This is a genomic window from Sporomusa termitida (assembly GCF_007641255.1).
Classification (GTDB): Bacteria; Bacillota; Negativicutes; order Sporomusales; family Sporomusaceae; genus Sporomusa; species Sporomusa termitida.
The window spans coordinates 2,650,391-2,708,061 of the sequence record NZ_CP036259.1; the positions used below are offsets into that span (position 1 = coordinate 2,650,391).

The 57,671-nt window shown below is 48.1% G+C and carries 48 protein-coding genes (2 of these 48 running past the window's edge); 8 read left to right on the forward strand and 40 right to left on the reverse strand.

The features are described from left to right. From SPTER_RS12550 to SPTER_RS12560, 3 genes are all read right to left on the reverse strand, one after another. Positions 1–232, reverse strand: the 5' end (the start) of a protein-coding gene (locus tag SPTER_RS12550) for a nitrogenase component 1 (protein WP_144350700.1). It extends 1,067 nt beyond the left edge of the window; 232 of the gene's 1,299 nt are visible here — the first part of the coding sequence; its start codon is at positions 230–232; its stop codon lies off the left edge, out of view. Continuing rightward, a complete protein-coding gene (locus tag SPTER_RS12555; protein WP_170233248.1) occupies positions 222–1,526 on the reverse strand; it encodes a nitrogenase component 1 in 1,305 nt (434 codons plus the stop codon). Before SPTER_RS12555 ends, SPTER_RS12550 begins: the two co-directional genes overlap by 11 nt. A 475-nt stretch (positions 1,527–2,001) precedes the next feature. After that, on the reverse strand, positions 2,002–3,216 hold the full coding sequence (locus SPTER_RS12560; protein ID WP_144350702.1) for an L-lactate MFS transporter: 1,215 nt from the start codon (positions 3,214–3,216) through the stop codon (positions 2,002–2,004). A gap of 479 nt (positions 3,217–3,695) precedes the next feature. Between SPTER_RS12560 and SPTER_RS12565 the strand changes: the two genes are divergently transcribed. Further along, positions 3,696–4,802 (forward strand): uroporphyrinogen decarboxylase family protein, encoded by a 1,107-nt coding sequence (locus tag SPTER_RS12565; protein WP_144350703.1) that lies wholly within the window; start codon positions 3,696–3,698, stop codon positions 4,800–4,802. 254 nt (positions 4,803–5,056) lie between these two features. Here SPTER_RS12565 and SPTER_RS12570 read toward each other — a convergent pair whose 3' ends face one another. Continuing rightward, positions 5,057–5,974 carry a LysR family transcriptional regulator gene (locus tag SPTER_RS12570; protein ID WP_144350704.1) on the reverse strand — a complete coding sequence of 306 codons (918 nt, stop codon included), beginning with the start codon at positions 5,972–5,974 and terminating at the stop codon, positions 5,057–5,059. 185 nt (positions 5,975–6,159) lie between these two features. Between SPTER_RS12570 and SPTER_RS12575 the strand changes: the two genes are divergently transcribed. From SPTER_RS12575 to SPTER_RS12595, 5 genes are all read left to right on the forward strand, one after another. Beyond that, complete coding sequence (locus SPTER_RS12575) at positions 6,160–6,342, forward strand: hypothetical protein (protein WP_144350705.1); 183 nt, start codon at positions 6,160–6,162, stop codon at positions 6,340–6,342. A 63-nt stretch (positions 6,343–6,405) separates the two neighbouring features. Then, positions 6,406–7,542, forward strand: coding sequence for a uroporphyrinogen decarboxylase family protein (locus SPTER_RS12580; protein ID WP_144350706.1), 1,137 nt, complete (start codon positions 6,406–6,408; stop codon positions 7,540–7,542). 213 nt (positions 7,543–7,755) lie between these two features. After that, a complete protein-coding gene (locus tag SPTER_RS12585; protein ID WP_246105290.1) occupies positions 7,756–9,240 on the forward strand; it encodes an S-layer homology domain-containing protein in 1,485 nt (494 codons plus the stop codon). 41 nt (positions 9,241–9,281) lie between these two features. Beyond that, positions 9,282–10,598, forward strand: coding sequence for an MFS transporter (locus SPTER_RS12590; protein WP_144350707.1), 1,317 nt, complete (start codon positions 9,282–9,284; stop codon positions 10,596–10,598). A gap of 58 nt (positions 10,599–10,656) precedes the next feature. Continuing rightward, positions 10,657–11,946 (forward strand): MFS transporter, encoded by a 1,290-nt coding sequence (locus SPTER_RS12595; protein ID WP_170233249.1) that lies wholly within the window; start codon positions 10,657–10,659, stop codon positions 11,944–11,946. Between the two features lie 128 nt (positions 11,947–12,074). Here the strand turns inward: SPTER_RS12595 and SPTER_RS12600 are convergent, their stop codons facing one another. The 5 genes from SPTER_RS12600 to SPTER_RS12620 form a co-directional block, all read right to left on the reverse strand. Beyond that, a complete protein-coding gene (locus SPTER_RS12600; RefSeq protein WP_170233250.1) occupies positions 12,075–12,743 on the reverse strand; it encodes an MBL fold metallo-hydrolase in 669 nt (222 codons plus the stop codon). Positions 12,744–12,793: 50 nt separating this feature from the next. After that, on the reverse strand, positions 12,794–13,819 hold the full coding sequence (locus tag SPTER_RS12605; RefSeq protein ID WP_144350710.1) for a porin family protein: 1,026 nt from the start codon (positions 13,817–13,819) through the stop codon (positions 12,794–12,796). Between the two features lie 492 nt (positions 13,820–14,311). Beyond that, positions 14,312–16,240 carry an oxidoreductase gene (locus SPTER_RS12610; RefSeq protein WP_144350711.1) on the reverse strand — a complete coding sequence of 643 codons (1,929 nt, stop codon included), beginning with the start codon at positions 16,238–16,240 and terminating at the stop codon, positions 14,312–14,314. 62 nt (positions 16,241–16,302) lie between these two features. Next, positions 16,303–17,406 (reverse strand): uroporphyrinogen decarboxylase family protein, encoded by a 1,104-nt coding sequence (locus SPTER_RS12615; RefSeq protein ID WP_144350712.1) that lies wholly within the window; start codon positions 17,404–17,406, stop codon positions 16,303–16,305. Positions 17,407–17,845: 439 nt separating this feature from the next. Next, positions 17,846–19,405, reverse strand: a complete 1,560-nt coding sequence (locus tag SPTER_RS12620; RefSeq protein ID WP_144350713.1) for a PucR family transcriptional regulator — start codon at positions 19,403–19,405, stop codon at positions 17,846–17,848. 197 nt (positions 19,406–19,602) lie between these two features. Here SPTER_RS12620 and SPTER_RS12625 point away from each other — a divergent pair, with 197 nt between their 5' ends. Continuing rightward, entirely contained in the window at positions 19,603–21,129 is a 1,527-nt protein-coding gene (locus SPTER_RS12625; RefSeq protein WP_144350714.1) for an SLC13 family permease, read from the forward strand. 126 nt (positions 21,130–21,255) lie between these two features. On the opposite strand, the gene SPTER_RS12630 is transcribed toward SPTER_RS12625, so the two are convergent. From SPTER_RS12630 to SPTER_RS12720, 19 genes are all read right to left on the reverse strand, one after another. Further along, positions 21,256–22,380 (reverse strand): uroporphyrinogen decarboxylase family protein, encoded by a 1,125-nt coding sequence (locus SPTER_RS12630; protein WP_246105291.1) that lies wholly within the window; start codon positions 22,378–22,380, stop codon positions 21,256–21,258. A gap of 117 nt (positions 22,381–22,497) precedes the next feature. Beyond that, positions 22,498–23,832 carry an MFS transporter gene (locus SPTER_RS12635; protein WP_144350716.1) on the reverse strand — a complete coding sequence of 445 codons (1,335 nt, stop codon included), beginning with the start codon at positions 23,830–23,832 and terminating at the stop codon, positions 22,498–22,500. 154 nt (positions 23,833–23,986) lie between these two features. Further along, the gene (locus tag SPTER_RS12640; RefSeq protein ID WP_144350717.1) at positions 23,987–24,856 is read right to left on the reverse strand and encodes a 4Fe-4S dicluster domain-containing protein; all 870 of its coding nucleotides are present in this window, start codon (positions 24,854–24,856) and stop codon (positions 23,987–23,989) included. Beyond that, the gene (locus SPTER_RS12645) at positions 24,853–27,534 is read right to left on the reverse strand and encodes a molybdopterin-dependent oxidoreductase (RefSeq protein ID WP_170233251.1); all 2,682 of its coding nucleotides are present in this window, start codon (positions 27,532–27,534) and stop codon (positions 24,853–24,855) included. Before SPTER_RS12645 ends, SPTER_RS12640 begins: the two co-directional genes overlap by 4 nt. Before the next feature lie 32 nt (positions 27,535–27,566). Further along, positions 27,567–27,767, reverse strand: a complete 201-nt coding sequence (locus SPTER_RS12650) for a hypothetical protein (RefSeq protein WP_144350719.1) — start codon at positions 27,765–27,767, stop codon at positions 27,567–27,569. 49 nt (positions 27,768–27,816) lie between these two features. Further along, positions 27,817–28,068, reverse strand: a complete 252-nt coding sequence (locus tag SPTER_RS12655) for a hypothetical protein (RefSeq protein ID WP_144350720.1) — start codon at positions 28,066–28,068, stop codon at positions 27,817–27,819. Positions 28,069–28,155: 87 nt separating this feature from the next. Next, complete coding sequence (locus SPTER_RS12660; protein ID WP_144350721.1) at positions 28,156–28,551, reverse strand: hypothetical protein; 396 nt, start codon at positions 28,549–28,551, stop codon at positions 28,156–28,158. A gap of 124 nt (positions 28,552–28,675) precedes the next feature. Further along, positions 28,676–29,506, reverse strand: coding sequence for a methyl-accepting chemotaxis protein (locus tag SPTER_RS25665; protein WP_144350722.1), 831 nt, complete (start codon positions 29,504–29,506; stop codon positions 28,676–28,678). A 372-nt stretch (positions 29,507–29,878) separates the two neighbouring features. Beyond that, positions 29,879–31,057 carry an acetyl-CoA C-acetyltransferase gene (locus tag SPTER_RS12670; protein ID WP_144350723.1) on the reverse strand — a complete coding sequence of 393 codons (1,179 nt, stop codon included), beginning with the start codon at positions 31,055–31,057 and terminating at the stop codon, positions 29,879–29,881. A gap of 41 nt (positions 31,058–31,098) precedes the next feature. Continuing rightward, positions 31,099–31,746 (reverse strand): 3-oxoacid CoA-transferase subunit B, encoded by a 648-nt coding sequence (locus tag SPTER_RS12675; RefSeq protein WP_144350724.1) that lies wholly within the window; start codon positions 31,744–31,746, stop codon positions 31,099–31,101. A gap of 17 nt (positions 31,747–31,763) precedes the next feature. Further along, positions 31,764–32,411 (reverse strand): CoA transferase subunit A, encoded by a 648-nt coding sequence (locus SPTER_RS12680; RefSeq protein WP_144350725.1) that lies wholly within the window; start codon positions 32,409–32,411, stop codon positions 31,764–31,766. 199 nt (positions 32,412–32,610) lie between these two features. Further along, positions 32,611–33,690, reverse strand: coding sequence for a butyrate kinase (gene buk, locus SPTER_RS12685; protein ID WP_211367272.1), 1,080 nt, complete (start codon positions 33,688–33,690; stop codon positions 32,611–32,613). 60 nt (positions 33,691–33,750) lie between these two features. Further along, positions 33,751–34,659, reverse strand: a complete 909-nt coding sequence (locus SPTER_RS12690) for a phosphate acyltransferase (protein WP_144350726.1) — start codon at positions 34,657–34,659, stop codon at positions 33,751–33,753. A 63-nt stretch (positions 34,660–34,722) separates the two neighbouring features. Further along, positions 34,723–35,913 carry a thiolase family protein gene (locus SPTER_RS12695; RefSeq protein ID WP_144350727.1) on the reverse strand — a complete coding sequence of 397 codons (1,191 nt, stop codon included), beginning with the start codon at positions 35,911–35,913 and terminating at the stop codon, positions 34,723–34,725. Positions 35,914–36,021: 108 nt separating this feature from the next. Beyond that, the gene (locus tag SPTER_RS12700) at positions 36,022–36,801 is read right to left on the reverse strand and encodes an SDR family NAD(P)-dependent oxidoreductase (RefSeq protein ID WP_144350728.1); all 780 of its coding nucleotides are present in this window, start codon (positions 36,799–36,801) and stop codon (positions 36,022–36,024) included. Between the two features lie 28 nt (positions 36,802–36,829). Beyond that, positions 36,830–37,672 carry a beta-keto acid cleavage family enzyme gene (locus SPTER_RS12705; RefSeq protein ID WP_144350729.1) on the reverse strand — a complete coding sequence of 281 codons (843 nt, stop codon included), beginning with the start codon at positions 37,670–37,672 and terminating at the stop codon, positions 36,830–36,832. 45 nt (positions 37,673–37,717) lie between these two features. Continuing rightward, positions 37,718–38,680: a 3-hydroxyacyl-CoA dehydrogenase family protein gene (locus SPTER_RS12710; RefSeq protein WP_144350730.1), complete on the reverse strand. Its 963-nt coding sequence runs from the start codon at positions 38,678–38,680 to the stop codon at positions 37,718–37,720. 71 nt (positions 38,681–38,751) lie between these two features. Continuing rightward, the gene (locus SPTER_RS12715; RefSeq protein ID WP_144350731.1) at positions 38,752–39,657 is read right to left on the reverse strand and encodes a cyclase family protein; all 906 of its coding nucleotides are present in this window, start codon (positions 39,655–39,657) and stop codon (positions 38,752–38,754) included. Positions 39,658–39,727: 70 nt separating this feature from the next. Further along, the gene (locus SPTER_RS12720) at positions 39,728–40,063 is read right to left on the reverse strand and encodes a cupin domain-containing protein (protein ID WP_144350732.1); all 336 of its coding nucleotides are present in this window, start codon (positions 40,061–40,063) and stop codon (positions 39,728–39,730) included. Between the two features lie 457 nt (positions 40,064–40,520). Between SPTER_RS12720 and SPTER_RS12725 the strand changes: the two genes are divergently transcribed. Continuing rightward, complete coding sequence (locus tag SPTER_RS12725) at positions 40,521–42,251, forward strand: IS1634 family transposase (RefSeq protein WP_144350283.1); 1,731 nt, start codon at positions 40,521–40,523, stop codon at positions 42,249–42,251. Between the two features lie 290 nt (positions 42,252–42,541). Here the strand turns inward: SPTER_RS12725 and SPTER_RS12730 are convergent, their stop codons facing one another. The 12 genes from SPTER_RS12730 to SPTER_RS12785 form a co-directional block, all read right to left on the reverse strand. Further along, positions 42,542–44,587 (reverse strand): CocE/NonD family hydrolase, encoded by a 2,046-nt coding sequence (locus SPTER_RS12730; RefSeq protein ID WP_144350733.1) that lies wholly within the window; start codon positions 44,585–44,587, stop codon positions 42,542–42,544. Next, positions 44,577–45,482 (reverse strand): DMT family transporter, encoded by a 906-nt coding sequence (locus SPTER_RS12735; RefSeq protein ID WP_144350734.1) that lies wholly within the window; start codon positions 45,480–45,482, stop codon positions 44,577–44,579. Before SPTER_RS12735 ends, SPTER_RS12730 begins: the two co-directional genes overlap by 11 nt. 22 nt (positions 45,483–45,504) lie before the next feature. Beyond that, positions 45,505–47,055, reverse strand: a complete 1,551-nt coding sequence (locus SPTER_RS12740) for an ABC transporter substrate-binding protein (RefSeq protein WP_144350735.1) — start codon at positions 47,053–47,055, stop codon at positions 45,505–45,507. 20 nt (positions 47,056–47,075) lie between these two features. After that, positions 47,076–48,026, reverse strand: coding sequence for an ABC transporter ATP-binding protein (locus tag SPTER_RS12745; RefSeq protein ID WP_144350736.1), 951 nt, complete (start codon positions 48,024–48,026; stop codon positions 47,076–47,078). A 7-nt stretch (positions 48,027–48,033) separates the two neighbouring features. Beyond that, on the reverse strand, positions 48,034–49,005 hold the full coding sequence (locus SPTER_RS12750; protein WP_144350737.1) for an ABC transporter ATP-binding protein: 972 nt from the start codon (positions 49,003–49,005) through the stop codon (positions 48,034–48,036). A 12-nt stretch (positions 49,006–49,017) separates the two neighbouring features. After that, on the reverse strand, positions 49,018–49,893 hold the full coding sequence (locus tag SPTER_RS12755) for an ABC transporter permease (protein WP_144350738.1): 876 nt from the start codon (positions 49,891–49,893) through the stop codon (positions 49,018–49,020). Positions 49,894–49,906: 13 nt separating this feature from the next. Further along, on the reverse strand, positions 49,907–50,839 hold the full coding sequence (locus tag SPTER_RS12760; protein WP_144350739.1) for an ABC transporter permease: 933 nt from the start codon (positions 50,837–50,839) through the stop codon (positions 49,907–49,909). A 162-nt stretch (positions 50,840–51,001) separates the two neighbouring features. Then, entirely contained in the window at positions 51,002–51,661 is a 660-nt protein-coding gene (locus SPTER_RS12765; protein ID WP_144350740.1) for a TetR/AcrR family transcriptional regulator, read from the reverse strand. Between the two features lie 362 nt (positions 51,662–52,023). Beyond that, positions 52,024–53,895, reverse strand: coding sequence for an ABC transporter ATP-binding protein (locus SPTER_RS12770; RefSeq protein ID WP_144350741.1), 1,872 nt, complete (start codon positions 53,893–53,895; stop codon positions 52,024–52,026). Further along, positions 53,888–55,615 carry an ABC transporter ATP-binding protein gene (locus tag SPTER_RS12775; RefSeq protein ID WP_144350742.1) on the reverse strand — a complete coding sequence of 576 codons (1,728 nt, stop codon included), beginning with the start codon at positions 55,613–55,615 and terminating at the stop codon, positions 53,888–53,890. The genes SPTER_RS12770 and SPTER_RS12775 overlap by 8 nt, the downstream gene beginning before the upstream one ends. A gap of 73 nt (positions 55,616–55,688) precedes the next feature. Next, positions 55,689–56,198, reverse strand: a complete 510-nt coding sequence (locus SPTER_RS12780; RefSeq protein ID WP_170233252.1) for a MarR family winged helix-turn-helix transcriptional regulator — start codon at positions 56,196–56,198, stop codon at positions 55,689–55,691. 190 nt (positions 56,199–56,388) lie between these two features. Further along, positions 56,389–57,671 carry the 3' portion of a replication-associated recombination protein A gene (locus SPTER_RS12785; RefSeq protein ID WP_144350744.1) on the reverse strand. 37 nt of this gene lie beyond the right edge of the window, so 1,283 of the gene's 1,320 nt are visible here — the last part of the coding sequence; the start codon falls outside the window, past its right edge — the gene reads right to left on this strand; it ends in the stop codon at positions 56,389–56,391.

The window sequence follows — 57,671 nt, forward strand, 5'->3', positions numbered from 1 at the left end:
ACTCTTCCGTGCCATAAACAACGGCCGTATGATCAGTCTGTGTGCAAAAAAGCCGGTTACTTATGTTGGGGCAGGATTTTTCCAGATACCGGAGGGCATAAAAATAACACCACAGCGGTCCGTTAACCACCATCGCGGCATCGGGGATGCCGGCAAAAAAAGCTGCCGCGCCGGTTAACGCGCAGGTATTACCCTCGGTGCACACATTGTCCCATCGCTCTTTACCAGCCATAGATGACTCCTCCCTGCTGCCGGGACCGTTTGGCCAGCCGCGCCAGTTTACGCAGCAGGGTAATCAGGCCGCCTACTCCCAGCGGCGGCAGCATGGGCAGAAAAAGCTGCCGCTTGGTTTCGTCTTCCAGTTCGTGCGTTGTAACCAAGAGGCCTGCCGCTTGGATCATGGCGCCGCCCGCCTGTTCCTCGACAACGGGCGACACCGTATGTTTGTTCAGTGCTTGCCGCAAAGCCTCGCTCTGCTCGCCGGTAAGGCTGCTGAACAAGACGACTCCCGCCGGCTTCACGCCGGCCAAATCAAGCAATTCAAATATCCAGTCCAGCTCAAACGGGAGAAGCGGACGGCCGATACAGAGCACCACCTTCATAGTCTGTAGAGCAGCACGGGCCGGGGCGGCTTGTTGGTGCAGCCGCTCCGCCTGCGCCGCCTCGGCCAGCACTGCTTTCCCGGCCTGACCTACCGCCTCGCCCAGCTCCTTAAGCCAGGTTTTCGTTCCCTGCCAGCCCACCGGATAATCGCGGTCAAGAAAGGGAATCCCGAACTTTTCCTGCAAATCGGCGGCCAGCCGGCGCATGTAGGAATAGGCATGCGGGCTGCCTCCCAGGGGGAGGCAAAGGGACGAGGCCGGCACACGCCGCAGCTCTGCCAGCGAGGCATAGCCCGGAAACCGGCAGTGAACCTGCAAATCAAAAGGCTGCAGCAATGCCGCGATCTCTTTGGCATACGCGCCGGCAGGGCCGCCGCAGTCGCCTAAGAGAGAAATCTGCGCCGCGCAGGTGGGCTGCGGTTCCATAAACCGGTCAGCCAGGGCTTTGGCAGTATAGTAAAAGCCGCCATGATATTCCCCGTCCAAAAAACCGCTGCAGGGTATCGTCAGCACCGGTATGCCCCAGTCCCGCTCGGCTTCACGGGCGACGGCCGGGGTATCATCACCGATCACTCCGGCCACACAGGAATTGGCAAGCATAATATACTCAGGCTTGTACCGCTCCACGACAGAATCAACACACTGGCGCAATTGGTCTGTGCCGCCAAAGATGGAGTGTTCTTCCCGCAAATTGCTGGTGATCAATGGCGCCGTATATTGCGTCGGCCCTACGGCCTGCCGGGCCAGAGCATAGTAATAGCCGCCTACCTCCATCTGGCGTGCGATGTGGCCGCAGGCTTTGGGACTGTGATAGATCACCACAGCGCCTTCGTTATGCGCCACTGCCCGCCAGACGCCCGGCAGGCTGCAGCTATAGCTGTATTCTCGCTTCGATGTTACTATATAGCGCTTACTTATCGCCATATTGCCATACCAGCCTCCTTTAGTTCTGCCAGGTAATAGGAGCCTCACCTCGCAAATTTGAACACGACCCTCCCTGAACACCGGAAAGGGTCGTATTATAAGAATCCAGCCAATGAATATCCCGGTCGAAAATAGCCGGAAAGAAGCCGCGCCGATAATCCCCTTCCTATCGCACGTAGGTAAGTAATGGTGATTGTTTATCAGCTTCATCCTAACATATCCGAACACAGTGGTCAATGAACATAATCCCTATGCCGCCGCCGTTTAGTTGCCGTGCCGGGAGTTACCCGTTTCCGGGGCATATAACCCTGCCGGCACTTCTTCAATGACTTTGAGCGATACCGGCTGCGACCAATCTGCCGTCTCCGTATCCTTCGCCTGTAATGCATACCCTTCCTACCGCTTCTTCAACCCGAACGATCTGCATTGATTATCGCTCCTCTCAAATGATATTGATACATAGGTGCTGGATTTATTATATTGATTGCCTTTTGGCTGCGGACTGGGCAAGGAATGTTAATAATAGGCCTGCCAGATTAAGCATAGCGGCAATGATAAAGGCTTGGGCATAGCTATCTGTGGCTGCTCTGATAACAGCCGCTAACCGTGGTCCGATAAAAGCCCCCAATCCAACCATGAGAAACATGAGGCCAAAGTTTACGGCTAAATACTTCGAGCCAAATAAATCGGCAAGCAACGGCGCCATAATAGCCAAAAACCCACCGTAACATAAGCCCACAAGCATTACCATGCTGACAAAAGCCAGATAGCTTGTGACTTGTGTCAGCCCGAGCATAGCCGCAGCCAGAATAATAAGCTGTATGAATATAATCGCGAAACGGCCTAATTTATCCGATATCCAGCCCCAGCCAAGCCTTCCCGCTGTATTGGCTATCGCTAATAAACCGACAATACCGGCTGCCAATTGCGGCGATACATTAACGACATCCTGCGCAATAAGCGATACATGACCAAAGAGCATCATCCCGGAGGTTGCTACCGCCAAGAAGATACCGGCTAGTAAATAAAATAAGGGACTCATAAGCACCCCGGTCCAATTTTCAGCCAAGGCCCCGCCGTCCTGAGCGGCAGTTGCCATTGCGGCCATTCCCCGCGGACGATAATCCGGCGGAGCGGCCTCAATCAGTAAGGAAGCAAGCACAATCGCCACCATAAAGGCGATCCCCAGATACTTAAATGTCAGCGAAAGCCCAACTCTTTCGATCATCATTACGGCCAGTGGCGCCCAGGCCACTGCCCCCAGACTGGCGCCGCCTGTAAGCAAGCCGGAAGCCAAGCCCCGCCTATCCGGAAAAAATTTGACAATATTGCTGATTGTTCCGGCCGGATACACTAAAGACAGCCCCAGGCCGGCCAGGGTGGAAAAAACATAGAGCTCCGTAAGTGTTGCCGTATAGCCAAGGCCAATAAGCCCGCTGCCAAGGGCGGCACCGCCGGCCAGTATGATTATCCGGGGTTGTACATGTTCCTGCAGCTTGCCGGCAATAAAAGGCAGAAAAGAACCGAGAACCAGCATCAGGGTAAACGAAAGTGAGACATCGGCCACCGGCCACTGAAACTGATTGCTGATTGGGTTTATAAAGACACTCCAGGCATACATGATACCGGCACAGGCATTACAAATAAAACAGAGAACAAGAAATAACCATCTTTTGGAATCATAATACATAATAAGGTTGGCCTCCCTTAATTAAGTGATGCAATGGAACTGCTATTATATCACCTCGCTTCGGTAGTTCCCCGCAGTGGCTTACTGCACAGCAATAAACCTATGAAACATAAAAAAGCCTAGCCCATAGAAAGCAACAAATTATTGTTGCTTTCTAAAGAGCTAGGCTTGCCTACTATATACCAGAGGTTTTATTCCGGTATCATAATCAAGCTACTCATAGTATGCTTTAAAAAATTAGTATCCTCGACATTATTATATTATAATTGATTATCTTACATTCTTCAATATCTTTTCCGGAACTTTACGTGTATATTATATTAAGTGCTACATAACTATTCGAAAATCTATAATAGTATTTGGCACGATTATTTAGAATAATAGCCGGAATTATTTGAATTTGACAACGTTTTTAGGGGTGATTACTATTAAATCATATAATAAAAACTATTATAGCGCACGGGGAGGAAGTACTTGCGATGAACAATAGTCTATTTAACACACGTTTCAACCGGCTCACGTCTGCCATTACCCTGAAAACACCGGACCGGGTGCCGGTTATTCTGGCTGGAGATTCCTTTTTTGCCCGGCATATGGGGGTATCATTAGATAAATATATCGAAGATTTAGAGGCAAGCAGCCAAATCAACCTGAAATCAATCGCTCAGCTTGGTGAGATTGATGGTGTCCAGTATTTGGCTCCCTGTGTTTATGGCCTTGGGGCCTCAACCTTTTCCCGTGTAAAATTACCGGGAAGGGACTTACCCCCTGATGCGCAGTGGCAGATTGACGAAATCTCCCCAATGCAAGCTGAAGATTATGACATTATCTTAGATAAAGGCTTCAGTTTCTACCAGCAGCAAACACTGGCAAAATACTTACCGGTTGCGATGAGCGATTTGCAAAAGAGCCTGGCCGCCGACTGGGGAAAAATAGCAGCTAACTATGTTCATGCCGGGATTGTGCCATTTAGTCCGTTAATATTCGGCGGTGCTTTTGATGTCCTCTCCAGTGCGCGGGGAATGGCTAACTTAACCAAGGATTTATATCGGATGCCGGATAAGCTAGACGCAGTATTAGCGGTTATTACCACAGATATTATCGCCAAAATGAAGGCCAGGATTGAACAGCTTAACCCGTTTGCCGTTTTTACAGGAGCTACCCGATGCGCGCCGGAGTATATGTCCGTAAAAATGTGGGAGCGCTTTGCATTACCCTCCCTGAAGAAACAGGTGCAGGCGGTTATCGACTCGGGAGCCTATGCATTGCTACACTGGGATAATAACTGGACCCGGGCTATCGAGTATTTGAAAGAATTCCCCAAAGGCAAATGCATCTTAGCTTCTGACAGTAATACTGACTTGTATAGAGCCAAAACAGTATTGAATGGTCACATGTGTGTCATGGGGGACATTCCTGCCGCACTGCTTACACTGGGAACACCGGATGAAGTCTATCAGTATAGCAGCAAATTAGTAAACGACCTGGGGCCTGCTGGTTATATCCTGGCAGTTGGCTGCTGCACTCCGCTTAATGCCAAGCCGGAGAACATTAAGGCTATGATTGCCGCCGCTACAGGGAATTAACTGCTAAATAACGGCTGAGAGCCTGGGATAATTAAAATGCAAAAGATAGGCGCAGCGGGCTCAAACATTTTTTAATAAATTCTCTGATATTCACGAGCATGTTAAGTTTTTGGTGCGTTGTTGGCAAACAAAGGTATAAAAAAGACGACTACATTCATTTTTTTAATGTTAGGGGTCGTCTTTTTTTATTAATTATTTGCTAGGATAACCGGTTTTTACCCGGTTAATTTTATTATTCTTTAGGGTTTTGATATTTACCGGTAATGCATAGTCATGCTGTTCTCATCTATGGTCTCAAGTACCTTGAAGAACAGCTGAATTGCCGGATTGTTGTGTTTCTTTTTCCAGATAGCCACTATATTGGCGCAAGCGTCTTTGCCTTGCATATCAACCAGGGAGATACCGGAAGGGGTATAATGTGCCAGTTTGGGATTCTTAGACCAAAAGGAAATACCCACGCCTGCTTCAACTAACCAGAATATCCCTTCCAGCTGGGTTGTTGTACTAACTATATTGGGTGAAAAACCTTGCTTTTCACAAAATTTGATGAACCATTTATAGTCGTCCGAGTTTTCTTTCTCAGATAGGAGAATAAAGGATTCATTAGCGAAAGCCGAAATGTCGATCGAGGTTTCTCCAGCATAGGGATGGTTACTGGGCAGCAGAAAACATAAAGGAAATTTGTAAATAACACGCTGCATGAATTTGTCGGCTTTAAACTGATTGCCGAGTCTAACAGTGAAGGCAAGGTCTAATTCTTCTGAATCCAGAGCATCCTCCAGCATTTTGAGCGTAAGGATCTGAATATCCATATGTATTTGCGGGAAAAGAGCCCGAAATCTTTTTATAGCGTTAGGTAAAAAAGCACTTTCATCCCCAAAACAACCGATTTTTAGGTTGCCGCGTATTCCATTGCTCGCTTGGCGGGTTTTCTCAACAACTGCAGCAACGTTGTTAAGCAGATTGACGCCTTCTCTTAATAAGGTTTTTCCTGCCACGGTCAGCTCCAGTGAGCAGTGATGACGAATTAACAATTCAACCCCCAGCGCTTCCTCAAAATCAGCGATTTGTTTACTTATCGTCGACTGACCTATGAACATGCGTTTAGCAGCCTCGGTAAAACTCAAACACTGGGCAACCATTATAAAAGAACGTAAATACCGGATGTCCACAGCGACAACTCCCCCTTAATTTTTCTACACTATAATCATAATTCAATAAATACTAACAGTATAGATACTAATTACCGGTTGGTACGATTTTTAGGAATATCAGCCTGAATTTTTTGAATTTGACGAAAATTATCAGACTTGCTTATTATATAAATCAAAGGAGGAGTCTTCATGATAGTAAAAACTTGGCATTGTTCAACACCCACTTCAACCGGCTAACAGCCGCACTTACCCTGGAAGCACCGGGCCGGGTCCCGGTATTCGGGCAGGCGATTCCTTGTTCCCACAGACATTATCGCCGGATTGCCGCTGCTACCGTGGGTGTTGCGCGCAGCAGCGGGGTTGCTTTTCCCTGCCGGGAGAAATGAAGCTTGCAAAAAAAAAACGATTTGACAACTTTCAATCTTAAAGAATATTGGAGGTAAATCTAAATGGCTGATACTATGAAAGCAGAAGAAAGAATTGTTGCGGCGATAAATCTGCAGCCGGTGGACCGGATCGTTTGTGCGCCGATTATTGAACAATATGCCGGTCAGTTTGCGGGCCTTACTAACAAAGAGTACATGACAGATTGGGATAAGGCCATGGCGGCAGTCCAAAAAGTGTGGGAAACATACCCGGTATGGGATTGTAACTCCTGGATGCTGTGCGGGCGTTTTGCTTCGGTTGCCCATAAGTGCGGTCCCGGCCAGATGCGCCTGCCGGGCGAAGGACTGGATGATAACGCCCAGTATCAGATTATCGAATTTGAGGCTATGAACCGGGATGATTACGCCATCATCAAAGCAAAAAGCTTTGATGAGTACCGCCTGACTTTCCTGGAACGGTGCCATAAAACCACCAGAGAAGAGGTGCTGGCAGGGATAAAAGAGTCTGCCAGGCTGAGGGCCGATGAAATTGCCCGAACTTTGGCGCGCGGACAAAGTTCGTGTTACGGCTTTATTATCGGCACATTCCCCTTTGAAGCATTTTCTATTATGCGGTCCCTCGAAAAGTTTTACAAAGATATGTTTCAAATGGGGGGAGAACTGGAGGAAATACTGACCAAAGCGACCAAAGACCTGCTGGCCAGTGCCATTCCGGCTATTAAAGCCACCGGCGTCAACCGGGTATTTGTAGGCGGCGTCAGAGGCTGCGGGCAGTTCATTTCCCTGAAGCATTTCGAACGGTTTGTATGGCCTAATTTGAAATATTTCCTTAATACCCTGATTGAAAATGATATTGTTCCCATTCTCCATTATGACGGTGACTGGACGAAGAATCTGGAGTATTTCCTGGAACTGCCTAAAGGAAAATTCGTACTGGAACTCGATAGTGCCACCGATCTGTTCAAGGCTCACGACATCCTGAAGGATCACTGCGCCATTATGGGTGATGTATCAGCCGCGCTGTTTACCGTAGCGTCTCCCAGTGAACTTGATGAGTATGCCAGGAAGCTCATCACTACTTTCCGTAAAAGCGGCGCCAGCCTGATTTATTCATCCGGCTGCAATGTGCCAGTTAATGCCAAACATGAAAATGTTAAAGCTTTTTTTGAAGCAGTGGAGAAATATGGCCGTTACAGTTAGCATGCACACTTCGTCTGAAATAACTGGGCTATTTACCCTGCTTTCTTTATAGAAGGATTGCTACATCTCCAGGCTGCCAAGCCATCTTCTGCATAACTGGAATAAAATAAAGCAGAATTCAATCCGGTAAAAAATAGGATTGAATTCTGCCAAAAACATGCAGTAGAAGACTGATGTTCTGCTCGCTATATGTATACTGCAAGGAGTGATTTTGTGAAAAAAGTCGGAAGATTAGGAAAAATGCCGGTTATACCGCTAGCTTTATTACTGTCAGTACCGCTGTTCGCAACCCCGGCCAGCAGTAATCCCGTTTATGCTGCTGCCCCCCAGTCTTTTAGCGATGTCCCGGCTGACCACTGGGCTTATGCGGCAGTGACCCAGCTTGCCACAGCCGGCATTGTGGATGGCTATGACGATAACTCGTTCAGAGGCGATAAAACTATGAGCCGGTACGAATTTGCCATTATCGTTGCCAAAGCAATGGATAAGTTCGACGCAGCCGATGATGCCAACAAGCAGCTGATTGATAAATTGTCGGCTGAATTTGCCGGTGAACTTAACCGCCTGGGCGCCCGGGTGGCCAAAGTCGAGACTAAAACCAACACCTGGGTGAGCGGTGAAACCCGCTTCCGGTATCTGGGAAACAGCCCCAAGGCAGGCGGTACCAAGCTGCACGGCTCAGACAGCTTTGATTTCCGCCAGCGCGTTAAATTCCAGGGCACTATTAATGACCATATTTCATGGATTGCCCGCGCTCAGGCTACCGGCAAGGCCGGCAACTATAATAATGGTGCCGACGGCAGCAGCGCTTCCTTCGATATGTTTGCCGTTACTGCCCAAAACGCTATCGGCCTGGACAAAGTCCGCATTGGCCGTTTCCCCTATGACAGCTTCTCTCACGGCCTTTTCGGCAAGGCCATTGGCGTTGACGGTGTTCGTATTGATAAGAACCTCGGCAAGCTGCTATTTACCGGTTCGGTCAATAATGTCAGGGGCAATACCAGTCAGGGGACCGGTACCGGCGACAGCGGCGATGCCAACACCGTCACTACTGCCCAGTTCACCGGGAAAGCGGGCGCGGCAGTGGGCTGGAAGGCCGGTTATTACTGGTCTGACGCCCCCGGCACCGGCAATCTTAAGGGTACCGGCAATACCAATACCGGCATTTTCGGCACTAACGATACCGCTGCAACGATTTTTACACAAAGCCGCGGTGTGTCCGCCGGCTTTGACGTCAAACTGGGCAACACCCTGCTGATCGGTGACTATGTAGCCACTACGCTTGATAACGCCGTTGCCGGTCTCCCCTCCAACCCCAAAGGCTGGTCACTCGAGCTCACCAACGCCACGAAAGCGCCCCCTGTCTTCTACGGCGGGAAATACCTCGTGGATGCCAAGAAAGTCAGGGATTTCGGCTGGTCGGTTTCCTATCGCAGTATTGATGCCGGCGCTATTCCGAACGGCGCCGGCGGCTTTGACGCCCAGGCAATAAGCTATGCCAGCGATCCCTATTCCACTATAACTAAAGGCACTGACAATATCAAAGGCCTGTTTGTTGCGCTGCAAACCACAATAAGCAAGAATGTGGTCTGGACCATCGAGGGACAGGATCTGAAGATTAAGAACAGAGGTTTGACCAACCTGTCTGCCGCTGATCTTGGCAAAACCTATATGACCAAGCTTGAATTTTTCTACTAATATGATTGGCGGTTGCGAAAAAATTTCTGGGAGGGGTTCTTATGGATAAGGAAAAGTTGTTGCAGCAGTTGCAACGCTACCGGCTACCTATTTATATTGTCGTCGTTCTAGGATTTATGTTAACTCCATTTAATCGCCAGGCGCCCGCAGTCATGGGGCCGGAACTCATTAAGGATCTGGGGCTCACGGCGGTTGATTTCGGCTTCATGGGTCTATCCTTTATGTGGGCCTACGCACTGATGAATGCACCGCTGGGTAATTGGCTGGACCGGATTGGTGTTCGCCGGGGATTAACCGCCCTTTTACTCATGATTAGTATCGGCAGTTTCATCTTTTGCACGGCGCAGACTTTTCTGGTAGCGGTTAGCGGGCGGATTCTTGTTGCCATCGCTGTCGCCGGTTGTTTCATTGCCGGAGTGAAGATCATTACCAATTGGTATAGTACCAAGGAGTTCCCAGCCGTATACGGTCTGTATATGGGATTTGCCATGCTGGGCGGGGTCGGAGCGACCGCTCCCCTGCAGTTTATGATGACAAATTACGGCTGGCGCTATTCATTTGCAGGCATTGGGATTGTCAGTGTAATCTTAGCAGTTATTGCCTACCTGGTTATAAAAGACCGCCCTGCCGACGTCGGCCTGCCCGGGCCGGATGAATTAACCGGCCCGGCAGCTCCCGTCGGCAGTAAAGCAGCCCCCCGGGCTAATGGCTGGGAAGCCTTCAAGGAAATTTGCCGGATGCCTAAACTGTGGGTGGCCAATTTTTGCATACTGGGCGTGAACTCCAGCGGGCAAGTGATTATTGCTTTATGGGGCGGGGTCTATTTAGCCAATGTTTACGGCTTAAGCAAACCGGTCGTTGCTGAGATCCTCATGGTTTCCGCAATGGGCCTGGTTATCGGCGCCTTTGTATCAGGCTGGCTGGTTCAAAAAATAGGGGTTCTCAATGTCATGTTATCAGGCACCGCGGTATTTCTAATCTCCTGGCTGTATATGACTGTATATATTCATACCCTCACTATACTCGAGCTTAAAATTCTGTTTGCCCTGTTCGGCTTTGTGCAGCAATATACGGTAAATGGCTACTTTTCCTTGATAAGGCAGTTGGTACGGCCTGAGCAAATGGGTACAGCCACCGGCTTAAATAATGGCTTTGTTTGGATTGTCGGCGCCGGGGCCTTTCAACAGGTATGGGGGTTGATTATTAACCATATATCACAAGGGGTAACCCCCTATCCGGCCGCGGCTTTCCAAACGGCGATGTGGCTGCAGGTGCTTGTTCTGGTATTGGGACTCAGTTGCGGCCTGTACCTTGCGAAAATGTTACGCAAGCCCGTCCAGGACATTAGCTATAACTGAACTTAACTTATCAATACGTAAAGGAGATTATATTATAAATACAATAGATGTTAAGAAGTTGCTTGATAATAATTCTGTCAAGCTCCCTCATTGGCTGCTGCTGCTCTGTTGTATCGCAGCCCTTGCCTTTGACGGCTATGATCTGGTTATATATGCCACAACCATCCCCATGCTGCTTGTCGAGTGGAATATAAGCCCCGCGTACGCGGGGCTTATCGGGAGTTACGCCTTTGGTGCCGGCGTAGTTGGTGCCGTCTTGGGCGGTGTGCTGGGCGATAAATGGGGAAGAAAAGCTACAATCATTACGTCTGTAATTATATTCACGGCAGGTACTTTTGCGACAACATTGGCCACCGGCCCGGTTTCTTTCGGAATATTCCGCACAATAACCGGGCTGGGTCTGGGAATGACCTCACCAAATGTATTGGCCCTCGTTTCCGAATACTTTCCCCATAAATGGAAGCAGGCCGCAGTTTCCGCAAGCGCCACCGGCATGCAGCTTGGCGGCATCATGTCAGCACTGGCCGGTATCTACCTGCTAACCCCTTATGGCTGGAAGTCGGTTTATTACTTCGGCTCCATTGCCATTTTTCTGGTACCCTTCCTTTTTTGGTACATGCCGGAAACCCCCTGGCTGCTTGTTGCAAAAAACAATGCCCGGCAACTCAGACTAATACTGAGCAAGTTCAGACCGGATCTTGTGGTGTCCGACGACGCACATTTTGAGTATCCTCAGGCAAAAGAAAAATCGTCGCTCGCCAATGTTTTTGCGGAAAATAGATTTACCAGTACAATACTTTTTTGGCTGGTGTATTTCATGAATATGTATATGATTTTTGGCACCACTACCTGGATACCGACTTTGATGATGAATGCAGGGCATGCGTTGGGAATGAGCTTATGGTTTTTTCTGGCTCTGTTCCTGGGCGCGGCCATGGGCAGCCTGATTTGCGGCTATCTGGCCGAGTATTTCGGTGCCAAACGGGTTCTGGTAATCCTCTACTATGGCGCCTTTTTTTTCATCTTACTGCTAAGCGTACCTATGGGCGTTTATGCTACGACTGTAGTTACTGGGCTTGCAGGCATGTGCACGATGGGAGCCCAGAACGTAACCCATGGCTATGTTACACAATATTATCCGCCGACTGTGCGGACGACTATGATGGGCTGGGGGCTGGGCCTAGGCCGGTTTGGCGGGCTGCTCGGGCCTATCGCAGGCGGTACGCTGCTGTCAATGAAGGTTACCCTGTTCCAAAGTTTCCTCTGGTTTGCAGTGCCGGGCCTGATTGCCGGCAGTGCAATTGCATTTGTTCAGAATCGGTATGGTTATGCGAATCGACTTACCTAATGATTGTCTTGATCTGTCAATTTTTTTTGCTAATTTTTTCGTTCGAATACCTTTAGCACACCTAACGCCCGCCACCGCGCCGCTGCGTAAGGCCAAATCCAGCTTAAGGCTTTTGCCAAAGCTGAAGACTATTTAACCAGTTTCGAAACCGCCTCCCTGGTATAAGGGCCGCCATGGCCGCCGTAGAATGAGTGGATATTCTTTATCGCCAACAAATTGCGGACACTATCTATCAGCTTTGCTTCATCTGTCGCAATAAAAGCTAAATTAAGATCTCCAGTGAAAGGTGATTCACGTAAAATATCACCAGTGATTGTTTCTCCCGAATCTAGCACCACTGAGACTGAACAATCACTGTGTCCCGGCGTATGAATAATTTTTCCCGTTACACCAAATGGAGTAAGATCGAAATCAGAATCAATAATTATATCGGGGTTAATCGGCTTTAGTACATCAGCGTCATCGTTTGCAATCATCTCAACGAACCGTTTGCCCTCTTCACCCCGTGGTATAAACGGTAACATTTCCCCCTTTTGGAGAACAGGCACGGCATGTTTATGGCATAATACGGGCGCACCGGTCAGGTCTTTCAGTTCATTGACACGTGAGCAATGATCCCAATGAGCGTGCGTAATGACGATAAGGCTAATATCTGCAGGCTGTATGCCCAGTTCTGCAAACGCCTGTACATAGGCTTCCTTCTCACTTTGGCACCCGGTGTCAACTATAATTATTCCCTGATCCTGAATAAGCGTCAAATTGGAGATGCCAAATTTTAACGGCGTTACCTTGCTCATATTACTCCCCCTCGCTGATTCCTTTATATCGCATGCCTCCGCACAAGCCATTAGAAGCTCCAGACCACGCCGACGGTAAGCTCCTTATCCCGGCCGCTCTGTCCGTCTACCGCGGTATCCATATAGATGGCATGGAGTGAAGTGCTCTTATTCATTTGGTGATTGTACTTATAAAACCAGCCATGCCAGTTGCTGTTGCCAAGCCACATGTTGGTGCCTTTAAAGGGGAAATTGCTGTAGGAATACATACTGTTCACCTGATTGACAGCATTGTTTTCCACCTTTTGATACTGAGCCACAAAAACATCCTTGCCCTTAACATAAGCACCGCCGACAAGATAGGCGGAATTATCGCGGTCAGCATTAGACCTGGCATACTCTGCATTCACCCAAAGATTAGGAGCCACATTGACGGAAGTATTAAGCGCCCAGGAGCTCAGGCTTATGTCAGAATCCTCCGGCTTATCATGGGCAGCAGCCAACCCCAGGGAGACCTGCGGAGAAATTTTCCCGCTTATTTCCGCTCCATACCAGGTGGAAGCTTTGCCCCCGTAGTAGGTTTCCATAATGTGAGACGTATTGGTCTTGCCGGCAATAAGCTTTACATCAGCTGCCCCCGCTTTCGTGGTGGCAATTAAACCGTCGAATTTATTATCAAACTCAACCTCGCTGCCGGTGCCGATAATCATCCCCTGCCCCAGCTTAACACCTTGCCGGCCTACACTCAGGTTCCAATCTCCCTGCGTCAGCCTTAGCCCGTACTGGTCAATTTGTTCATAGGACTTATTGGCACTATTGTCATTACTAGTCTGACCAAGCCTGCTTCGCACCCCAAAGCGGGTAAACATAGTAGTGTTGTCATCTATTTTTGCCGTTAGATTGATCCGGCCGGTGAATTGAAAAAACGATTCGTCAAAATCAGCATTGCCGATATTATCATCAAGGCTATAGCCCCTTAGCCGGAAATCCCCTGTAACATCAATCGGAACAGTGTCTAACGGCATTGCCGATGCAGTAAACGTAAAAGAAAATATACCACCTGCAATAAGAATAGGTGTTACAAACTTCTTCATCATATCCTTCTCTCCCCGTAATTTCATTATTAAAATTTTAGATTGATTACTACCGGTACATTTATTAGGATTTCAAAGCGCAAAGCCACAGGCTTATCAGTCTAATGAGTTTATCAGTTTGCTAAACCAGCAATTACAAAAACTAATTACCGCGATGGTTTCCGGCCGGAAAACCAGGCAATCGGCACTTTCATTATGCCGAAATCAGAAAGTCAATTATAACCAGACTCTCCTTTCTTTATAATATTTTGAATACTTTGTTTATTCTAGCATATCCAGTTTTAAGATCATATGTATTGCAATCCTAAAAACCTATTCTCAATTTATGTTGAAAACACAATTGACAATGGCTTGTTCTAGAAGTAATTTAATAGAAAACTGGAAAGGCCCTAAAGTTCCCACTATGAACTTTAGGGCCTTTTCCCTATCGATTACTTACCCCTAACCGCCGCTGCCATTGTATTCAGGTTGCTTTTTATGTCCTGCTGCACTAAATTACGCGTTCATACCCGCCACAAAACCTTCACGGGAAGCCTCTATCGCCTTGCGGGCTTTTACCGCGTCGCCCACAACAACCACTTCACACAGGTCTTTTAGTTCCGCCTGCAAAGGATTATACGCTCTGGTGCCAATGGCAAGAACTACGGTGTCGCAGGGGTGGAGGGTCACGCAGCCGCCCTTTTCAATAAGCGCTCCCTGTTCAGTAATACCGGCCAGTCTGACTTGGGTTACAACCTCTACAAACTGTTTTCTGAGCAGATCTTTGAGATCATCCCGGATGCCGCCTTCCATTTCCAGACCGATTTCCGGCTGCATTTCGACCAGCGCCACCTTTTCCCGGCATTGAATAGAGAGATAAGCCGCCGTTTCCGACCCAATCATGCCACCGCCGGCCACCAGTACATTCAAGCCGGGGTCCACGCGGCCGCGCAGCACGTCTTCGGCTAACACCACGTTCGGGCCGTCGATCCCCGGCAAATTGGGAATAATCGGCTTCGCACCGGTGGCAACGATAACCTTGTCGGGCTTCCCGGCCTTAACAATGTCGGCCGTCAAAGCGGTGTTCATATGCAGAGTAACCTTCAATTTTTTCAGTTGCCGGTTGAGCCAGGCAAGATAGGAGAGAAAGTCGCCTTTATAAGGAGGATACCCCGCAGCAATAAACTGACCGCCCAGCGAATCAGCTGCCTCGAAGAGATGCACCTCGTGGCCTTTGCTGGCCGCGCCCCGGGCCGCTTCCATACCGGCGACACCGCCGCCGGCAATAAATACTTTTTTAGTGACTGGTGCCTGGGCATAATCAGTCTCAATCTCGTATCCCAGTTCAGGGTTTACCAGGCAGTAAATAGGAACCTGCTGATAGGTGGACGCGGTACAGCCTTGCAGACAGGCAATACACTGACGCACCTCCTGTACTTGTCCGTTTTTTACCTTATTGGGAAAATGCGGATCGGCCAGGGACCCCCGCCCCATAGCAACGAAATCTGCTTTACCGCTGGCGATAATGTCCTCCGCCATCGTCGGCTCCTGAATCTTGCCCACAGTAATCACCGGTATCTTTACCAGCGTTTTTGCTTCCTCGGCCAAGTGCACATTCCAGCCCCGGCTTTGAAAGAAGGACGACACCGAGCAAAGGGAGGAACGGATGCCATACAGGCCAAAGGTCAAATGGATAGCATCTGCGCCCCATTGTTCAAGGTCGCGGATAATCTGGCGCGATTCGAACATAGTACGGCCGCCCTCGGAGTATTCGGCACCGGAAAGGCGTACCTGCACGGGGAAATCAGGGCCGACTGCCTGCCGCACTTCTGCCATTACTTCCCGTAACAGGCGGGTACGGTTGTCGTAATTGCCGCCATATTCATCAATTCGCTTGTTGGTGCTGGCGGAGAGGAACGTATGGATCAAATAACCATGAGCCGCATGGATCTCCACACCGTCAAAGCCGGCCTTGACAACATTGCGGGCCGTAATGCCAAAGTCCTTTACAATTTGCTTAATTTCTTCCACCGTCAGCTCACGGGGCAGCTCTTTGTTCCAGGGGCAGATGAGCGGCGACGGCCCTACCGGCTGGACATTGCCGTTAACGCAATGGTTGCTCTGCCGTCCGGCATGGTAAATCTGGCAGAAAATTTTTGAATCATACCGGTGGATGGTATCGGTCAGCTTTTTATGGCTGGGGATCTGTTCCTCCTTATACAAGCCGCCGATATAAGGATAACCCATAGCGTGTTCGTTAACAGCGTAATTTTCGGTAATAATCAAACCCCAGCCGCCTTTGGCCTTTTCCTCATGATAGGCGATATAACGGTCGGTGGCCGTTCCTTCCCGGTTGTTGAGATTGGCTACCATCGCCGGCACAACCAACCGGTTGGGAATTTCACAGGTCCCAATTTTCAGGGGAGAAAATAGATGTGGAAACATATTATTCAATCGCTCCTTATTAAATTCAAGTCTAAGGGTATACCCTTAAACTTGAAACAAATTTATTGTCCGGTGGCAGCAGCTATCATAGCTTTAACATTCTCCACTTTGGCATTGGGGGGTACACCGCAGCCTGAGGAAAGAATAAAGCCTGGCCCCATGTCCCTGATTAAGCGCATACTGTAGTTATATACATCGTCAGGCGTCCCCAGGGTAAACAAGGCCGCCGGAACATCCCCCTTAATGCACATACGGTCACCAAGCACCTCTTTGATTTTATAAATGTCGGTGGCGGCATCGGTTTCAAATACACACTTCCCGTTCGGGAAAGAGCGGAAAAACTCCAGGTCCCGTTCCCAGTGCGAATCAATGTGAAAGTTTACAACAGCCCCTTCTTCAATGATAACGTCGGCTGTTTCCTTAAGATATTTCCAGACAAACCGCTGCCACAGCTTCGGCACAAAAAACTCACTGGCCCCGCGGGCCGGCGATAAAAATACAACCTCCGGCTTAGCTGCCCGTATCTGTTGCCGCAAGTGTTCATGATTTTCCTGTTGGATTACGTCCAGGACAGCCTCAACCTTGTCGGGAATCTTATACAAATCCCTGACAAATTTAGGCATGGAGCGCCCGCCATTAAGATACTCGTACACAACTGCGCCGGACAGCGGGGCATATACCAGGCAGCCATTGTCTTCAAAATTTTTAATCATTTGCGGCGTTTCCGCCAGTTCGGCAAACAGCTTGTCAAGCGGAATATTCAGCCTGTTTTGCAAATAATCCATCATAAACGGTGTCCAGCCTTTATTGAGGATCGTGTCATAATCCTCGACTGTCATCATTTCCTGTTCCTGCAATTGCCACATCACGTTGTCCGGCAATTCAACTCCCGGGAGTTTGACCTTAGCCATATACACAAGGGGCATAATGGCCCCAAAGGCAACCGGATTGGTAGTTCCGTCAGCCCCTAATGCCTTCATTGATTCGACCATCACCTGATTGGATCTTTTTAAACTTGAGCAAAAATCTGCCAGCTTAACCCCCAGATGCTGAGCACAGAAGGCATCGGCGATCGGTATTACCGGCGTCCTGTCGGGTTTTTCCAGGGCAATCGCTTTTCTCAGCCTGTCCTTGCGTTCCTGGAGCAATTCTGCATTTGATTTCACAATATCCCTCCGCTTCTAAAATAAAAATCTTGGGTCGATTACAAAACAACATTTTTAATCCCTGGCACTGATTCCCTACAACTTTGAATCAGTGCCAGGGCAGGCAGGGGCTGGTAAGCATGCGTCTGCCTATTGAGGAAATATTACAAATTCTTAGTTTATTGTAGCATGACTAACGTTCCGCTTATATGTATCTAAATCCTGAAAGTATTGCATAATTTTATGTTCAAAACACAATTGACATTTGCCCAGTCATGATTTGATTTAAATTTCAACTTTACAAAATTTAAATTACAGTCTGCCGCTTTGCGAATAAGCAACAGGAAAAATTCGTACCCGGTTTTCAATAAGCTGCGGGCAGCTTATTGAAAACCGGGTACGAATTTAATACTTGTATTTACAACGCTGTATATAAGACTGATACATTTGGTAGTTGTTATTATCTGAAATCAGCACAAGTGAGCAACAAATAAGAATAATACAGTTTAAACATCGCAAAATCGTTCTCCATATCGATAGCAAAGAGTTCCTTAAGTTTTTGTATGCGATAGGCAGCAGTATTTTTGTGTATATAGAGTGCCTGGGCTGTCTTAATAAGATTTTTGTTGGTATTAAGATACGTCCATAAGGTTTTAAAATAATCTGTCCCATGCTTCTTATCATAGGCCTGTATCTGCATAACCGTCGAACTGCAGTAGTATTTCAGGTCAGGCGCATTCTTGTTTGCGTTGCGCAGCGTCAATAAGATATCGTAAAATTTATAATCTTCATATTCAAAAATATTGCCTGCAGCCTGCAGCAGCGATGCAGTAAACAACGCACTTAAAGCTTGACTGTAGAACAGGCGCAGATTATAAAGGACGCTAAACGCATCGCTAAGACCTGCGCAGAGAGTATTATCCCGGCAGAGTTTTTCAAGCGCCAGCCGCGCTTCGGGTAAGATGCCGCTGTCACTTTTCGTTTCGACAAGCACGACTACGTGATTTTTATAATGGAAAGACCAGGATCTCGGAAAAAGTGCTTCGAGCGATCGTTTGAGAAAACTGTCGGTGGCATCAGCGTGGGCATATTTAGTAATATCAATTGCTATAAGCTGATAAACAGCGCCTTTTTTGAAGTGTGTATCCCTGATTCTGCTCAAGAATACACTTTTGCTGTCAATTGTGCCTTCCAGCAAGTCGGTTAACAGGTATTCAGAGCGTTCGCCCCCTTTATAAGTTCGCATTTTTTTTTCAAATAAAATAGCTTTTGCGCAGACATTGCTAATCTGCTTGTACAGCTCGTTATCAAGCTCCGCTAAATTTTGATTTGCTTCCAGGGTTACGAGATAACCCAAATGATGATCGTTCAAATAGATTTTGCTGATCAGACGCCGGAGCGGACTAATGTCAAGTTCATTATAGTAAGGAGTATTATCATTAGGAAGTGTCTTGAAAGAAGTATGGCGGTAAATTGCCGAAACGTATTCATAGGTAAAATAACCGCGCTCATTCGTTTCATTCCAGGGCGAATCCGTTGTCTTGCAGGAACGGGAATAGGCCAGTACATGGTAGCTTGCATCCATTATCTGTATAGGATTATGAACGAATTTGGCGATCATTTCGGCCAGGGCATTAAGATTATCCGCTTTTAGAAATATATCCAGCAGTTTAAACGAGCCGTTTAAAAAATCCCACTCTCGATAAAACAACTGTTTGACCTGATTGAACAATTGAAAAGCGTCTGTTTCCCGTGGATATCCCACAATGACCATATTGTTTAAAGCAATACCCGCAAAAGGTTGATCACAGTCCATCACCAACAGCATTGCTGCACTTTCAACATAATGTAATTCACCAAGCTGCGAGGCAAGGCCAATATATAATATGCCTTCGTTAAAACATTGCTGCTTCCTGGTAATAAAAGAAAGGTTTGTAAAGGAATGAATCCCATTTTCGTAAGCAATGAGACGAGGTAGAAAAGGCGTTGTCTGATCAAGGATTTGTGTCAAAGAAATCATAAATTCCTCCTGTCAATTATGTTTGGGATACAAAAATCACCTTATTTTTTGTGAACAGCACTCATATCTATTAAAATTTCATAATGGTATGATTTTTATGTATAATTCGCAATATTAAAAAAAGGAGGGAATAAATATAATATTTAGCACCTTGATTATTCGAAATAATCAACGAAATTTTTAGGAGGGCGATTAGAATGGAAAGAACTATTCCCGCAAAAAACATGTCGACAACTCCGACTACGGGGAATACCGGATTCTATGGAAAAATCATCTTAGGTCTCATAATCATGTTTGGTTTTGGCTTATTGCCGGCGCCGCACCCAATAACACCGGTCGGGATGAAATTGATAGGCATTTTTATTGGCCTGATATACTTTTGGGGCTGCGGCGAACTGAGCTGGCCCAGTATACTCGGCATTGTGGCCATTTCTTTCTATATACATGACATTTACCCGCCCCAGGGTCCTAACCCTCTTCCCGCGATTTTCAAGGCTATTGAAGGTTCAGCAGGCAACTGGGTCGTTGCTTATCTGGTAGCCAGTTTGCTGCTGACATATACGTTAAACGAGACAGGCATCATTAAACGCCTGACCCTCTGGTTCATGACCCGCACTGTCGTTAAGAGAGGGCCCTGGACTTACACGGTAGCACTGCTTTCCACGGTAATGTTTATTGGTCTGTTCCTGGATGGTTTGGTAACAATGATTTTTTTTCTGGCCATCGCCTACCACATGTTTGAGAAACTAGGCTATAAAAAAGGCGATGCTTATCCTCTTATGCTGGTAATTGGGATAACCTTCACAACCAACATGGCCTTCGGCATGACGCCTATTTCCCATACAATCGTCTTAATTGGCATGGATGTATACGCCCACCTTACGGGAGTACCGATCGGTATGCTGCAGTATATGCTGGTAGGCATTCCTGCCGGCCTCGTCGTATTTGCCTTAATGCTCCTGTTCTTCCGCTACTGCGTAAACCCGGATGTAAGTAATTTTCAAAATATCGACTATGACAAACTCCTGGGGGAAAGACCCGGCCCGATGGGACTCCGGGAGAAAATGACAGCCTGGATTTTTGGCCTGGTCGTTCTTTTTTGGATATTGCCCGGGTTTTTCGATCTATTTGCCCCCACATTACCGATTACAAAATTTCTCCATGAAATAACGATACTAGTGCCAACATTCATCGGCGTTATTGTCATGTGTGTAATAAGGGTTGGCGGCAAACCGCTCTTGGATTACGAAGCCGGCTTCAAAACCATTCCCTGGGGGGTTACGACACTAATCATGGCCGCCATGCTCATTGGTGCTGTTCTGACCGAAAAGACATCAGGTATTACAGATTATGTTGTTAGTCTCATTATGCCGCTTGTAAACTATGGTTTGTCTCCTTTTCTACTGATCGCTACCCTGCTGACCCTACTCATCGTGTGTGTCAATTTTGCCAACCATGTCCCCATGACCATTTTAATGCTGGTCGTGTGTATCCCCATGGCGGCAACAATAGGTATTGATCCGCTGGTGTTGGGTACAATTATTATTCTTGCCGCCCAATTTGGCTTCTGCGTTCCGTCATCGTTGGCCTCCATCGCTCTCATCTACGGCGATCCTTGGGCTAAGCCACGAAAAGTGTTGCTATATGGACTAGCCGTTATGGTGTTCTCTATTATCGGCATAATCCTGATCGGATATCCTCTGGCAGTAGCTATCATGAATTAATAAACACTGTAAAGTTATTGAAATCTCTACCGATGCAGCTACTATGTTCTCTCATGATCTTATTAGGTAAAAGAAGTTTGCAATAATGCAAACTTCTTAACCTTACTCACCACCACCTTCTTTTTATCAGTCGAACCGGCCATATTTCTCCACTGCTTCAAAAAAAGCTTTGACATTTTCATGTTTGGCATTAATTGGCACATTGCAGCCGGATGAATAAATCAGGCTGGCGCCGCTTTTACGGAAAGTAGTGATGAGCTTCCTGGCATACTCATCAAGTTCACTGGGAGACGCTACGGTAAACAGCGCGGCTGATACATCACCCATAATGGCGCAGTGATCCTTCAGGATGTCGTGAGCCTTGAACAGATCGGTGGCACTATCGAGTTCCAGTACGAATTTTCCTTTAGGCAGTTCCAGGAAATACTCCAGATTCTTCGTCCAGTCACCGTCATAATGGAGAATGGGAACAATATCATTTTCAATCAGGGTATTAAGGAAATATTTCAAATTAGGCCATACAAACCGTTCGAAATGCTTCAGGGAAATGAACTGCCCGCAGCCTCTGACGCCGCCTACAAATACCCGGTTGACGCCGGTGGCTTTAATAGCCGGAATGGCACTGGCCAGCAGGTCTTTGGTCGCTTTGGTCAGTATTTCCTCCAGTTCCCCCCCCATTTGAAACATATCTTTATAAAACTTTTCGAGGGACCGCATAATAGAAAATGCTTCAAAGGGGAATGTGCCGATAATAAAGCCGTAACACGAACTTTGTCCGCGCGCCAAAGTTCGGGCAATTTCATCGGCCCTCAGCCTGGCAGACTCTTTTATCCCTGCCAGCACCTCTTCTCTGGTGGTTTTATGGCACCGTTCCAGGAAAGTCAGGCGGTACTCATCAAAGCTTTTTGCTTTGATGATGGCGTAATCATCCCGGTTCATAGCCTCAAATTCGATAATCTGATACTGGGCGTTATCATCCAGTCCTTCGCCCGGCAGGCGCATCTGGCCGGGACCGCACTTATGGGCAACCGAAGCAAAACGCCCGCACAGCATCCAGGAGTTACAATCCCATACCGGGTATGTTTCCCACACTTTTTGGACTGCCGCCATGGCCTTATCCCAATCTGTCATGTACTCTTTGTTAGTAAGGCCCGCAAACTGACCGGCATATTGTTCAATAATCGGCGCACAAACGATCCGGTCCACCGGTTGCAGATTTATCGCCGCAACAATTCTTTCTTCTGCTGTCATAGTATCTCTTCCCATTTAGTATCATTCCTTCCAGTATTAGTAGTTATTTAGTTATTAAGTGGACTGGTACCGGCAAATCAGTTGTAACCCGCAAACTATGCGTTTGACTAACCTGGGTTATTTAGACTGGCTCAATGCAGTATTGGCAGCGTTACCCTGCCAGGCGTGATCGGTAGTAAAATAAAACAGGGAAGCGCTAATCAAAGGGATTATTGAAAACAAGACAAAATCCAGCGGTACCGGCACATTATAGGTTAGGAGCGCGCCAACTACAAGGGGGCCGATAATGCCGCCAAGACGCCCTACGCCAAAAGCCCAGGTTACGCCGGTGGCGCGGCAGCTTATCGGATAGTTTTGCGCGAAATACGATGCGGCTACCCCCATAATTCCATGCTGGCAGGCACCGGTAAGAAACAAAACCACCGACAGCACAGCGGCATTGGACAACTGCCCTAAACTGCTTACAAGCACCAGCAGGCAGGCTGCAATAATCAGAAATGTCTTCTTGCCGCCGAACTTGTCCTGGGACCAGCCCCAGAGCGGGATACCCAGAATGAACCCGGCATTCCAGGTCAGTGTAAACCACAGGCTGAAATTCAGGGACCAGCCCTGCAGCGTCATCAGCTTAGGCAGCCACACCAATACACCGAAGGTGAAAATATACAGAAATATGTTACCGATCCAAAGAAAAATCGTATTGCGTGCCAGACCGTCGCGGAACAAAGCGGTAACATCACTCTTGCCGGCATTGAAGCCGCTTAGCTGATACTCATCATCAGGACGCGGTGTAAAACCAGGCTCTGCCTGGGACAATACCCGGGCCACTTCCTCCTTCCGGCCTTTCCTCAACAGGTAGCCCATTGATTCCGGCAGATAATGCTGCAGAATAACCAGGAAAACGGGAATGGCCGCCACATAGAACATAACCCGCCAGCCATAGGTACTTAACAGCGCCAGCCCTGTCAGTGTGGCAATTAACGTTCCCGCCCCCTGCCCGGAAGTGACCCATACGCATAAACGGCTCCTGATCGCTTTGGGGGAATATTCCGATACATGGGCGATAGCCAGCGGGTAAGCACTGGCCAGGCCCAAGCCGGCTATAACCCGGCACAGGGCAAACTCGTTAAAGTTATCGGCAAAGCCTACGGCGGTCGTAAAAATACAATAAGTTGCCGTTGCCAGCATCATTGCTCTTTTACTGCCTATCTTTTCCGACAAGGGTCCGGCGAGGAAGGAGCCGGCAATCATGCCTACAAATCCGTAACTGCCCAGCAAGCCAACCTGGGCCGGTGTCAGGTTCCAGTCCGCCATCAGTTGGGGAACAACAAGGGAGAAAACATTAAGGTCAAAGCCGTCAAAGATGGCCGTCAGCATGCTTACAAACAAAACATTTTTGTAGAATTTGTTAAATTTTCCCTGGTCAATAATCTCATTAACCGCTACTGTCCGCATTCAGATCACTCCTTATTTATAAAAAAAAGCCTAGCTCGAAGTAAGCAAACACAAGGCATGTTTGCTAACGAGCCAGGCTTAATTACTCTATAGCAAAATTTTGTTCTGCTATCATATTTAAGCCACTCATATCAATAATGTAATTCTGCCCGGGTTATTCCTTTGCGAGATAGGTCATGCCCACATAGTGGTCGGCGTCGGTAAAGGCGGTGTATGTGACCGGCTTATAGCCGGCCAAAGTAATCCTGATAGCGACCTGCTTGTGCTTGGGCAGCCATTCGATTTCCCAGTCGCCAAAGTAGTTTGTCTCGGTCTCCCGGGTTTCACCGGTCTCGCTGCAGGTCACCTGCACCCTGGCGCCGCTGCAGACCTCCTCCAGCTCGCGGGGATAATAAACGGTACCGGCGAGAAATACCGTGGGAATATTTAGGTGCACTACATTCGTAGCTCGGCCTGCCAGCGGCTCCAGTTGGGTAATGCGATTCTCAGCAATTACTCTGGCGATGGCGCTCTCAGGGTCGTCCAGATCGCCAAAAATCAAGGCGTTGTTGGGGCAGGCCTCTACGCAGCGGGGAACCTTAAGCTGTGGATCGCCTAAATGGGTCAAATAACCGGAAGCATCCAGCAGTTCGGCGCACATGGTGCACTTTTGCGGGATTGCCAGCTCCTCGTTCCAGTAGACTGCGCCAATGGGGCAGGCATCGACAATGGCCTTCTGGCCCTTGGACTTAACAGGATCAATAATGACAATACCATCGGGCCGCTTATATACCGCGCCATTCGCCGCGGCTGCCATGCAGGCCGGTTCCTGGCAATGGGAACAGGGGGTCGGCACGGTTGCCGTTTTAATTTTGCGCGAACTGTCACCCCGTTCCCATTCACGGATATCCAGCCAGAAGTGGCCCATCATCGGCTGCGGCGCGGACAGCGCGGAAGCATAGCCACAATGCTCATCCTTGCAGGCCATGTAGCAGCAGTAGCAGGACATGCACAGGCGCGAGTCTATCGCAATTCCTAATCTCATCTTGCTGCAGCTCCCTTCTTCAGATATTCTTCCCGTACCTTAGCCTGGATCGATTCAAAACCGTGACCCTCAATGATTTCCTTACAAGTCGCCGACTCCGGGTCGGCAGCCAGGGCAACCGCGTCCAGCTTGTATTCGAAGCACTGGCCGGCGGGCAGCGGGCCTTCGTACTTGCAGATATCCATCAGGGTGGAATTGGGTGCCATGCCGGGAACCATACTGCCGATGAGTTTGCCCGGCGTAAGCAGGTTAACGCAGCCGCCGATATCCATTGCGGTCTCTCCCGGCGCCACTGGATTGTAAATACCGGATGAGCCGTAGGCATGGATGGTATTCTCTTCTACGCGGTAGGTAACGCGCGCCACGCAAACTACGCTGCCGCGCTCGTTGAACAACAACACCAGGTCCCCATCCTTGATGCCTTTTTCTGCGGCCTTCTGCGGATGGATGCGAGCGATTAAATATGGATTACCGTTAATATAGCGGCGGTTTTCCGGAATCTCCCATAACCAGGGCGTGGATGAGTTATGCTGGGTATGGTAATCAAAGCGGGGATGTGGGGAAATAAGATGGAACGGATACTTGCGCGCCTTCAGCGAATGATGTCCTTCCCAGCTATATTTATAAGTGGCGATAGGAGTACGGGTCTCATCGTGGGGCGCCCAGTGCAGCAGGGACTCGGAAACAAACTCGAACTTGCCGGTAAAGGTGCCGAGCTTGCCCTCCTCCTGGCAGGGCTTATGGTTCGGAGTGTCGCAGGGATAGCCCTCGGCAAACCAGCGGAAGCCGTAGTGACGCTCCCAGTCTGCCGGGACACCGGCCACATAATAGCCTTTTTTGATAAAATCTTCCCAGGAAATCCTGTCGCACAGGTCCGATTTCTCCCAAAACCGTTTGCACCAGTCCAGCTCGCTGCGGCCCTCGGTGTACTCCTCGCCCCAGCCCAGCTTTGCCGCCAGTTGGGAAAATATCCAGTAATCAGACCGCGATTCCCACAGCGGCTCAATGGCCTTGTCCTGAAATACTACGATTTGCCAGTTGCAGCCGGTCTGGGAATGGGACTGGTAGCCGCCGTTGCCTGAGTTGCAGAACTCGCCGATATCATAGCGCTCCAGGTTGGTGCAGGCAGGCAGGATGACATCGGCAAACCGGGCCTCACCGTGGAAATGGATGTCCTGATTGACCACAAACTCCAGTTCCGGGCTTTTATACATACGGACCCATTTGTTGGTATCCAGCATGGTGCCCATGAAAGTGCCGCCATAGCGGTAGAATAAATGCACCTTGCTGCACCCTGGTTCGGGATAAACGTGTTCGGTAAACTCCAAGTCAATCCCGCCGCCGCAGAAGCCTTCACCATGCCACTCATAATGGCCATCAAGAATGGCGTCAGGCAGGTTAGGACGGTAGAGCTTCTGGGTTACACAATTGACTGCGGTACGGTCGGCAATGGGCTGGTTGGCAATCTGGGCCAGCGGGTCGGAATAGCCGCCAAACCAGAAGTTATAGTCCATGGGGGCGCCGGTTGTACCGGTCCAGATGTTCTGCCCGGGCTTGCCCATGCCTTGCATGGCAAAAAGCTGAACCATCAGGCGGGCAAACTCGGTGCCATTGGCAGTACGGCATACGCCGCCAAAGCCGCCCCGGAGACCGCTGCCGCCCATTGTCCTGGTCGAAGCCCAGCGGCGGGCCAGCGCCTTGATGTCGGCGGCGGGAATTCCGGTCTCGGCTTCGCACCACTTAGGGGTCTTGGGAGTACGGTCCACGCCCTTGCCCAGGATGTAGTCAGCCCATTCATCAAAGCGGTGGGCGTGCCTGGCAATGTATTCTTTGTCATAGGTACCCTCGGTCAGCCACACATACGCGATGCCTTCACAAAGGGCGGCATCGGTGCCGGGCCGGGGAGCAAGCCACTTGTCGGCTTGCTTAACCGCCGAGAAGTTGTTGAAGGGGTCGATATAGATGAACTGCACGCCCATATCGTCCAGCCAGCGCCGCCACATCGTAGACTCGTTGGCCGCATAGCCGCCCCGGGTGGTATCGGGGTCATGAGACCACATGATCATAGTCTCCACGTTCTGCAGGGCATCTTCCAAGAGGTCAAAAGTCTCGCTGCCCCCCAGGCGCCAGTAATAGCCGTAGGTGTGGGGCGCACCCCAGGTAAAGCCTTCCCAGGAGTCAGGATTATCCATAATCTGGGTGTACCCCAGCATCCGGAAGAAACGGGCAAAAGCGGACAGCTTATAACCCAACAGGCCCCAGGAATGATGGGAGCCGGTAATAGCGGTAACCGATTCTTTGCCATAGGTAGTCTGCACCCGCTCGATCTCGCGGGCCACAAGCTCCAGCGCCTCATCCCAGGTGGCACGGCGATAGCCCGATTTCCCCCGGTTCTCGGTATTGCGGTTCTGTCCATCCGGCGTTTCCACAAAATCCGCGCGGATCATCGGATACCGGATACGGTCATAGGCATAGGCCCGGTTTTTCTCAGTCAGGGCGATAAGCGTCGTTGTGGCTTTGCGATAGGGTGTGTATTCCCGGCCCCGCGCTTTAATAACCCAGCCCGGGGGGGCGGTTTCGTCAAAGATGATTGGCCTGATGCGCCGGATAACACCATCAACTGTGTGTATGGCAATAGGCCCGCCGACACATATGCTGTGGGTAACTTTTTCAACCACTGGTTTTTCCTCCCTTAGTAATGATGCCTCCATTAGTCAACCGCAACCAATGACTTGGCCAAATCTGATGTGGGATGAATCTTGATCATGCCTCCCGCCAGATTGCCGTTGATGACTTCAAAACAGCGGAGATTATAAACCTCTGACACCACTATTTTGAAGACTCTGCCGTCAGGAGCCCGGTACAGGCTGTTCAGTTTGAATAAGTGCTGAATCATAATGTTATTAGCCACTGTTAACCCTCCCCTCCAATCAGCCCCGCCTGTTTGTGTAAAAGCAAGACTATTTTACCTTTTTGAAACTGAATTGCAGCCCATATTTTTCATAGCGCACGCTGCCGGCCGGCTGCCAGTCCTCAAGGCTGTCCATAACCGCGTGCACTGCAGCCATTACCTCCGTAGCGGGCACGCCGCAGCCGCCTAAGCCCTCATACCAGATCTGGCGTACACAGATCGTGTCGCCGGGGAATGCGGCCAGATACTGCGCTACAGCGCCAGACAGTTTTTCAGCATCGCCGGTAGAAATCTTGGCCATAACAACACCTCCCATTGCTAAAAAATTCTATTGATTTCCTCATTGGCATTTAATCGCAGTACAGCGAATGCTGCTGATACGATCCTGTTATTGTCCTGCTTTACCCGGCTGGGGACAGCTAAATTCTATGTCGCCATCCGCATCTCTGTCGTTGCCGGGAAACATGGCCACAATGCCCGCTTCCGCGCTGCTCATAACCCCATAGATATTGAAATTCTTATCAAATTCCACGCTAAAGAGGGAATCCGCCAGCTTGGCCAGATTGCGGATAATTGCCGTATATTTTTCGTCTTTGGAAAACCGTTTCTGTCCGCCCTGGGGCGAGTCGGGTGAATGAGAAAATAAATGGAACTGATCATCAAATTCCAAAATGTACAGAAAATCATTTTTGGAACGGGCAACGACCATATTGTCAGCGGCCAAAGCCTGCATTATTTTGTCGCCCTCTTTGGGCAGAACACTCAAATTGATGATGTTTTTCACGAATTAAGCCTCTCCTTACCTGTTGCCGGCTTGTACAGCCTTTGATTTATAACCGGACATAATTGTCCAGTAATATTATATACCAGAAAAAACACCCGGCCGCCGCTGTCAGCCATCAACAGCGCTAATAGTTTTGGGCAATTTTTTCTAATATTGCTGCCGTAGCACTTAATTCTTCAATTGAGGCCGTAATTTGCTGTAATGCTGCCGCCTGTTCCTGAAAGGTGATGTTTTCATTGGCGATTTCAGCGGCAACTTCCTGAACATGATCCTGAATTTTTTTAATAGTTTCACCAACTTGTTTTATACTGGCAGTACTGGACACCGATAATTTCCTGATTTCTTCCGCCACAACGCTGAAGCCCCGGCCCTGCTCACCGGCTCTGGCTGCTTCAATCGCCGCGTTAAGTCCTAAAAGATTGGTTTGACTGGCAATATTCTGGATAACATTAAGAATGCTGTCAGAATTTTTTGTTTCACTATGGGTCATGCCAATCTTTTCCAATATTGATTTACTCATACCGGCAGTGTCCTGGACACCGGTGGTTATAGTGCTGATACCGGCCGAGATTTGCTGGAGCGCGGCTGAAACATTTTGTGATATTTCAGAAATTTGGTCTTGCTGCTTAAGGCTTCTGGCAATCCCAATGGCCCCGATTACATTACCGTCGCCGTCTTTAAGAGGAATGCCGGTTCCCCGCACCGCGAAGCCAAAAATATCTTTGCCGATCTTCAGGGTAACTGCTTTTTCCTGCTGCAAAGCCTCGTAAATCGATGTGCCTTTAAGTATTGGATCACCCACTTTATTGGGAGAAGGTAAATTGGGATTCTGCAAAAATAATAAGTGCTGTTCCCGGTCGGCTAAAACGATATTTACATCCTCGTCAAAGAAGCTGGGCAAATAGGGGGCAATTGTATGAAAAGCTGCAAAAATCTCCTCAGTCGTTTTTGACATTATCAACGCTCCTGCCAATGCCCTTTTACTTATCGCCTGCCAATGGGAAACTCTTATAACCCTCCTTATAGTTATTGGCAGCTCGATTCCGCGAAAATACAAAAAGCCTAACTCATAGAAAGCAACAAATAAATTGTCGCCGGTCTAATGAGCTAGGCTTAGATACTTTACGCCAGAATTTGCATTCTGATCCCATATATAAGCTACTCAGGCAAATTATTAATTTTATATTCTGACTATTATTATAAGCCAGGATTCGCTGTCAGTCAATTACCCGCTACTGATTGCAGCTAAAAGTTTCTCGGCCCTGACCTGATTTGCCGGAAATATCCGGTACTCTGTGAATCTTGCCGCCACAGCCTGCTGGACGAATTATAGCTGTTCTATAATTGTAGCAATTCCCTGTCCGCCGCCGATGCAAAGAGTTGCCAGCCCCCGCTTAACCCCGCGTGACTGCAGGGCATGAAGCAGCGTAACCAGGATCCGCGCCCCGCTGGCTCCAATGGGGTGGCCAAGAGCGATGGCGCCACCGTTGACATTAACTTTTTCCGGGGCAAGGCCAAGTTCTTTTCCCACTGCCAGAAATTGGGCGGCAAAGGCTTCATTGGCTTCAATCAGGTCAATGTCGTCAATGGTCAGTCCGGCGTTGGCCAGTGCTTTACGGGTGGCCATAACCGGCCCCATCCCCATAATGGCAGGATCGACACCGGCCGCTCCGTAGCCGGCAATCTTAGCCAGCGGCTTTAATCCTAACGCTTTTGCTTTCTCAATACTCATAATCAATAAAGCGGCCGCACCATCATTGATGCCTGATGCATTTCCGGCCGTTACTGTGCCACTTGGCGCAAAAGCCGGCTTAAGCCTGCCCAGCGATGCCAATGAGGTTTCCGGTTTCGGAAATTCATCTGTAGAAAAAATGCTGTCGCCTTTTTTACTTTTTATTACCACCGGTACAATCTCCTGTTTAAAGGCGCCACTTGCGATTGCCTGTTGCGCCTTGCTTTGCGACGCCAGGGCCAGCTCATCCTGTTGTTCGCGGGTGATGCCGTACCTGGCCGCCACGTTCTCGGCAGTAATTCCCATATGATAGTTGTTAAACGCACACCATAGTCCGTCGTTAACCAGCACATCATTCACACTCTGATGCCCCATACGGTAACCCCAACGCGCTTTATTAAGCACATATGGCGCGTTAGTCATGCTTTCCATGCCGCCGGCAATAAGTATGTCGGCATCACCGGCCAGAATTGACTGGGCAGCGCTATTAACAGCTTTTAAACCTGAACCACACACCTTATTTACGGTATAGGACGGTACCGCCACCGGCAGGCCGGCTTTTATTGCCGCCTGGCGAGCCGGGTTTTGACCAAGACCGGCTTGCAGAACATTGCCCATTATGACTTCCTCTACCGAATCTGGCGGCAGATCCACCTTTTGCAGAGCTGCGCTGATTGCTATGGCACCAAGTTCGGGGGCTGAAAATGAGCCTAAAGAGCCGTTGAAACTGCCAATTGCAGTACGCACAGCACTGACAATTACCGCTGCTTTCATTAAATTTCCTCCCTTTTTATCGGTTCCGCCTGGCCATTATCTTAAACCGCCATCTCTTTAACATCGGCAGCGACCACAAAATCTGCCGCCGTAGCGCTTTTAACCGTTTCCAGGTCAACGCCGGGCGCCAGCTCTGTCAATACCAAGCCCTGTTTGGTAACCTCAAAAACACAATAATCGGTTATGACTAAATCCACTTCCTGGCAGGCAGTAAGCGGCAGAGTGCATTTTTTTAATATTTTGGGATTGCCGCCTTTGCCCACATGCTCCATGGCCACGATCACCCGCCGGGCGCCGACAACAAGGTCCATGGCTCCCCCCATACCGGGAACCAGCTTGTTAGGGACCATCCAGTTAGCCAAATTTCCTTCCTGGTCTACTTCCAGGGCGCCCAGTACGGTAGCCTGCAAATGACCGCCGCGGATAATTGCAAATGACAGGGCGCTGTCGAAAGTCGCGCCGCCGGCTAATATGGACGCCGGCTGGCCGCCGGCATTCGTTATATCGGGATCCGGCCAATCATTTCCCGGTCCTAAGCCGACGAAGCCGTTTTCCGAATGCAGCGTAACCTGGATATTGGCGGGGATATAGTTTGCGGCCAGTGTGGGAATGCCAATGCCAAGATTTACGATGTCCCCGTCTTTAAATTCCTGGGCGACCCGTTTGGCAATCAAAGTTCTATTATCCAAAATATACTTCCCTCCTGTTAACTCTTTACAATAAAGTCTACGAAAATGCCCGGCAGCATGACCTCATCCGGATCTAACGCGCCAACAGGTACGATCTCTTGTACTTGTGCAATTACCGTTTTGGCCGCAGTACCGATTACCGGATTAAAATTGCGGGCCGATCTGCGGAATACAAGATTACCGTTCTCATCCGCTTTATGGGCGTTGAGTAATGCGATTTCCGCTGTTAAGGGCTTCTCCAACAGGAAGTTCTGCCCATCCACGTTAATAATTTCTTTTCCTTCCGCAACCACCGTGCCCACGCCGGTCGGAGTAAGTATCCCCCCCAGCCCGGCCCCGCCACAACGGATTCTTTCAATCAGCGTGCCTTGCGGCACTAATTCCACCGCCAGCTCATTGGCCTGCATTTGCCGGCCTGTTTCCGCATTGGTGCCAATATGAGAAGCGATGAGCTTCTTTACCTGTTTCGCAACGATCAGCTTGCCTATCCCCTTGGTTGGGAACCCGCTGTCATTGGCGATGATGGTAAGTTCCCTGCAGCCCTTGTCAACCATGGCATCTATCAATGCCTCCGGTGTTCCGCACCCCAAAAATCCGCCAATCATGATAACACTTCCATGCTCAAGGTGCGCCAGGGCCTGTTCAACAGTCGTGAGTTTTGCCATTTAATCATCCTCCATGCTTTTACAATCCCAAAGTATATGCTGTTTATATCACTACGGCGGCCTATGCCAGCATAATCGAACCCACATTCACACTTTTAACCAGGTTGACTGTCCTTGCCTGGGTTTTCATAGATTAAAAAACTTATTTCTAATAAACATTGACCGCTTTGCGCCGGCAGGTGGCAAGAGCCTATTGCGGTTATGGAGCAACGAATAAATGTGCTTGTTCTTCGCCTCTTAACACGCGCAATACACCATAGGCCAGCGCTTCCAGTTCGTTTTCGCCGGCGACAATTTCCACGGGGGCAATAAAGGCTACCCTGGCGGTAATCCAGCCGGTAATCAGCGGGGAATAGGCCAGTGCTCCGGTCAGGATGATGCAGTCAACCTTGCCTTTAACTACCGGCGCCAATTCGCCAATGCCTTTGGCAGCCTGGTACGCCATACCCTGATATATTAATTCTGCGTATTTGTCGCCGTTATTGATCTTTGCTTCCACTTCCAGCGCGTTATTCGTTCCCAGATAGGCAACCAGCCCGCCCTGGCCGCGCATCCGCTTGGTAGCCGACGCCCTGTTATGCTGGCCGGAAAAGCAGAGGTCCACCAATTGCCGGCAAGGCACCCGGCCGGCCCGTTCCGGTGAAAATGGCCCTTCTTCATCAGTAAGAACATCAATCATTCTGCCCCCGCTGATTACGGTCGCGGTTATGCCGCCGCCCATATGGGAGACGATAAAGTTTACGTCCCGGAAATCCTTGTTCAGTTTTTTTGCCATTTTCAAAGCAACAGCCCGCATATTCAACACATGGCAGGAGGCTTTGCGGGTAAGCTCCGGCACGCCCGTCAGCCTGGCAATCTCCTCCAGTTCATCGACCACTACCGCATCATAAATATAAGACGGGATACCGGTAGAACCGGCCAGTTCGTAGGCAAGGATAGCGCCCAGATTCGAGGCATGGTCGTCAATAGGCCGGAATGTGAGAAAATCGACCATTGCTTTATCAATTTTATAAGCGCCCTGCTGTAAGGGCGGAAGTTTCCCACCGCGGCCGGCTACGGCCGCAAGCTCTGTTAAGGAAAAATCAGCCTCCTGCAAGCAATTCAGAATGGCCTCTTTACGCATTTGCAGCTGATCAACCATTGACTCATACGAAGCTAATTGAGCCGCATCATGTAAAACCGTTTTATGAAAAAGTTCGGTTTCATTCTCATATACCGCAATCTTGGTGGATGTGGAACCAGGATTAATCGACAATATCTTATAGATTTTTTCCATCATAAATTTGCTGCACCTCTGACAGTGTTTATTCCCTATTTATGCTTACAGGCGCCGCTGCAATTAGTAAGTGGCCGAAGCAGCCAAAACCAGCGGCAAAAATTTACCATCCACTTCGGCAGCCCGTGAGGTCAGCACAATCGGCACTTTGCCGCCGATAACCATCCCGGCCGTCCTGGCCCCGGCCGAATAACGCAAGGCTTTATACAGGATATTGCCGGCCGCGAGGTTGGGCAGCACCAACAAATCAGCATCGCCGCATACCTTGCTGTCAATGCCTTTAATTTCTGCCGCCTCTTTGCTGATTGCCAAATCATAAGAAACCGGTCCCTCCACTATGCAACCGGACAGGCTGCCTGCCTGATTCAGCCTTTTCAGCTCGGCAGCGTCAACAGTCTCCGGTATTTTAGGGTTTATGTCCTCGCTGGCCGCCAAAACAGCTACATTAGGCGTATCAAAGCCCATACGGCTCATCGTGGCTACGGCATTTTCCAGGATGGCCTTTTTCTGATTCAAATCAGGATATATATTAAGAGCCACATCGGTAATCCCCATAAGTTTATGGTAATTGGGGATTTGGACAAAACCCAGATGGGAGATCAGGCTGCCGGTCCGAAACCCGGCTTTGTCGCTAAGCAATACCCGCATGAGGCTGCTGGTCTGGATCAGGCCTTTCATCAGAAAGTCGGCCTGGCCGGTTTGCACCAAGCCGGCAGCTGTATAGGCTGCTTCTTCTGCAGTCTCTGTATGGATGACAGTGTAATCGGAAGGATTCTCATCCAGTATTGCCAGATGCCCTTTGATCTGTTCTTTATGCCCGATCAGCACAGGATTTACGATTTCCGCTTTAACAGCCAGACTGACCGCTTCCAGGGTATGACTGTCCTGGGCAGCCACGACAGCAACCGTTCTTTTTTTCTTCTGGTTAGAGCGAACCAGCTCCATGAGCTGGTCAAAATTCCGGTAGATCATACCTTCCATCCCGCCTTTGCTTCAATACTCAACCCGCTGGCTACAACCAAGGCCGGTTAGGCATTACACCAATTCGATAACATCGGCCACGCCCATTCCCCCGCCTATGCACAGCGTCGCCAGCCCGTATTTCACGTTCCGCCTTTTCATTTCATAAATCAGAGTCGCCATAATTCTGGTCCCGGAGCTGCCGAGGGCATGGCCCAGGGCAATAGCGCCGCCATTGACGTTCAGTATATCTGTGTTTAAATTCAGTTCTTTAATGACGGCAATACTTTGCGCAGCAAAGGCTTCATTGAGTTCAATCAGGCCAATGTCGCCGAGATGTAAGCCTGCCAGTTTCAACGCTTTTCTGGTGGCGGCAACCGGACCAATGCCCATAATCTCCGGCGGAGCACCGACCGCGGCCTGACTGCGCAGAATGGCAAGCGGCCGGAGATTCTGCCGCTGCGCTTCTTTAGCCGACATCAGCACCAGGCAGGAGGCACCATCATTACGGCCGGAAGAGTTGCCGGCGGTAACCGTTCCTCCGGCCTTGAAAGCGGGTGATAGTTTGGCTAACTGTTCCAGCGATGTTTTGCGCGGAAACTCGTCGGTGTCAAAAACAAGGGGATCCGCTTTCTTTCTCAAAACTGTAACAGGAATAATCTCTTCCCGGAACTTGCCTTCCGCAATAGCTCTGGCCGCCTTTTCCTGACTTGCCAGGGCAAAGATATCCTGTTCTTCCCGGCTAATTCCATATTTCTCCGCCAGGTTCTCTGCCGTTAACCCCATATTCAGCTGACCGTACACTTCCATGGGCTGCGCGCGGATTTGACTTTCGATATTAGAATCATAAACAACAGCATTGCCCGAACCAAAGCCATACCGCGCATTACGCAGGTAGTAAGGAGCATTGCTCATGCTTTCCACCCCGCCGGCAACAACAATATCGGCCAGGCCGCACAGGATAGCCTGGGCGGCGTTGTTCACAGCCTGTAACCCGGAGGCGCACTGCCTCATTACCGTATAGGCAGGGACATCTATAGGTATGCCGGCTCTTAAGGCCGCTACTCTGGCAACATTTGGCACATCAGCACTTTGTTTTACATGGCCAAAAATTACTTCATCAATAGCAGCCGGTTCAATCTGTGCGTTATTGACTGCTGCCTCAATTACGATTTTTCCTAAAATATCCGGTTGCAGGTCTTTTAGCGTCCCGCCCATTTTGCCTACAGCCGTCCTAACGGCACTCACAATAACAACTTCCTGCATTTTATTTCCCCCATTAATTGACAATAGCCATTTATTGTTCCTTGCAAGATGACCGCCGACTTATCGGGCGGCGGTCATCCTCACATTTGCTGCCAGGATTTCTAACTATTACCCAATGGCCGTCAGACCGCCATCCGGATAAATGATATTGCCGGTAACAAAGCCGGAAGCATCCGAACACAGAAAAACGGCAGGTCCGATACAATCTGAGGGCAGAGCCATTCTTTTCATGGGCAGGCCGTCGGCAATATCCTGTCTGGCTTTTGGTCCGCGGCTGTTGAGAACATCGGTCATCATCGGCGTTTCGGTAATCGTCGGGCCAATGGCGTTTACGGTTATGTTGTACTGGCCGAACTCAGACGCTAATTGGCGGGTAATCATGTCCACAGCACCCTTGGTGCCACAATAACCGGCGTTGCCTGGACCTTTGGTTGCAATCCTGCCCCGTACCGAGGATAAGTTGACTATTTTGCCATAACCATTTTGGATCATATGTTTGCCGAAATGCTTGCAACACATCATGACACCGATTACATTCACATCAAACATTTTCTGAAAAGCGTCCATGGGGAAATCTTCGGCATTGAACTTCTTGTTGAAGCCCTGGGCATTCACAAGAATGTCTACTTTGCCGAAATCCCTTACTGCTTCGGTTACCAAGGCCTCCACGCTCGCCTCGACCGCAGCATCAACAGTATAATATTTTACAGCAAGGCCACACGCCGCTTTTATTTCCTGCGCTGCTCTTTGGAGAGAATCCATGCTTCTGCTGGCGATGGCAACTTTGGCGCCGGCTTCTGCAAGCCCCTGGGCTATTGCCTGGCCAATGCCGCCGGCCCCGCCTACCACTACTGCATTTTTGCCCTCAAGTGAGAATATATTTTCCATTCCAATTCACTCCCCCGTTTTAGCCAATTTATTGATGTTTTATCAGGCCAAGTATCTCACGTGCTTCCGCAGCCGAGGCAATCGCCCGGCCGGACACTTTACCAAATTCAACAGCCCGCGCAACAAGCTGGGCATTGGTTGCATGAACACCTTTCTCCATAAAGATGTTATCCTCAAGGCCAACCCGCAATCCGTCGCAGCCGGCAGCAAGCCCGGCCAGCATCATCGGCACATGGCTCCTGCCGATACCGGTGATCGACCAGGTCGATCCCTGCGGCAGCTTGGGCAGCAGATAAGCAAGAGATTCAATGTTGCCGGGCATGCCGCCAGGTACGTCCAGCACGAATTGGTAATGAAGCGGTGCTTTCAGGAAGCCTTTTTTGATGTAGTACTCGACATTGCCAATCATGCCCGCATCGAAAATCTCGATTTCAGGTTTAACTTGCAGTTCCTGGCACTTAGTCCCCAGCTTTTCCAGGAAAGCCGGCGTGTTGAGAAAGACGAAACTATTGGCCCAGTTCATGGAACCAGGGTCGTAAGAACACATCTCCGGCTGCAAAACCCCAAGGTGAGCCATGCGTAACTCGTCGGGAAAAGCGCTGCCGGAGGTTGTGAGGTTCAGTACAATATCGAGCCCCGCATCAGCAATCGCCTTGCGTACCTTGCCTACCACCTCTACGAACTTCTCGGTTGCCATGGTGTTCTTACCGTTTTCATCACGCACATGCAGATGAGCGACAGCAGCGCCGGCTTTGGCACAAGCTACTACGTCGGCGGCAATTTCCTCCGGTGTAATCGGAACATGCGGTGTCTGCGCCTTGGTTGTGCCTGCACCGCAAAGAGCGGCGGTTATAATCAGTTTTTTCTTCATAGTTCATCACCTTTACCTTTTATATAAAATAATGAAAGGACTTACTTACACAGGATCTTCCATAAGCTTTTTGGCAACTTTAAACACTTCAAACAGCTGCTTATCCCGCTTGGCCAGAACCTCTTCCGTTGTGCGGCCGCTGTAATCATAGAAACCTTTGCCTGCCTTAACCCCGTATTCCCCCTTGTCAACGCGTTCAAACAACGCCTTGGGATGATAGTTCTGCTCAGGCATGACATAACTCTTGTTCTTGAAATTATTGGCGCTCATGTCCAGACCGGTGAAATCAAAGCGCTGCACCAGACCGACGACCATGGCCCGGGGAATAAAGCTGGCCTTAACTGCCATATCAATATCCTCGGCAGTGCAGTAGTCGTTGTCAAGCAGATAGAATACCTCTTGGTTTAAGATCATCTGCATCCGGTTTACAATGTAGCCGGGAACAAATTTCTTCATATGCACCGGCGTTTTGCCGCTTTTATTCAACATGGCCATGGCCACGGCTACGGCCTCAGAGTGGGTTTTATCATTTCTGACTACCTCGACCAGCGGAATGAGTTGCGGCGGTGCATACCAGTGGGCAATAATGGTGTAAGGCAGCCGCCGCTCAGGCATAATCTCAAAAATGTTCAGAAACGAGGTATTAGACGCGATGTACACATCCTCCGGGAGAATTTCATCCAGGAGCGTGTACAGTTCTGCTTTTGCATCGCGATTTTCAACAATCGTCTCCATGACGAAGTCGCTTCCAGCCACCGCTTCTTCTAGCGTGCTGCAAAAACTAACCCGGTTGAATATCGTCTCAATCTCAGCGGCCTTAATCATGCCTTCCTGCGCAAAGGTCTTGAGACTTGAATGCAGAATGGAACGGGCTTTTTCCAGTGTACCGTCGGATCGGGTATACATGCAGACTTTATAGCCGCCAGTGGCAAAGCTTTGCGCAATACCCGGCCCCATGGTTCCCGCTCCCAAAACCGCAATCTTTTTAATGTCTTCTATTTTTCGCATGCTCTTAACTCCTATATCCAAAATGTAGTTACTAGTGACTCCTAATGAAATTCAGCTACGCAAGAACTCAGCTAAAACGAGCCTTCTTCCCATGCGACCAAACGGACAAAACCACCGTCGGCCATTTCACAACGGAAGGGGAAAGCGGCAATAATCATTCTTTTGCCGGTGCATTCGTCGATATCGCCGCCGCCATTTTCCACGGTGCACACGCCATGCTGCATGTATAGACGGTGGCAGGGCTCATAGTCGGGGAACGCCACCGCGGGGTCCTCACCGGTAGCGGCACGGTAAGCAGCATCCAGCCAGGGCATCTGCTCCTTTAAGGGGTGATGCCAGAGCGGGGCGTCAGTAGCACCCCAGGTGCCGGAAATACCCTTAATATGTTTCTCGTGAATAAGCCACTTAGCAAGGTCCGGGCCGGAGCCGGGGTAATAATTGTAGTACTTGTCGTTATTCACCCGCCAGTAGTGATGAAAGCCCGTGTTGATGATAACCCAGTCATTTTCCCGAATCTCAAGTCCGTCCTTTTTGCAGGCAGCCTCCACTTCGGCCGGTTTGATCTCGTGCCAAATGTCGCCGCCCATCTTGGCAGGGTCGCCGCCGGCAGCATTCCATTTCGCTTCAAATTCGTCTTTTAAATAACGCATATCAATGATGATACCTGTACCAATGCAGCGGCAAAGAGGTATTTCAGCAAGCGTGTAGCCATTAGCCGCACGGTCCACCTCTTCTTCGTGCAGGACATGGTTGGGGGCGTCCATGTGGGTGCCGGCGTGAAGTGTGCCCGTGTAGGTCATTGTCCGCTTATGAAAACGGCCCAGATATTGGCCACGCGGAAAAAGCAAGTCTTGACGGGGGCCGGGGAAAGGCCACAAAGGGGTATCCACACCCCAAGGCAGGGAAAGATCATAAATTTTAGTCATTTTAGAATCATCCAAAAATAATTTGGATTTATCCAGCGGCATATAAGCCATAATAAATTCCTCCTTGTTGTTATACAGTGCTGTTAACAGAGAGCCAGTGTCGGAACCCTCCGCTTCAAACCTAACAGTTTACTACTGTCACCAAAACCCTGGCGGCTACATTGCCATTAGCAGCCATCTCCCGGCTTTCGCCAGGCCCAATATAGATCGCATCGTTCTCATGCATGATATACTCGGTTCCCTGTCCATCCCTGACAATGATGGAGCCCCTCAGAATGTAATAAATCCGCTCCTTGTCGGCAGCAGACATAGTAGCCCCGCCGTTGGGAAGGAACTCGGAGATTGACATGGTTACATTTTTGGTTCCTTCCGGTGACCCGAGCTTACGGATTCCCCACATATTAAAGTGATTTTTGGCATCATAACAACTTCCCTCACTGGCTTTCACAAAGATCATTATTTGTACCTCCCTGTTATTGGCTGTTTGTCAATTAGGCCTGGAAGCCAGAACGGCCGCATTACGCCGCGCTTCCCGGCACCGCACTAAAGCAGTATTGCATCCCCTCCTCTACCTGCCTGAGAACCTGATATGAGCAAATAAAAAAACCTAGCCCCTAGAAGGCAACGAATACACGTTGCTTTTCTATAAGAGCTAGGCTTAACTACTTTATACCGGAATTTTACTCCGGTATCATATTCAAGCTACTCATCAACACAATATAATTAATATTCTTAATTTATTATACTTACATTTCTTATTTTGTTCAACTATTTTTTTCGGGTTTTTGACAGTTGAATAATACCAAAAACGCTGGAAGCCTTGATTTAGGCTTATTTTTTTGTCAAAATCCCCACTTATATATTGCGTGATATAGCGTGATGTGGTATAATATAAGTAGTTTGGGGGTCTGCTTATGCGATTGAAAGTATCACGTTCCAAAAATTCCGCCTCCCTTTATGTCACAAAAACAGTTTATGTTGATAAAAAAGAAAAGACCATTACCGTTGAAAAGCTTGGCACGGAAAAAGAACTCCGGGAAAAGCTCAATGGGCAGGATCCTTATGTGTGGGCAAAAGCGTATATTGATAAATTAACTAAAAAGGAAAAAGAAGCAGCTGGACATATCTTTATAAAGCGATCCCAGTCCAAGCTTATCCCTAAAGGGGACCAGGTATCCTTCAATGGTGGCTATCTTTTTCTCCAACAGTTGTACCATGACTTAAACCTTCATCATATTTGCCGCTCTATTTCTGAACGCTATAAATTTTCGTTTCCCCTTGATTCGATTCTCTCAAGGCTGGTTTATGGCAGAATTCTATTTCCTGCCTCTAAGCTCAATACCTGCCAGCTTTCCAAGACGCTTCTGGAACAGCCTGATTTTGAAATCCAGCATGTTTACCGTGCTCTTGAAGTCATTGCCAAAGAATCCGATTTTATTCAAGCTGAGCTTTACAAAAATAGCCTGGCTGTCTCAAAACGCAATGATACAATTCTTTACTACGACTGTACCAACTATTTTTTTGAAATTGAGCAGGAAAGTGGCGATAAACAGTATGGCCCTTCCAAAGAAAACAGGCCCAATCCGATTGTGGAAATGGGACTGTTTATGGATGGGGATGGCATTCCCCTTGCTTTTTGCATTCACAGCGGCAACACTAATGAACAACTTACCCTACAGCCGTTAGAAAAAAAGATTCTTACGGATTTCTCTCTGGCTAAATTTATTGTTTGTACGGATGCCGGACTCTCTTCCATCGATAATCGCAAATTCAATGACAAGAAAGACCGTGCCTTTATTACCACTCAGTCTGTGAGAAAGCTGAAAAAACATCTCAAGCAGTGGGCTTTAGCTACAGAGGGCTGGTCTCTGCCTCAGGTAAGGGGAGCGTTTGATATTTCCCAAATAGCTCAGTCCGAAGAGGCCAAAGAAAACTATCAGAACGCCACCTTCTACAAGGAGCGCTGGATAAAAGAAGACGGTTTAGAGCAGAAGCTCATCGTTACTTTCTCTTTCAAATACCAAAACTACCAGCGATGTATCCGAAGCCGGCAGATAGAACGCGCCTGTAAACTGCTTGAATCAAATCCTTCCTCATTAAAAAAACACCGCCAGACTGATTGTAAGCGTTTTATCTCAAGGACAAATGTGACAACTGAAGGTGAAATTGCCAAAAATGAATTCTACACTATCGATCAGGAAATCATCGCAAACGAAGAAGCTTATGATGGCTTCTATGCCGTCTGCACAAATCTCGAAGAGGATGCTCCTGCTATTACTAAGATCAATCACAAGCGTTGGGAAATAGAAGAATGTTTTCGCCTGTTAAAATCCGATTTCAGGGCAAGACCGGTATATCTTAGCCGGGATGACCGGATTAAAGCACATTTTACAACCTGTTTTTTAGCACTAACAATCTACAGATATCTGGAAAAAAGGGTAAAAGAAAATTTTACAAGCACCGAAATCATTAGCCAGCTACGGACCATGAATTTTTATTGCGTTCCTGGAGAAGGGTATGTTCCCACTTATACCAGAACCGATTTTACCGATGCTCTACATGAGACTTTTGGCTTCCGTACCGATTATGAGATTGTAGGTACAAAGCAAATGAAAAAAATTTTTAAGTCTACAAAAAAACAATAAAAGGTACGCATTTTTTTGCTTCTTAAAATAGTCTGAAACGCCTTATATACAAGGCGTTTCAGACTATTTTTATCTCCCAACTGTCAAAGATGGGTTATTATCCTTAAATGAATAATACAGGAAAATTTTTCATCTGTCAAGCATTTTTCAAAGCCAGGATTGTGTCAGGTCAGTAACAACAGCCCCTGATTAATTATATTGATCCCGGTCTTACCGCCGGCCCTTAGCAGCACGCAAATGCGAAACTTCCTCTGCTTTTAATAAGCTTGAATATGCCCATTACAATAACACTACAGACCGATTCTTTCGAGCTTTTTATTAACTTTTTTGTGAAAGACCTCCTTTTCGTTTTCTTGCGCTATCATTTCATATTCCAGGTAAAAATAATCTTTGTCCGCTGTCTGGGTGGTAACGATATCAGTATCAATCCACCAGCCGTCACGGCCTATTCTCATTTTTTGATACAGGGTATATTTAGCCGACAGCGGATCCTGATTGGCAAGGGTTAATTCCCGTTTCAGGTTATGCTCAACCGTAACATCGATATCATCGAAGCGGTATACCCCCTCGCCAAATACACCGCCGACGCCATTCGTAATGCAAGTCCATGTATCAGTCAAAATATCATAATAGAGGGAACGCTCCACCCGCCCTGGCGATAAAACGGTTACCGGCGTCAGCGGGGCTGATTCGGGCTGCATATTGGGGCCGCTGCTTACTGCGCCGGCAAACCTTGGCAAGATCAATTTAGCTGTATCAAGCTGTAAACTAAGTTCCGCAGCTTCAGGCATATTCCAGAACATGGGCCAAAAGGTAGTGGCTAACGATAATCTGACTCTGTGTCCCGCCGGAAAGGTATGGGCACAACAATCCAAACCAACAAAGGCTTTAACGGTTTTGCCGGGTTCCAACAGGACAACCTTATCATGTCCCGCTAAATGCGTAAGGTTCATCACACCGTAAGCAACCCTGGTCACAGCTCCGTCCGGCCAGACATCGGAAATCTGCGCAAACAGCATCGCCTTAGGCTTATCACTGGCAAGTTCGACCGCAAAGCTTGGATACCCCAATATTTCCAATGGCTTGTCCAATACAGCGGTTTCAAATACCAGCGCCATGCCGTCATCAATGCGCTGGTCGCACGGACTTTCACCCAATACCCCGGCCCCCATCCATTCACCAGCCAGTAAACCATGATTTTGCGGGGTCTTTAGCTTTACAACCTCCGGGCGGTCAGATGCAGCAGGTAAAAGCTTGCCATAGGTCATAAAGAATGGTTGTTCCGTTATCGAGGCCGAAGGCCATCCTTCCAGACCCACCCAGTGGCCTTCACTGACCGGCTGTTTGGCTGCCGGACGCATGCAGCCCTCCATCCATACCTGAACCATCGGCCCGGCCATTGCATCATTGGCAATGCCTTTTAGCCAGTGATCCCACCATTTCACAGCTTCCTGCAAAAACCCCATAGCCGGTGCCGGCAGGCCGTCATGGGCATATACATGCGCCCAGGGTCCGATTATTCCTTTGCGGGGAACATGCAAGCCCTGCATTAAGCTTAATACGGTATTCGTATAAGCATCGGCCCAGCCGTCAATGGCCAGCACCGGGACCTGAATTGCGGCATAATCCTCACACACCGAGCCATGCCGCCAGTAGGCGTCTCTGGTGGGGTGCTTCAGCCATAACTCAGCCCAGAAGGGCATTGCTGCCAGTCTTTCCAGCCACCGGTTGCGCCAGGAATCACCAACAATATGCGGGTCTAGGGGACGGCACTGATAGGCCAGCATAATGGCGCCCCACCAAAAGTTATCATTCAGCAGGCAGCCGCCTTTATAATGGATGTCCTGATTATATCTGTCGTCCGTAAAGCCCACGGTAATGACGGCTTTAAGGGCCGGCGGCCGTCTCGCCGCAACCTGCAGTGAGTTAAACCCGCCCCAGGATTTACCCATCATGCCTACATTGCCGTCGCACCACGGCTGTCGGCTGATCCAGGCAATCGCGGCCACTGCATCGTCCTGTTCCTGCTGTAAATATTCGTCTTGCAGCAAACCGTCGGATTCGCCGGAACCTCTCATATCCACCCGGACAACGGCATAGCCGTTGCCGGCAAAATAGCCATGCATCGGCTCATCCCGCATCCTGGTTCCATCCGTTTTACGGTAGGGGATATATTCCATAATTGCCGGCACTTTCGCTCCCGCGGCAACTGCCGGCAGCCACATACGGGCCGCCAGTCTTGCCCCATCCGGCATTTCAATCCAGCTATTTTCTACCGTACAAAATGGATACGGAAAGTCTGTAACCAAGCTTTTTTCCGGGCAGTTAACACTCATACAGCTTCTTTTCCCCTTTCCTTTCTGCTAAACATAACCCAACAATTGTTAAAACAATACCTATCGAGGAGATCATTGTAATGGGTTCGTTTAATACCATCTTAGCCATGATTGTTGTAACTAGCGGCAATGCATAAAGATACATATTGGTTTTAACAACGCCCAAAAGAGAAAAAACAGTATTCCAGGTTAGATAACAAACAGCCGAGGCGACCACCCCAATATATAGAATGTTAAGCAAATTAGCCAATTCCAATAAAGCTGTGAAATGTATTTCGGTGCCGGTAAACAGTAAGATCGGGATCATGCTGATAAGCCCATAAAAAAATACCCTTCTGGTACTTCCCAGCACGGGATAACCGGATTGATTCAGCTGCTGCATAATGATCGAATATATCCCCCATAAAAACGCAGCAACTATTGTCAATCCGTCACCCAGTAAATTTATTTTCAATCCTTGACCGTTACCGAAACAGACCATCGCCACACCGACCATAGCGATAAAAAAATCATCCCATGCACTCTTACCCATTGATTCTTCTTTAATAAATTTATGAGCCAGCAGCGCGGTAAACATCGGAGCTAACGCTACGATAACACTTATATTGGCCGAATAGGTGTACAAGAGGGCAATATGCTGCAGCAGAAAATACAAAGTTACCCCGGTAACCCCGCAAAGGAAAAAGCCGAGTTCGTGCCGTTCTCCGTTCACCTTCATCTGCTTGGGATATAACATCCACAATACCACATAGCCGATAGCAAATCTAAAAAACAATATTTCGGTAGGTGAAAAACTTTGCAACAACATTTTGGTAGACACCATTGTACTTCCCCACACCAGGATACAGAAAATGGCGGCCATATGTCCCCAGAGGGTATTTTTCATTTTGGACATACATCGTCCTTTCTTTATCCTGTTACTTGGCCCATGAGTAATTGTAAATTTTATCGTATTCCGCTAAGCCGCTGTCAATGGTAAGCTGTTTGCTGTAAGCGCGGCTGCCGTTCGGATAATACAACGGAATCTGCGGTATATCCTGTAAGAAAATAGCAATGGCCTGTTTATACATAGATTTTCTCGCTTCAACATCCGTTTCGCCGGCTGCCTTTAAAAGTAAATCATCCATCGCCGGATTGCTATACCAGGACCAGTTGCCGGTAATGCCGATACTGGCGGTTGCCAGGGAACCGGTCCATAATTCGTCCATATCTTTCGTACCTGCTGCCCAGCGGCAAATACCGATTTCAAAATCCCCCTTGGTCAGGGCCTCATCAATAAAAGCGCTTCTGTCCATTTGCAATACATCAGCCTGCAGGCCGATACTTGTCAGCGCACTCTGCAAAACAGTCGCCAACTGCGGATACGGAGCGGACGAATACGTTTTGATCGTTACCGTTTTTCCGGTCAGGCCTGCTGCTGCCACCAACTGTTTCCCTGCTGCCACATCGGTCTTATACCATACGTTTTTCAGTTCCGGGTCACCGGCGGTGTAGCCGTCCCGGTTGCCGGGATAATCGCTTAATTTACCGTGACCTTCAACCCCGACCGACAACATGTTCTGCCTGTCAACTGCCAAAGCGACTGCTTTTCTCAGGTTAGGGTCGGCAAAGATACCATTCTGGCAATTCATAATCACTTCAAAATAAGTTGTAGTTGCATAATCCACTACATTCAAAACGCCGGAATTTTTGATGGTATTGTAGGAAACCCCGGGAATACTGTCAAAATACGCCATAATTTCCCCGGTTTGCAAAGCAATTACCGCCGTATTGGAATCCGCAATTGCTTTCAAACGGACATTTTTTATGGCTGGCTGGCCTAAGAAATAATTGTCATTGGCTTCATACACTACATGAGAACCCGGTTTCCAATCTTTTACTTTGTAAGCACCGGTGCCGACAATCTTATCAGGCGAAGTACCATAAGACCCGCCGGCTTCCGTGACCGCTTTTTCACTCAACACCGCAAAATAATTAATATTTGATAAATAATCCAGAAAACCCAGGTTACTCTTTTTCAGCTTCATCACAACCGTGTAGTCATCAGTGCCTTCACAAGAGGCAATCAGGGGTTTATACGCAAACGAGGTATACGCAGATTGCAAAGCTTCATGCATGGAAAATACAACATCAGCAGCTTTTAACTCCGTACCGTTACTAAATTTGACACCTTTACGCAAATGAAACGTATACTGCAATCCATCCTCGGTCACGTCATATGCTTCCGCCAGCGAGGGTATAATTTTACCTTTGGCATCTTTGGCAACTAATGAATCATAGACCTGGGCCATACTATAGCTTTCATAGCCGTTTTGCGTATTGTAAAAATTAAAGCTTTCTGTAATACTGGGAATCCCGATGACGACTTCCTTATTTTTGTCGGCAACCTCCTCACTTTTACTGCCACAACCGGTTAAATATAACGCCGCCACAACAACCAACACCAATACCCCTGCTAATTTTTTCATAAAATCTCTCCTCCTAACCGTTATCTATATAAAAAGCATGCCACATAGTGGTCATTGCCCTGATCTTTTAGTTCAGTATCCCTGCCGGTACACGCTGCGCTTACTTGCGGGCATCTTGCGGCAAACCGGCAGCCGGGTTGGGGATTGACCGGATTTGATACCTCCCCCTTGATAATTGCCCTATCTCTTTTCACGCTGAGACTGGGAACCGGAATTGCGGCAAGTAAGGCTTGGGTATAAGGATGCAGCGGATGTTTAAACAATTCCCGCACCGGGGCTCTTTCCACACACTGTCCCAGATACAGCACGGCAACTTCCGTGGAAATATGCTTCACAACCGATAAATCATGCGTAATAAACATATAGGTCAGCCCCAGATCCTCCTGCAGGTCCATCAATAAATTCAGAATTTGGGCCTGAATCGATACATCCAAAGCGGATACGGGTTCGTCGCACACGATAAATTGAGGGTTTAAGGCCAGGGCTCTGGCAATGCCGATGCGCTGACGCCGCCCGCCGTCCATCTCATGGGGATACATATTAACAAACCGTTCTGCCAAGCCAACCGTTACCATTAAAGCAAAAATCCGTTGCGATAAATCAGCATTGTTTTTATAAATATGGTTGCTGATTAACGGTTCGGCGATCAGTTCATACACCGACATCCGGGGGTTTAAGCTGGAAAATGGGTCCTGAAAAATAATCTGCATATCCTTGCGTAAAGCAACCCACTCCTGGTGCGAACAGTGGCTGATTTGTTGGCCATTAAACCATATTTCGCCCGCTGTGGGTTTTACAAGCTGCAGAACCGTTCTGCCCAGCGTTGATTTCCCGCACCCCGATTCGCCCACAATCCCCAGGGTATGACCTTTTGCTATTTGCAAATTAATGCCATCAACAGCATGAAGCGTACCTTCACTAACTTTGAAATGCTTTTTCAGGTTAACTGTTTTCAGCAAGATAGTATCCATCCTGTCATCACTCCTGCTTCAGCAGATGGCATGCGATAACATGTCCATCCTGTTCATACCGGTAAGGGGCTTCGGTCTTACATTTTTCCATACTGCATTTACAACGGGGATGGAATTTACAGCCTGCAGGTAAATTGGCTGCGTCAGGCATTAAGCCTTCAATTGGTTGTAAGCGTTTTGTATCCTTGGTAAGATCCGGGATTGATGCAAACAGGCCAATCGTATAGGGGTGGTGGCTTTTCCCCGCGAAAATATCCCCGGCCGTTCCTTGTTCCACGATTTCGCCGGCATACATAATGGCGACCTTATCACAGATTTCGGCAACGACCCCTAAATCATGCGTAATAATAATGATGGATGTTTTCAGTTCTTTTTTAAGGGATTCCATCAACGCCAGCACCTGGGCCTGTATGGTCACATCCAAAGCGGTTGTAGGCTCGTCCGCGATAAGCAGCTCAGGCTCGCAGGCCAAAGCAATGGAAATAACAACCCTTTGTTTCATGCCGCCGGAAAATTGGTGCGGGTAATCATATTTTCTCCCAGCCGGAATGCCAACTAGTTCCAGCAATTTATCGACCCGTTTCTCAAGTTCTGCTTTTTTTTGTCCTTTATTATGAATATCCAAAGACTCGCGGATTTGCTGCCCAACCGTCATCGTAGGGTTCAATGAAGTCATCGGGTCCTGAAAAATCATTGAAATTTTTGAACCCCGGTTTAGTCTCATGTCATTTTTAGAAATTCCCAGTAAATTTTCTCCCTTCAACAGAATGCTGCCGCCGGTGATTTTACCGGTCCGTTCGGGCAGCAACTGCATGATTCCCAGGGCCGTCGTGGTTTTGCCGGCACCGGTCTCGCCCACCAGGCCGATTGTCTCTTCTTGGTTTAAGTCAAAGCTGATGCCGTTAACGGCTTTAACATTTTCCTTCTCCGTAAAATATCCTATATGTAAATCTTTAATTTCCAGGAGTTTAGCGGCCACACTCAATTCCCCCTAATCTTTCAGTCTAGGATCTAGTACGTCCCTGAGACCATCCCCCATCAAATTTAACGATAATGCGGTCAGTACAATAGCCAGACCGGGAATGACAACCAGGTGCGGTGCCACAAGCATGTAATTCTTACCTTCTGAAAGCATGGCGCCCCATTCCGGAGCCGGCGGCTGCACGCCCATGCCCAAAAAACTCATCGAAGCTGCCCAGATAATCATCGTACCGACCGACATCGTCGATTGAACAATGACAGGACCAATCGCCATGGGAATGATATGTTTCAAAATAATAAATGTATCGCTTGTGCCACAGGCACGGGCAGCTTCAATAAAATCCTGATAGACTACTGTCAGGATTGCCGACCGGATGATTCTGGTATAGGACGGAATCATGGAGACTACCAGGGCGATTAAAACATTTACCAGACCGGCCCCTAAAGCAGCAACAATTGCCAGCGCCAGCAGCATAAACGGGATACACATAAGCGTATCCATAATCCTCATGATGACAGCATCCACTTTACCGCCATAATATCCGGCACAGGAGCCAAGCAATCCGCCGATTGTCATGCCGGCGGCAACCGCTACAATCGCCAGTCCCAAAGAGTTCCTGGTAGCATGAACGACACGGGCGAACATATCTCTGCCGTATAAGTCCGTGCCAAACCAATGCTGCGTACTGATCCCCTGGATGCGATGAACAATATCCTGATCTATCGCTTTGTGGTAGGGCACAATCAAATCAGCAAACAGAGTACAAAAAGCAATGGCCAGAAAAATAACAAAACCAACCATGGCAATTTTATTTTTTCGCATGCGGCTGATGTTTTCGCCAATCCGGCTTTTTTTCTTAAACATCGCCGTAGTATTACCAGTCATGTTTTCTCCCCCCTTACTTGCTGCTATATCTGGCCCGGATTCTCGGGTCAATATAGGCATACATAATATCAACAAACAACATAACCAACATAAATAACAGGGCCAGCACCACAGCACAGCCTGTAACCACCGGTATATCTTTCATCTGTATGCCTGTTAATATCAAAGAACCAACGCCATTAATAGCAAATACTGTTTCAATCGTAACAACACCGCCCAAAAGACCGCCAAATGCCATGCCGGCGGAAGTAATAACCGGCAGCAGGGCGTTCGGCAGTGCATGTCTGAATATTACTTTCCATTCGGTCTGGCCTTTGGCTCTGGCCGTACGGATATAGTCCTGACGAATCGTTTCCAGCATCGTAGTCCGCGTTAATCTAAGCATGCCCGCAGTTTCCGGGATTGCTAAGGTGATGGACGGCAGGATGAAATGTAGCCATGAATCATCACCGTTGGATGGCAGTACATGAAGTTTTAAAGCAAAGATTAAAATTGCTATCAATCCAAACCAAAAACTGGGGACAGCCGCCATGAACATTGCCGCGGTTGTGCCGATCATATCAAATATGCTATATTGCTTTACTGCTGATAAAACGCCGAGGGGAATACCGATTAACATTGCCAGCACGATAGCGGCTACCGCTAATTTAATTGTAGAGGGAAATCTTGTTATAATCTCATCATATACAGGACGGCCGTTCCGCCATGATGTTCCCAGTTCGCTCTGTGCGGCCTGAATGACATAATCTCCATAACGTACAATAAACGGCCGGTCCATTCCCAGTTGTTTGTTTAAGTCAAGTTTGGCTGCTTCCGACGCCTTCGTCCCTAAAATTAAAGATGCAGGATCGCTAGGTGTCATATCCATGATGGCAAATACGATAAAAACAATTACCAGTATCGTAGGAATTAACATAAAAATCCTTTTGAGAACATATTTTCCCATTATTCTCCCCCCTCAGTTGTAATACAGTATGGCGATTATACTAAGCAATGTATCAGGCCGTTCGCCCACAGTCTCTTCGTAGATATAACAAAAGCGCCCTATGTACCTAAATACATACGACGCCTTTGTCATGCCTGCCCTATTAAAATAATTAGGCCTTGTCTAAAAATTACCTGCCAAAAATCTGTTTACAATCGTTCTATATGATCCTAATAGCTCGTTTTTCATATCTTCACGGTCTTGAGGATTGTCAAAAATCTTTCGTCGATCCAGGAAGTCTTTAAGATATCCCTTATACATCTGCACAATTAAATTGCTTAAAAGTGCCGTATCTTTATCGTCAATAATTTTTTCCGCAACACATCGCTGCAGCATCATATAATTTCTACCGGCTAATGTCCCGCTGACAAAAATTGGTTTAAGTTCATCATTGAACTGCACAACTTCCTCGGGAAACATGGAATAATAGTCCTTGCTGATATAATCGATCTTAGCCGGATATTTACCAAAAAATAAGCCATTAAATATAGTAGGGTTTTGGAATGAATGTTCTATAAAACATTCCCAGGTTTTAAAATATAATTCTATGCTATCATACGATTGATCAAGCAAGCTCGCCACATCGTGAAGATAATCTTTCAGAAACTTAAATCCTACATATAAAAAAAGCTCGTCCATATCTTGAAAACATCGATATAAAATAGCTGAATTACAGCCAATTTCTTTTGCTAAACGTCTTATGCTGACACTTTTTTCTCCCTCTTGCCCGGTAATCTCAAATGCTGTTTGAATGTATTGTTTCTTGATTTCTTGATTAGTCATAAATCATCTCCTTAAGATGGTAATAAATTATCTATTCACCTATATAATACAGCAGAGTAATCATGATGTAATCGCGATTACTTGTAATGATACAAATTATAAATTATTATTATTACAGATGTCAAGAACTATTTCCCAAAGCTGATGCTTAAATCTACACTTAAATCGTAACAGCCAAAGGGGATACGGCAGATTTTGTGGTGTCCAGACTGCCTAGCAATGAATTCCCTATCAAAACAAAGAACTACAGGACTTGAAAGAGGAAACGAGCTCCTAAAAAGGGCGGCAGCCCAAAGGTACACCTCGCTTAGCGGGGTGTACCTTTCGTTTCTTTATGGTTTAATATACATTTACTGATCTCCTTACAGATCGGCAACTGCGCCGATGTTTTTCTGCTCAGCTATTTCCATCTGCAGCCCCCTAAACTGGCTGTTATAAAGTCCGGCATAAAAATTTCCCTTTGCCATCAATTCCTGGTGTGTTCCCCGCTCAATGATTTGCCCGTCTTTTACGGCCAGGATTGCATCGGCATTTCTTATGGTGCTTAATCTATGGGCGATAACAAAGGCGGTCTTTCCTTGCATCAGGTTCAGCATTGCCTTTTGAATCGCGGCTTCCGTCCGGGTATCTACGGATGAAGTCGCCTCATCCAAAATAAGAATAGACGCTTGCGCCAATACTGCCCGCGCCAGGGCCAACAACTGCCGCTGCCCCTGCGACAGGTTGCCGCCGTTGTCGGTCAGGACCGTATCATAGCCCTGCGGCAACTGTTTGATGAAGCGATGCGCATTGGCTAGCCTTGCAGCCTGTTCAACTTCTATATCGGTCGCGGTTAAGCGTCCATACCGAATATTCTCGCGGACGCTCTCCGAGAAAAGATAAGTATCCTGCAAAACCATGGCAATGGCTCTTCTTAAGCTGCTTCTTTTCATATTGTCGATATTCTCGCCATCAATGAGGATCTCGCCGCTGTCAATATCATAGAACTTGTTTAGCAAATTGATCATGGTTGTTTTCCCGGAGCCTGTGGGTCCTACGATCGCAATTGTCTGTCCTTTATGGGCTTTTAAGCTTACATTTTTAAGTATTCTCTGCTCCTTGGTATAAGAAAAATTGACCTGTCGCAGCATGATTTCGCCATTTAAACGGGAAACTTCTTTTGCTTGCTCGGCATCTTTCTCCTTCGGTGCATCCATCACTTCAAATACCCTTTCCGCCCCGGCCAAGGCCGATTGGATGGTGTTGAAGATATTCAGCGTCTCATTGAGCGGGCGGGTAAAGTTTCTCATATACAGGATAAAAGTAAAGATCACGCCTACAGTGATATTGCTGCCGGAAAATATCATATACGCCCCACTGACAGTAATCATGAAATACGTAAGGTTATTAACGGCGTTATTGACAGGACCCATAATTCCGGAAAAAGCCTGGGCAAAAATGGCACTTTTCGTCAGTCTTTTATTAATGTTTGCAAAATCTTCCTTCGCCTGTTCTTCCCAACCGCAGAGGATAATCAGCTTTTGCCCCGATATTCTTTCTTCGATATATCCGTTTAAATTGCCCAGCTCCTGTTGCTGCTTGATAAAAAACGGTTGGGTTTGCTTAATAATCAGCTTGGTCAGCAAAAACGTCAGCGGTATGGTTGTTAATCCGACGAGGGTGAGCACCGGACTTAAAAGCAGCATGGCCGCAAGCATGCCGACAATGTTTACAGTACCGGAAAAAAGCTGGATGATATTTTGCGCTAAAGTCATATTAATATTATCGACATCATTAGTAAGCCTGCTCATTAAATCCCCGCTGGAATGGGTGTCAAAATACTGCAAAGGAAGTTTTTGGATATTGCGATATAAATCTCTTCTGATATTCGCGGAAGTCCGCTGGGCGATGTCCACCATCAACCGGTTCTGCCAATAGGTTGAAACAACGCTCACGCAATAGATGGCCGCTAAAATAATACAAAGCTTAAGCAGCCCGGGCATATCTCGGGTTTCGATAAACTGATCGACGGCGTATCCATTCAGCCGGGTGCCGATAATGCTGATGATCGTTGTGACGAAACACAGCAGAAAGGTCAGGATGATCAGCTTCTTTTTACCGCCTAAATACGCCAGTAACCGCTGCATCGTGTCCTTGGCGTTTTTAAGCTTTTCAGGCCGCTTATTGAACCTGCCCAGCGGATTTCCCCGCGACTCTCCAGGTCTCACCACGGGCGCCACTCTTCCATCAACCATTTGCAAGCATCTCCTCGCCCAATTGTGAAACTGCGATGCTGCGATATATCTCACTTTTTGCCAATAATTCCTGATGGGTGCCTATAGCGGCTATTTTGCCGTTTTCCAGTACGATAATCTTATCGGCGTCCCTAACGCCGGAAATTCTCTGGGCGATCATGAGTATCGTGCTCTTGGCCATTCTCTGCTGCAGCGTGTTTTGTAATTTTGCCTCAGTTGCCATATCCAGAGCGCTGGTAGCATCATCCATGATCAGAATTTTAGGCTTTCTGAGTAAAGTTCGGGCAATCGAAATACGCTGCTTTTGCCCGCCGGAAAAATTTTTTCCTCTTTGCTCCACAAGGCTTTGATAAGCATTTTCCTTTTCCAGAATAAAATCATGGGCCTGAGCAGCACGGGCTGCTTCCTCCACAGCTTTCCAATCCGCCGGATAACTGCCAAACTTTAGATTTTCTTCAATCGTTCCCGAAAACAGAATACTGTCCTGCAATATCACGCCGATGTTTTCTCTCAGCTCCTTTAATTTTATCTTTTTGACATCCAGGCCGCCGACCAGCACTTGTCCTGCTGTGGCCTCATAAAGCCTGGGAATCAAACTGACCAGGGAGCTTTTTCCGGAACCGGTAGCGCCAATAATCCCAATCTTCTCACCCTCTTCGATCCTGAATGACAGATCGTTCAATACAGTTTCGCTGTGTTCATTGTATTGAAAAGCAACATTTTTGAATTCGATGTCAAAGCCGTTCATTGCAAGCGAACAATCCTGATCCTGAATCGACGGCGCCGCGTCCAATACATCATTGACTCTGTCCGCAGAAGCTTTGGCCCGCGAAAAGTTTAAAACAAGCATCACCACCATGATCAGAGCGTGCATAATTTGCACGAGATAATTCACAAAGGCCACGATTTTCCCGATTGGCAGGGTACTCTGGTGGACCATATTGCCGCCAAACCACAGCACGGCGATGATGCTTATATTCATAACCAGCATGACCACCGGCCCAAGGATCATGTTCATGTGCTGTGCTTTGATGCCTGCCTGCATGAGATGCTCATTTGCTTCATCAAATCTGGCCGCTTGCCGTGCTTCGATGGTAAAGGCTTTAATGACCCGGATCCCTAATATCCCTTCCCGCATAACCGTATTCATCCGGTCTATCTTTTCCTGTACGGCTGTAAACAGAGGAAACGACTTTTTAAGAATGATGACAACGGCGATCAAAATCACCGGCACTGCCACTAAAAAAACAATGGACAGTCTGGGACTTAAACCAATAACCATAATCATTCCGCCCAAACATAAAAGAGGTGCCCTAAAAGCAGTTTTCAGCACCATACTGACCATATTCTGGACTTGCGACACGTCATTGGTCAGCCGCGTAATCAGGGACGAAGTCTTAAATTGATCGATCTCCAGGAAGGCCAGGGTCTGTATTTTATCGAACAGCGCCTGCCGCAATTTCTCTCCCATATGCATAGCAGCGATGGCGGTAAATACGGAACAAGCCGCACCGCCTATCAAGCCGAGAAGTGCTGCCAGGATCATTTTCATCCCTGTAGAAAAAACGTAGGCAGCATTCTGATGCATAATGCCGATATCGATGATATCGGCCATGAGTTTAGGCTGCATTAAGTCCATGGATACTTCCAAAATCATCATTAAAGGCGCTAAGACAGCATAACCCGTTGCGCCCTGCAAATATTTTAACAGCTTAACCATTAAGGTTCCTTCTTTTCTTAAATTTCATAACCCGTTTGCTATTTACCGATTACAGTTGTAATGAGTGGCAGCATTAATCCCAATGGTGGTGGGGATGATGTCCATGGGGCTGCCTGCCTCTTCCATTACCTGTACCGCTATCGGGATTATCCAGGGTTTCCAGATTCTCACTTATTTTTTGGACCAATTCAAGCATTTTTTCGATTTCTTCTGCCATCAGGCAATTGAAAATCGCCGCTGTCAGTTTCGCATTGGCCTCAGTAAACCCCTTAACGGCAGCTTTTCCTTTCGCGGTCAGATGGATATGCATGATCCTTTGATCCTTTTCATCCTGCTTGCGTACAACAAATGCCTCCTGTTCCAGCTTAATGAGCATCTCGGTCAGGGAAGAGGGGCGAATATCCATGCTATCTGCTAAATCCCGCTGAATTACCCCATCATTGCGGGAAATGAGAAACAACAGGTGAATTTGTCCGCGGTGAAGGCCTGCTTTCGGCGGCATTGCCTGATGCGCATAGCGATATATCTGCCGGTTCAGACGCTTCAATGCATTATAAAGCTCATTTGAACGGATATCAGCCATTGGCATGCTTCCTCCTTTATTCTTATCCGCTAATTAGTTAGGAACCTAATATAATTTTATTATACTTTTTACCAACCAAATGTCAATAAAAAACACCCGCAAGCATCGCTGCTGCAGGTGGCTATTGCTCTGAACGTCTTATGTTGACTTGCGTCTCCTATTGGCAAACAAGGGACCTCTGCCCCTGCTTTTACTGTTTAGTTTTCAGCTTTTTGATCAATTCCAAGCGCTCCTTGATATTTTTTTCAAGGCCTTGACCAGCAGGCTGATAATACTGCCGGTCCTTCAAATTTTCCGGCAGGCACTGCATATTCGTTACTTTATCCGCAGCATGATGGGCATATTGATACCCCTTGCCATAGTCGAGGCCTGCCATCAGCTTAGTCGGCGCATTCCGAAGATGCAGCGGCACACCGTCGGCCAGGGTACTGTTCGCATCCTTTTTCGCGTTTTCATAGGCCCTATACAGCGCATTGGACTTGGCCGCTACGGAAAGATAGACCACCGCCTGGGTTAAATGCACATTACACTCGGGCATGCCCAGATAATGGACGGCATTATACACGGCAATGGCCGTTTCCAAAGCTCTGGGATCCGCCAATCCGATATCTTCAGAGGCAAAGCGGACCAGCCTTCTGGCAATAAACAGCGGTTCTTCTCCTGCTTCCAGCATTCTAGCCAGCCAATAGACCGCGGCATCAGGATCGCTGTTGCGCATGGATTTGTGCAAGGCTGAGATCAGATTATAGTGTTCTTCCCCGTTTTTATCATACAATAGTGCCTTCTTTTGGATGCAGCCTTCGACGATATCTTGACTGATTATCGTGGCGTCACTCTGCTTATCACCGCTCAGCACCGCCATTTCCAGCACATTAAGCGCCGTCCTGGCATCGCCATTGGAATATACGGCAATTAATTCCAGCAGTTCATCGGCAATCTCAATCTTTTGGCCGCCATAGCCTCTTTGATCCTGCAAAGCATACTTTAATAGCTTAATAATTTCTTCTGTTTGCAGGGAATGCAGGACAAACACTCTACTGCGCGAGAGCAAGGCGGAGTTAACCTCAAAAGAAGGGTTTTCGGTAGTGGCGCCAATGAGAATAATGTTGCCTTTCTCGACGTGAGGAAGAAAAGCATCCTGCTGTGCTTTGTTAAAGCGGTGAATTTCATCCACAAAGATTACGGTTCGCTCGCCCATCAGCCTGGTCTGTTCCGCTTTGGCCATTATTTCCTTAATCTCTTTAATGCCAGAGGTTGCAGCGCTAAAGGCGATAAACTTGGCATTGGTTAGATCGGCGATAATCATTGCCAGGGTAGTTTTGCCAACACCAGGCGGCCCCCACAGAATCATCGAAGGAATATGATCTGATTCGATAAGCTGCCTCAATATCTTGCCTTTGCCGAGGATATGCATCTGGCCAATATATTCTTCCAGGGTTCTTGGCCTGATCCTGTCGGCCAAAGGGGCTTTAT

What these genes read in the sequence shown, in the direction of transcription:
- SPTER_RS12555 (WP_170233248.1), bottom strand. Translation starts at nt 1,526, where the DNA reads ATGGCGATAAGTAAGCGCTATATAGTAACATCGAAGCGAGAATACAGC.
- SPTER_RS12560 (WP_144350702.1), bottom strand. Translation starts at nt 3,216, where the DNA reads ATGTATTATGATTCCAAAAGATGGTTATTTCTTGTTCTCTGTTTTATT.
- SPTER_RS12565 (WP_144350703.1), top strand. Translation starts at nt 3,696, where the DNA reads ATGAACAATAGTCTATTTAACACACGTTTCAACCGGCTCACGTCTGCC.
- SPTER_RS12580 (WP_144350706.1), top strand. Translation starts at nt 6,406, where the DNA reads ATGGCTGATACTATGAAAGCAGAAGAAAGAATTGTTGCGGCGATAAAT.
- SPTER_RS12590 (WP_144350707.1), top strand. Translation starts at nt 9,282, where the DNA reads ATGGATAAGGAAAAGTTGTTGCAGCAGTTGCAACGCTACCGGCTACCT.
- SPTER_RS12600 (WP_170233250.1), bottom strand. Translation starts at nt 12,743, where the DNA reads ATGAGCAAGGTAACGCCGTTAAAATTTGGCATCTCCAATTTGACGCTT.
- SPTER_RS12605 (WP_144350710.1), bottom strand. Translation starts at nt 13,819, where the DNA reads ATGATGAAGAAGTTTGTAACACCTATTCTTATTGCAGGTGGTATATTT.
- SPTER_RS12610 (WP_144350711.1), bottom strand. Translation starts at nt 16,240, where the DNA reads ATGTTTCCACATCTATTTTCTCCCCTGAAAATTGGGACCTGTGAAATT.
- SPTER_RS12620 (WP_144350713.1), bottom strand. Translation starts at nt 19,405, where the DNA reads ATGATTTCTTTGACACAAATCCTTGATCAGACAACGCCTTTTCTACCT.
- SPTER_RS12625 (WP_144350714.1), top strand. Translation starts at nt 19,603, where the DNA reads ATGGAAAGAACTATTCCCGCAAAAAACATGTCGACAACTCCGACTACG.
- SPTER_RS12630 (WP_246105291.1), bottom strand. Translation starts at nt 22,380, where the DNA reads ATGACAGCAGAAGAAAGAATTGTTGCGGCGATAAATCTGCAACCGGTG.
- SPTER_RS12635 (WP_144350716.1), bottom strand. Translation starts at nt 23,832, where the DNA reads ATGCGGACAGTAGCGGTTAATGAGATTATTGACCAGGGAAAATTTAAC.
- SPTER_RS12640 (WP_144350717.1), bottom strand. Translation starts at nt 24,856, where the DNA reads ATGAGATTAGGAATTGCGATAGACTCGCGCCTGTGCATGTCCTGCTAC.
- SPTER_RS12655 (WP_144350720.1), bottom strand. Translation starts at nt 28,068, where the DNA reads ATGGCCAAGATTTCTACCGGCGATGCTGAAAAACTGTCTGGCGCTGTA.
- SPTER_RS25665 (WP_144350722.1), bottom strand. Translation starts at nt 29,506, where the DNA reads ATGTCAAAAACGACTGAGGAGATTTTTGCAGCTTTTCATACAATTGCC.
- SPTER_RS12670 (WP_144350723.1), bottom strand. Translation starts at nt 31,057, where the DNA reads ATGAAAGCAGCGGTAATTGTCAGTGCTGTGCGTACTGCAATTGGCAGT.
- SPTER_RS12680 (WP_144350725.1), bottom strand. Translation starts at nt 32,411, where the DNA reads ATGGCAAAACTCACGACTGTTGAACAGGCCCTGGCGCACCTTGAGCAT.
- buk (WP_211367272.1), bottom strand. Translation starts at nt 33,690, where the DNA reads ATGATGGAAAAAATCTATAAGATATTGTCGATTAATCCTGGTTCCACA.
- SPTER_RS12690 (WP_144350726.1), bottom strand. Translation starts at nt 34,659, where the DNA reads ATGATCTACCGGAATTTTGACCAGCTCATGGAGCTGGTTCGCTCTAAC.
- SPTER_RS12695 (WP_144350727.1), bottom strand. Translation starts at nt 35,913, where the DNA reads ATGCAGGAAGTTGTTATTGTGAGTGCCGTTAGGACGGCTGTAGGCAAA.
- SPTER_RS12700 (WP_144350728.1), bottom strand. Translation starts at nt 36,801, where the DNA reads ATGGAAAATATATTCTCACTTGAGGGCAAAAATGCAGTAGTGGTAGGC.
- SPTER_RS12705 (WP_144350729.1), bottom strand. Translation starts at nt 37,672, where the DNA reads ATGAAGAAAAAACTGATTATAACCGCCGCTCTTTGCGGTGCAGGCACA.
- SPTER_RS12710 (WP_144350730.1), bottom strand. Translation starts at nt 38,680, where the DNA reads ATGCGAAAAATAGAAGACATTAAAAAGATTGCGGTTTTGGGAGCGGGA.
- SPTER_RS12715 (WP_144350731.1), bottom strand. Translation starts at nt 39,657, where the DNA reads ATGGCTTATATGCCGCTGGATAAATCCAAATTATTTTTGGATGATTCT.
- SPTER_RS12720 (WP_144350732.1), bottom strand. Translation starts at nt 40,063, where the DNA reads ATGATCTTTGTGAAAGCCAGTGAGGGAAGTTGTTATGATGCCAAAAAT.
- SPTER_RS12725 (WP_144350283.1), top strand. Translation starts at nt 40,521, where the DNA reads ATGCGATTGAAAGTATCACGTTCCAAAAATTCCGCCTCCCTTTATGTC.
- SPTER_RS12730 (WP_144350733.1), bottom strand. Translation starts at nt 44,587, where the DNA reads ATGAGTGTTAACTGCCCGGAAAAAAGCTTGGTTACAGACTTTCCGTAT.
- SPTER_RS12735 (WP_144350734.1), bottom strand. Translation starts at nt 45,482, where the DNA reads ATGTCCAAAATGAAAAATACCCTCTGGGGACATATGGCCGCCATTTTC.
- SPTER_RS12740 (WP_144350735.1), bottom strand. Translation starts at nt 47,055, where the DNA reads ATGAAAAAATTAGCAGGGGTATTGGTGTTGGTTGTTGTGGCGGCGTTA.
- SPTER_RS12745 (WP_144350736.1), bottom strand. Translation starts at nt 48,026, where the DNA reads ATGGATACTATCTTGCTGAAAACAGTTAACCTGAAAAAGCATTTCAAA.
- SPTER_RS12755 (WP_144350738.1), bottom strand. Translation starts at nt 49,893, where the DNA reads ATGACTGGTAATACTACGGCGATGTTTAAGAAAAAAAGCCGGATTGGC.
- SPTER_RS12760 (WP_144350739.1), bottom strand. Translation starts at nt 50,839, where the DNA reads ATGGGAAAATATGTTCTCAAAAGGATTTTTATGTTAATTCCTACGATA.
- SPTER_RS12765 (WP_144350740.1), bottom strand. Translation starts at nt 51,661, where the DNA reads ATGACTAATCAAGAAATCAAGAAACAATACATTCAAACAGCATTTGAG.
- SPTER_RS12770 (WP_144350741.1), bottom strand. Translation starts at nt 53,895, where the DNA reads ATGGTTGATGGAAGAGTGGCGCCCGTGGTGAGACCTGGAGAGTCGCGG.
- SPTER_RS12775 (WP_144350742.1), bottom strand. Translation starts at nt 55,615, where the DNA reads ATGGTTAAGCTGTTAAAATATTTGCAGGGCGCAACGGGTTATGCTGTC.
- SPTER_RS12780 (WP_170233252.1), bottom strand. Translation starts at nt 56,198, where the DNA reads ATGGCTGATATCCGTTCAAATGAGCTTTATAATGCATTGAAGCGTCTG.